Source organism: Euryhalocaulis sp., assembly GCF_013911995.1.
GTDB lineage: Bacteria > Pseudomonadota > Alphaproteobacteria > Caulobacterales > Maricaulaceae > Euryhalocaulis > Euryhalocaulis caribicus.
The window spans coordinates 1-56,080 of sequence record NZ_JACESD010000001.1; the positions used below are offsets into that span (position 1 = coordinate 1).

54 protein-coding genes and 1 pseudogene (1 of these 55 cut by a window edge) are annotated in these 56,080 nt (G+C 63.7%); 29 read left to right on the forward strand and 26 right to left on the reverse strand.

Features of this window, described 5'->3' with window-relative positions:
* The 3 genes and pseudogenes from H2040_RS00005 to H2040_RS00015 all read left to right on the forward strand — a co-directional run.
* A pseudogene (locus H2040_RS00005) lies at positions 1 to 220 on the forward strand (hypothetical protein); the annotation flags it as partial.
* An 81-nt stretch (positions 221 to 301) separates the two neighbouring features.
* Positions 302 to 1,651, forward strand: coding sequence for a M48 family metalloprotease (locus H2040_RS00010; protein WP_287153159.1), 1,350 nt, complete (start codon positions 302 to 304; stop codon positions 1,649 to 1,651).
* Between the two features lie 66 nt (positions 1,652 to 1,717).
* Entirely contained in the window at positions 1,718 to 2,461 is a 744-nt protein-coding gene (locus H2040_RS00015) for a DsbA family protein (RefSeq protein ID WP_287153161.1), read from the forward strand.
* Here the strand turns inward: H2040_RS00015 and H2040_RS00020 are convergent, their stop codons facing one another.
* Together H2040_RS00020 and thiS are read right to left on the reverse strand one after the other, a co-directional pair.
* Positions 2,462 to 3,259: a thiazole synthase gene (locus tag H2040_RS00020; RefSeq protein ID WP_287153163.1), complete on the reverse strand. Its 798-nt coding sequence runs from the start codon at positions 3,257 to 3,259 to the stop codon at positions 2,462 to 2,464.
* A 3-nt stretch (positions 3,260 to 3,262) separates the two neighbouring features.
* Positions 3,263 to 3,463, reverse strand: a complete 201-nt coding sequence (gene thiS / locus H2040_RS00025) for a sulfur carrier protein ThiS (RefSeq protein ID WP_287153171.1) — start codon at positions 3,461 to 3,463, stop codon at positions 3,263 to 3,265.
* 74 nt (positions 3,464 to 3,537) lie between these two features.
* Here thiS and aroQ point away from each other — a divergent pair, with 74 nt between their 5' ends.
* The 4 genes from aroQ to aat are packed head-to-tail and all read left to right on the forward strand — an operon-like array spanning position 3,538 to position 6,545.
* Positions 3,538 to 3,981, forward strand: coding sequence for a type II 3-dehydroquinate dehydratase (aroQ, locus tag H2040_RS00030; protein WP_022697696.1), 444 nt, complete (start codon positions 3,538 to 3,540; stop codon positions 3,979 to 3,981).
* A 21-nt stretch (positions 3,982 to 4,002) separates the two neighbouring features.
* Entirely contained in the window at positions 4,003 to 4,497 is a 495-nt protein-coding gene (accB, locus tag H2040_RS00035) for an acetyl-CoA carboxylase biotin carboxyl carrier protein (protein ID WP_287153176.1), read from the forward strand.
* 2 nt (positions 4,498 to 4,499) lie between these two features.
* Positions 4,500 to 5,852 (forward strand): acetyl-CoA carboxylase biotin carboxylase subunit, encoded by a 1,353-nt coding sequence (gene accC / locus H2040_RS00040; protein WP_287153178.1) that lies wholly within the window; start codon positions 4,500 to 4,502, stop codon positions 5,850 to 5,852.
* A 9-nt stretch (positions 5,853 to 5,861) separates the two neighbouring features.
* A complete protein-coding gene (gene aat / locus H2040_RS00045) occupies positions 5,862 to 6,545 on the forward strand; it encodes a leucyl/phenylalanyl-tRNA--protein transferase (protein ID WP_022698974.1) in 684 nt (227 codons plus the stop codon).
* On the opposite strand, the gene H2040_RS00050 is transcribed toward aat, so the two are convergent.
* The gene (locus H2040_RS00050) at positions 6,449 to 7,066 is read right to left on the reverse strand and encodes a DUF2155 domain-containing protein (protein ID WP_287153182.1); all 618 of its coding nucleotides are present in this window, start codon (positions 7,064 to 7,066) and stop codon (positions 6,449 to 6,451) included. The two genes, aat and H2040_RS00050, sit on opposite strands and share 97 nt — an antisense overlap.
* Before the next feature lie 32 nt (positions 7,067 to 7,098).
* The gene (locus tag H2040_RS00055) at positions 7,099 to 7,578 is read right to left on the reverse strand and encodes an NADH:ubiquinone oxidoreductase subunit NDUFA12 (protein WP_241762267.1); all 480 of its coding nucleotides are present in this window, start codon (positions 7,576 to 7,578) and stop codon (positions 7,099 to 7,101) included.
* A gap of 189 nt (positions 7,579 to 7,767) precedes the next feature.
* On the opposite strand from H2040_RS00055, the gene H2040_RS00060 reads away from it, so the two are divergent.
* The 3 genes from H2040_RS00060 to H2040_RS00070 all read left to right on the forward strand — a co-directional run bounded on the left by H2040_RS00060 (position 7,768) and on the right by H2040_RS00070 (position 13,254).
* Entirely contained in the window at positions 7,768 to 11,439 is a 3,672-nt protein-coding gene (locus H2040_RS00060; RefSeq protein WP_287153186.1) for a vitamin B12-dependent ribonucleotide reductase, read from the forward strand.
* 65 nt (positions 11,440 to 11,504) lie between these two features.
* Positions 11,505 to 12,002 (forward strand): pentapeptide repeat-containing protein, encoded by a 498-nt coding sequence (locus H2040_RS00065; protein WP_287153188.1) that lies wholly within the window; start codon positions 11,505 to 11,507, stop codon positions 12,000 to 12,002.
* Between the two features lie 94 nt (positions 12,003 to 12,096).
* Complete coding sequence (locus tag H2040_RS00070) at positions 12,097 to 13,254, forward strand: pentapeptide repeat-containing protein (protein WP_287153190.1); 1,158 nt, start codon at positions 12,097 to 12,099, stop codon at positions 13,252 to 13,254.
* Here the strand turns inward: H2040_RS00070 and aspS are convergent.
* Positions 13,251 to 15,041, reverse strand: coding sequence for an aspartate--tRNA ligase (gene aspS / locus H2040_RS00075; protein ID WP_287153192.1), 1,791 nt, complete (start codon positions 15,039 to 15,041; stop codon positions 13,251 to 13,253). The genes H2040_RS00070 and aspS overlap by 4 nt on opposite strands.
* Before the next feature lie 123 nt (positions 15,042 to 15,164).
* Here aspS and rnd point away from each other — a divergent pair, with 123 nt between their 5' ends.
* On the forward strand, positions 15,165 to 16,313 hold the full coding sequence (gene rnd / locus H2040_RS00080; protein ID WP_287153194.1) for a ribonuclease D: 1,149 nt from the start codon (positions 15,165 to 15,167) through the stop codon (positions 16,311 to 16,313).
* Here the strand turns inward: rnd and H2040_RS00085 are convergent.
* Genes H2040_RS00085 through H2040_RS00100 form a run of 4 tightly spaced genes read right to left on the reverse strand, consistent with a single transcriptional unit; the run spans position 16,310 to position 22,057 of the window.
* Positions 16,310 to 17,857 carry a Ppx/GppA family phosphatase gene (locus tag H2040_RS00085; RefSeq protein ID WP_287153196.1) on the reverse strand — a complete coding sequence of 516 codons (1,548 nt, stop codon included), beginning with the start codon at positions 17,855 to 17,857 and terminating at the stop codon, positions 16,310 to 16,312. The genes rnd and H2040_RS00085 overlap by 4 nt on opposite strands.
* Positions 17,854 to 20,067 (reverse strand): RNA degradosome polyphosphate kinase, encoded by a 2,214-nt coding sequence (locus tag H2040_RS00090; protein WP_502709317.1) that lies wholly within the window; start codon positions 20,065 to 20,067, stop codon positions 17,854 to 17,856. The genes H2040_RS00085 and H2040_RS00090 overlap by 4 nt, the downstream gene beginning before the upstream one ends.
* Before the next feature lie 8 nt (positions 20,068 to 20,075).
* A complete protein-coding gene (locus H2040_RS00095; RefSeq protein WP_287153200.1) occupies positions 20,076 to 20,693 on the reverse strand; it encodes a P-loop NTPase family protein in 618 nt (205 codons plus the stop codon).
* 38 nt (positions 20,694 to 20,731) lie between these two features.
* Positions 20,732 to 22,057: a DUF2066 domain-containing protein gene (locus H2040_RS00100; protein ID WP_287153203.1), complete on the reverse strand. Its 1,326-nt coding sequence runs from the start codon at positions 22,055 to 22,057 to the stop codon at positions 20,732 to 20,734.
* 128 nt (positions 22,058 to 22,185) lie between these two features.
* Between H2040_RS00100 and purM the strand changes: the two genes are divergently transcribed.
* Together purM and purN are read left to right on the forward strand one after the other, a co-directional pair.
* Positions 22,186 to 23,217 (forward strand): phosphoribosylformylglycinamidine cyclo-ligase, encoded by a 1,032-nt coding sequence (purM, locus tag H2040_RS00105; RefSeq protein ID WP_022698986.1) that lies wholly within the window; start codon positions 22,186 to 22,188, stop codon positions 23,215 to 23,217.
* Positions 23,214 to 23,888, forward strand: a complete 675-nt coding sequence (purN, locus tag H2040_RS00110; RefSeq protein ID WP_287153206.1) for a phosphoribosylglycinamide formyltransferase — start codon at positions 23,214 to 23,216, stop codon at positions 23,886 to 23,888. Before purM ends, purN begins: the two co-directional genes overlap by 4 nt.
* Here purN and ndk read toward each other — a convergent pair.
* A complete protein-coding gene (ndk, locus tag H2040_RS00115; RefSeq protein WP_287153208.1) occupies positions 23,885 to 24,307 on the reverse strand; it encodes a nucleoside-diphosphate kinase in 423 nt (140 codons plus the stop codon). The two genes, purN and ndk, sit on opposite strands and share 4 nt — an antisense overlap.
* Positions 24,308 to 24,421: 114 nt before the next feature.
* On the opposite strand from ndk, the gene H2040_RS00120 reads away from it, so the two are divergent.
* Positions 24,422 to 26,314 (forward strand): ABC-F family ATP-binding cassette domain-containing protein, encoded by a 1,893-nt coding sequence (locus H2040_RS00120; protein WP_287153210.1) that lies wholly within the window; start codon positions 24,422 to 24,424, stop codon positions 26,312 to 26,314.
* Here the strand turns inward: H2040_RS00120 and H2040_RS00125 are convergent.
* Genes H2040_RS00125 through H2040_RS00135 form a run of 3 tightly spaced genes read right to left on the reverse strand, consistent with a single transcriptional unit; the run spans position 26,311 to position 28,532 of the window.
* Positions 26,311 to 26,580: an I78 family peptidase inhibitor gene (locus H2040_RS00125; RefSeq protein ID WP_161624636.1), complete on the reverse strand. Its 270-nt coding sequence runs from the start codon at positions 26,578 to 26,580 to the stop codon at positions 26,311 to 26,313. The genes H2040_RS00120 and H2040_RS00125 overlap by 4 nt on opposite strands.
* 14 nt (positions 26,581 to 26,594) lie before the next feature.
* Positions 26,595 to 27,044, reverse strand: a complete 450-nt coding sequence (locus H2040_RS00130) for a DNA polymerase III subunit chi (protein ID WP_022698990.1) — start codon at positions 27,042 to 27,044, stop codon at positions 26,595 to 26,597.
* A 9-nt stretch (positions 27,045 to 27,053) separates the two neighbouring features.
* Positions 27,054 to 28,532: a leucyl aminopeptidase gene (locus H2040_RS00135; protein WP_287153220.1), complete on the reverse strand. Its 1,479-nt coding sequence runs from the start codon at positions 28,530 to 28,532 to the stop codon at positions 27,054 to 27,056.
* Positions 28,533 to 28,671: 139 nt separating this feature from the next.
* Between H2040_RS00135 and H2040_RS00140 the strand changes: the two genes are divergently transcribed.
* The 6 genes from H2040_RS00140 (at position 28,672) to rsmA (ending at position 36,428) form a co-directional block, all read left to right on the forward strand.
* On the forward strand, positions 28,672 to 29,793 hold the full coding sequence (locus H2040_RS00140; protein WP_287153222.1) for an LptF/LptG family permease: 1,122 nt from the start codon (positions 28,672 to 28,674) through the stop codon (positions 29,791 to 29,793).
* Positions 29,790 to 30,902, forward strand: coding sequence for an LptF/LptG family permease (locus H2040_RS00145; RefSeq protein WP_022698993.1), 1,113 nt, complete (start codon positions 29,790 to 29,792; stop codon positions 30,900 to 30,902). Before H2040_RS00140 ends, H2040_RS00145 begins: the two co-directional genes overlap by 4 nt.
* Positions 30,903 to 30,993: 91 nt before the next feature.
* The gene (locus H2040_RS00150; RefSeq protein WP_287153226.1) at positions 30,994 to 33,222 is read left to right on the forward strand and encodes an LPS-assembly protein LptD; all 2,229 of its coding nucleotides are present in this window, start codon (positions 30,994 to 30,996) and stop codon (positions 33,220 to 33,222) included.
* A 106-nt stretch (positions 33,223 to 33,328) separates the two neighbouring features.
* Entirely contained in the window at positions 33,329 to 34,573 is a 1,245-nt protein-coding gene (locus tag H2040_RS00155; RefSeq protein ID WP_287153228.1) for a peptidylprolyl isomerase, read from the forward strand.
* Positions 34,574 to 34,602: 29 nt separating this feature from the next.
* Complete coding sequence (gene pdxA, locus H2040_RS00160) at positions 34,603 to 35,589, forward strand: 4-hydroxythreonine-4-phosphate dehydrogenase PdxA (protein ID WP_502709318.1); 987 nt, start codon at positions 34,603 to 34,605, stop codon at positions 35,587 to 35,589.
* Complete coding sequence (gene rsmA, locus H2040_RS00165) at positions 35,586 to 36,428, forward strand: 16S rRNA (adenine(1518)-N(6)/adenine(1519)-N(6))-dimethyltransferase RsmA (RefSeq protein WP_287153232.1); 843 nt, start codon at positions 35,586 to 35,588, stop codon at positions 36,426 to 36,428. The genes pdxA and rsmA overlap by 4 nt, the downstream gene beginning before the upstream one ends.
* On the opposite strand, the gene gmk is transcribed toward rsmA, so the two are convergent.
* The 7 genes from gmk to fabD form a co-directional block, all read right to left on the reverse strand.
* Complete coding sequence (gene gmk / locus H2040_RS00170; protein WP_287153234.1) at positions 36,415 to 37,059, reverse strand: guanylate kinase; 645 nt, start codon at positions 37,057 to 37,059, stop codon at positions 36,415 to 36,417. The two genes, rsmA and gmk, sit on opposite strands and share 14 nt — an antisense overlap.
* A complete protein-coding gene (locus H2040_RS00175; RefSeq protein ID WP_287153236.1) occupies positions 37,049 to 37,930 on the reverse strand; it encodes a YicC/YloC family endoribonuclease in 882 nt (293 codons plus the stop codon). The genes gmk and H2040_RS00175 overlap by 11 nt, the downstream gene beginning before the upstream one ends.
* A complete protein-coding gene (gene mltG, locus H2040_RS00180; protein ID WP_287153238.1) occupies positions 37,927 to 38,958 on the reverse strand; it encodes an endolytic transglycosylase MltG in 1,032 nt (343 codons plus the stop codon). Before mltG ends, H2040_RS00175 begins: the two co-directional genes overlap by 4 nt.
* Positions 38,955 to 40,244, reverse strand: a complete 1,290-nt coding sequence (fabF, locus tag H2040_RS00185; protein WP_022699001.1) for a beta-ketoacyl-ACP synthase II — start codon at positions 40,242 to 40,244, stop codon at positions 38,955 to 38,957. Before fabF ends, mltG begins: the two co-directional genes overlap by 4 nt.
* 21 nt (positions 40,245 to 40,265) lie before the next feature.
* Positions 40,266 to 40,499 (reverse strand): acyl carrier protein, encoded by a 234-nt coding sequence (locus H2040_RS00190; protein WP_022699002.1) that lies wholly within the window; start codon positions 40,497 to 40,499, stop codon positions 40,266 to 40,268.
* A 168-nt stretch (positions 40,500 to 40,667) separates the two neighbouring features.
* The gene (fabG, locus tag H2040_RS00195) at positions 40,668 to 41,405 is read right to left on the reverse strand and encodes a 3-oxoacyl-[acyl-carrier-protein] reductase (RefSeq protein WP_287153242.1); all 738 of its coding nucleotides are present in this window, start codon (positions 41,403 to 41,405) and stop codon (positions 40,668 to 40,670) included.
* Positions 41,406 to 41,432: 27 nt separating this feature from the next.
* Complete coding sequence (gene fabD / locus H2040_RS00200; RefSeq protein ID WP_022699004.1) at positions 41,433 to 42,371, reverse strand: ACP S-malonyltransferase; 939 nt, start codon at positions 42,369 to 42,371, stop codon at positions 41,433 to 41,435.
* 258 nt (positions 42,372 to 42,629) lie between these two features.
* On the opposite strand from fabD, the gene rpsF reads away from it, so the two are divergent.
* The 9 genes from rpsF to H2040_RS00245 all read left to right on the forward strand — a co-directional run bounded on the left by rpsF (position 42,630) and on the right by H2040_RS00245 (position 51,035).
* Entirely contained in the window at positions 42,630 to 42,980 is a 351-nt protein-coding gene (gene rpsF / locus H2040_RS00205) for a 30S ribosomal protein S6 (RefSeq protein ID WP_022699005.1), read from the forward strand.
* A gap of 16 nt (positions 42,981 to 42,996) precedes the next feature.
* Positions 42,997 to 43,257, forward strand: coding sequence for a 30S ribosomal protein S18 (rpsR, locus tag H2040_RS00210; RefSeq protein ID WP_022699006.1), 261 nt, complete (start codon positions 42,997 to 42,999; stop codon positions 43,255 to 43,257).
* A 15-nt stretch (positions 43,258 to 43,272) separates the two neighbouring features.
* Positions 43,273 to 43,965 carry a 50S ribosomal protein L9 gene (rplI, locus tag H2040_RS00215; RefSeq protein WP_287153246.1) on the forward strand — a complete coding sequence of 231 codons (693 nt, stop codon included), beginning with the start codon at positions 43,273 to 43,275 and terminating at the stop codon, positions 43,963 to 43,965.
* Between the two features lie 136 nt (positions 43,966 to 44,101).
* Positions 44,102 to 45,595: a replicative DNA helicase gene (locus tag H2040_RS00220; protein WP_022699008.1), complete on the forward strand. Its 1,494-nt coding sequence runs from the start codon at positions 44,102 to 44,104 to the stop codon at positions 45,593 to 45,595.
* A gap of 25 nt (positions 45,596 to 45,620) precedes the next feature.
* The gene (gene alr / locus H2040_RS00225; protein ID WP_353844762.1) at positions 45,621 to 46,691 is read left to right on the forward strand and encodes an alanine racemase; all 1,071 of its coding nucleotides are present in this window, start codon (positions 45,621 to 45,623) and stop codon (positions 46,689 to 46,691) included.
* 64 nt (positions 46,692 to 46,755) lie between these two features.
* Positions 46,756 to 48,135, forward strand: coding sequence for a DNA repair protein RadA (gene radA / locus H2040_RS00230; RefSeq protein WP_287153249.1), 1,380 nt, complete (start codon positions 46,756 to 46,758; stop codon positions 48,133 to 48,135).
* Entirely contained in the window at positions 48,136 to 48,810 is a 675-nt protein-coding gene (locus tag H2040_RS00235) for a CvpA family protein (RefSeq protein WP_287153251.1), read from the forward strand.
* Positions 48,807 to 50,294, forward strand: coding sequence for an amidophosphoribosyltransferase (gene purF / locus H2040_RS00240; protein WP_022699012.1), 1,488 nt, complete (start codon positions 48,807 to 48,809; stop codon positions 50,292 to 50,294). Before H2040_RS00235 ends, purF begins: the two co-directional genes overlap by 4 nt.
* 6 nt (positions 50,295 to 50,300) lie before the next feature.
* Entirely contained in the window at positions 50,301 to 51,035 is a 735-nt protein-coding gene (locus H2040_RS00245) for an SDR family NAD(P)-dependent oxidoreductase (protein ID WP_287153254.1), read from the forward strand.
* Here H2040_RS00245 and der read toward each other — a convergent pair.
* The 6 genes from der to H2040_RS00275 all read right to left on the reverse strand — a co-directional run.
* On the reverse strand, positions 51,023 to 52,366 hold the full coding sequence (gene der / locus H2040_RS00250) for a ribosome biogenesis GTPase Der (RefSeq protein WP_022699014.1): 1,344 nt from the start codon (positions 52,364 to 52,366) through the stop codon (positions 51,023 to 51,025). The genes H2040_RS00245 and der overlap by 13 nt on opposite strands.
* 5 nt (positions 52,367 to 52,371) lie before the next feature.
* Entirely contained in the window at positions 52,372 to 53,745 is a 1,374-nt protein-coding gene (locus tag H2040_RS00255) for an outer membrane protein assembly factor BamB family protein (RefSeq protein ID WP_022699015.1), read from the reverse strand.
* Positions 53,742 to 54,431 (reverse strand): tetratricopeptide repeat protein, encoded by a 690-nt coding sequence (locus H2040_RS00260; protein WP_022699016.1) that lies wholly within the window; start codon positions 54,429 to 54,431, stop codon positions 53,742 to 53,744. Before H2040_RS00260 ends, H2040_RS00255 begins: the two co-directional genes overlap by 4 nt.
* A 95-nt stretch (positions 54,432 to 54,526) precedes the next feature.
* Positions 54,527 to 55,348, reverse strand: coding sequence for a 3-methyl-2-oxobutanoate hydroxymethyltransferase (gene panB, locus H2040_RS00265; protein WP_022699017.1), 822 nt, complete (start codon positions 55,346 to 55,348; stop codon positions 54,527 to 54,529).
* Between the two features lie 56 nt (positions 55,349 to 55,404).
* Positions 55,405 to 55,734: a hypothetical protein gene (locus tag H2040_RS00270; RefSeq protein WP_022699018.1), complete on the reverse strand. Its 330-nt coding sequence runs from the start codon at positions 55,732 to 55,734 to the stop codon at positions 55,405 to 55,407.
* A 10-nt stretch (positions 55,735 to 55,744) separates the two neighbouring features.
* A protein-coding gene (locus tag H2040_RS00275) for an RNA polymerase sigma factor (protein ID WP_022699019.1) crosses the window boundary here: on the reverse strand, positions 55,745 to 56,080 show its 3' portion. Its footprint extends 210 nt past the window's final position; 336 of the gene's 546 nt are visible here — the last part of the coding sequence; its start codon lies off the right edge, out of view — the gene reads right to left on this strand; its stop codon occupies positions 55,745 to 55,747.

Below are 56,080 nucleotides of genomic sequence, written 5' to 3' on the forward strand. Positions count from 1 at the left end.
GGTTATAGACTTCCCGGAACCCAAGCAGGAACAGACCGAGAAGCCCAAACCCAAGCCGCGCTCGCGCCGCAAGCCGAAGGCTGAACCGGACACGGAGAAAGCTTCAACGGATGCGTCTTCCGGCAAGGCGTCCGCGAAGGACGACAAGAAGGAAACGGAATCCGTTGGCGGCGATGAGGCCGAGAGCAAGCCGCGCCGCCGGGGCTGGTGGCAACGCTGAGCGCGCCTGAAACCGTGATTGGCGTGTGATCGGCGCTTCGCTACGATACTGTTGTCGGGGGACTTAAGACTTGGGACGCTTATGATACGCGCTTCAATAGCCCTGATTTCCTGTCTTGTTGTGATGGTCGCCGCGCCGGCGCACGCGCAATCGCTGATCCGCGACGCGGAAATCGAGGCGATGCTGTACGACTATGGCGACCCGCTTTTCCGGGCCGCCGGTCTGCGCAGCGAAGATATCGGCATCTATATCGTCGCCGATAACTCGATGAACGCCTTTGTCACGCGCGGTCAGAACGTATTTCTGAATACCGGGATCATTCTGGAAGCCGATACGCCTAATCAGCTTCAGGGCGTGATGGCGCATGAAACCGGCCATATTTCCGGCGGTCACCTTCTGCGCATGGGCGAGGCCCAGAGCCAGGCGATGACCACCATGTTCCTGACCATGGGGGTCGGGTTGCTGGCCGTTCTGGCGGGCGCGCCAGACGCGGGCGCCGCCGTGATGGCGTCCAGCCAGCAATTCGCCGCCCTCAATTTCATGACTCACACAAGGGTCCAGGAATCAAACGCCGACCAGGCCGCTATTGAGTTCATGGAAACCGCCGGCATCTCACCGGAAGGCATCGTCGGATTCTTCGAGCGGTTCCGTCATGAAGAAGTGCTGGCCGAACGCCAGCAGTCCCCCTATTTCCGCACTCACCCCCTCTCCTCCGCGCGGATCGCGGCGCTGCGCAAGAAGATTAGCGAATCCGACTTCCGCGACTATCGCGACAGCCCGGAGGAAATCGCGCGCCTGCAACTGGTTCAGGGCAAGATTTACGGGTTCCTTGAAACGCCGCAGCGCGTTTTCCGCGTCTATAAGCGCGATGATGACTCCATGCCCGCGCGCTATGCCCGGGCTGTCGCGCTCTACCGCTCAGGCGCGCTGGACAAGGCCGTGGAGGAAGTCGATTCCCTGATCCAGTCTGATCCCGACTATCCCTACTTTCACGAGCTGAAGGGGCAGATGTATTTCGAGAGCGGAAAGGCGAATCTGGCCATTGAGCCCTACCGTAAATCCGTGGAGCTGGAGCCCGATCAGCCGCTTCTCGAGATCGGACTGGCGCAGTCGCTCATCCGGCACGGCGAAAATGACGAGATCGAGGAAGCCATCGGCCTGCTCAAGAAGTCGCTGCGCGCCGAACACGATAACAGCTACGCCTGGTACCAGCTGTCGCTGGCCTATAACGCGCAGGGAAAGACCAGTCTGGCGCAGCTGGCGGTCGCCGAGCAATCCTTTGCCTCGGGCGATTTGCGCCGCGCCGCCATGTTTGCCCACCGCGCCAAGGAAGGGCTGGAAACCGGTACGCTGGACTGGCGCCGGGCCAGCGATATCTTGTCGGTCAGCGAACCGATGCTGCGCGCGGCAGCTGAACAACGCCGGCGCTGAGCCATCACTATCCGCCGCTTTGATTGCGGCGTCCTAATGAAAACAGATACCCGGAAAGCTACTGCAATGATGAAGCGTATCGCCGTACTCGCCGTTTCGGCCTGGTTCGTGGCCGCCTGCGGCTCACAGGCCGAGCAATCCGCGCCGGCCAGCAAGGACGAAGTTCAGGAAGTTGTCCGGGAATATATCCTCGAAAATCCGGAAATCATTCGCGACGCGCTGATCGAGCTTCAGCGCCGCGAGAACGCCAAGGCGATGGAAGACGTTCGCAAGGCCGCCGTCGCCAACAAGGACCGGCTGCTGGATGACCGCGCCCCGACGCTGGGCGCCGAAACGCCGGAAGTCACGATCGTCGAGTTCTTCGATTATAACTGCTCCTACTGCCGCCTGTCCGCCGGCTGGGTTCAGGAAACGCTGGAGGCCCATGATGACCGCGTCAAAGTGGTGTTCCGTGATTTCCCGGTTCGCGAATCCTCCACCGGCACCTCCGTCGAGGCGATGAAGGCCAGCCACGCCGCCCGCGAACAGGACAAATACGCCGCTTTCCATTTCGCGCTTATGGGGGCGACCGACCGGCTGACCAGCGAGCGGATCGACGAAATCGCCGAATCCGTTGGCGTCAATGTCGAGCAGATGCGCGCGGACATGGAGTCCATGGACGTCGACGATCTGATCAATGACACGATGGTGCTGGCCGCCGAGATCGGCGTCGAAGGCACGCCCTTCTATGTCATCGGTGATCAGGTGGTCCCCGGCGCCAATATCGAGATGCTCGAAGACGCGCTGGAATCCCAGCTGTCCGGAAGCTGATCAGATCAGGCCGGCCAGCGGGCTGGACGGGTCCGCGTATTTCTTTTTGGACATGCGTCCCGCCAGATAGGCTTCCCGCCCCGCAATGACCGCGTGCTTCATGGCGCGCGCCATGCGCACGGGCTCTTTCGCCTCGGCGATGGCGGTGTTCATCAGAACGCCGTCACAACCCAGCTCCATGGCGATGGCCGCGTCAGACGCCGTGCCCACGCCCGCATCCACGATTACAGGCACCTTCGCCTCTTCCACGATCAGCCGGATATTCACCGGGTTCTGGATGCCGAGTCCCGATCCGATGGGCGCGCCCAGCGGCATGATCGCGCAACAGCCAATCTCTTCGAGTTTCTTCGCGTAAACCGGGTCATCGGAGCAATAGACCATGACCTGGAAGCCATCCTTGATAAGCATCTCCGCCGCGCGCAGCGTTTCCGCCATGTCTGGATAAAGATGCTTGGGGTCGGAAAGCACTTCCAGCTTCACCAGATCCCAGCCGCCGGCTTCGCGCGCCAGGCGCAGCGTGCGCACCGCGTCCTCGCCCGTGAAACAACCGGCCGTGTTGGGCAGAAATGTGTATTCGTCGGGGCTGATATGATCGACCAGCATCGGCTCGTCCGGATTGGTCAGGTTCACCCGGCGCACGGCGACCGTGATGATCTCCGCGCCCGATGCGCGCAGCGCGTCGGCGTTCTGCGCGTAGCTTTCATACTTCCCGGTTCCGATGATCAGGCGCGAATTGAACTCCCGCCCTGCAACACGCAGCGTATCCGCTTGCGAAATGGATTTGCCGTCGTCAGGCATGGCTCAGCCTCCGCCGATGAAGTGAACAATCTCGATACGGTCCTCCGCCTGGAGCACCGTATCGGCGTAGCGCGACTTCGGAACGATCTCCAGATTGCGTTCAACCGCAACCTTGCGCAGCGGAATTTCCAGATGCGCAAGGAGGCCCTCGACGTTAAGCCCGTCCGGCACGTCAGAGCTGTCGCCGTTCAGCATGATCTGCATTACATCCCGCTCCGTGTTGGCGCCGCGGCCCGCCCCGGATAAAAGCGGTGCGAGTCACATTGTAAGGCGGCCTGATGACCGTTCTTGTCTACATCCTCAATGGCCCCAATTTGAACCTGCTGGGGCAGCGCGAACCGGAGTTTTACGGCTCCGGCACGCTGGATGATCTGCGCTCCGCTTGCGAAACGCATGTAAAGGACATGGGCGCGACACTGGAATTCCGCCAGACCAATCATGAAGGCGAACTGATAGACTGGCTGCAAGAGGCTGGCGAGCGCGCCGACGCGGTGGTTTTAAATCCCGCCGGTCTGGGCCATACCTCCGTGGCGCTTCATGATGCGGTCAAGGCTATAGACGCGCCGGTCATCGAAGTTCATCTTTCACAACCCGCCGCCCGTGAGGCGTTCCGGGCTCACAGTTACGTTTCCAGCGCCGCGAAGGGAACAATTAGCGGCTTTGGACAGCTAAGCTATTTGTTAGGGTTAGACGCCGCGCTTGCAGAAGCGGCAAAAACTTGACCCGCAATAACGGGATTATCGATGTCTTCTGACGATACCGCCAAAAAGCCGATCGATCCGCAAATCGTGCGTGAACTGGCTGAAATCCTGAATGAGACCGATCTCATGGAGATCGAGGTCCGTCAGGATGACCTGAAACTGCGCCTGTCGCGGAGTTCCAGCGTTGCCGCGCCCGTAGCGGCTGCGCCCGCGCCTGTTGCGGCGCCCGCCCCTGCGCCTCAGGCCGCGGCCCCGCAAGGCGGCGCCGAAGCCGCCCCGGCCGAACCTGATTTCGATAATCACCCCGGCGCGGTGAAATCGCCCATGGTCGGCACGGTCTATCTGCGCCCCAGCCCGGACGCGGACGCCTTCGTGAAAGAAGGCGACAGCGTCAATGAAGGCGACACCATCCTGCTGATCGAGGCGATGAAGACCTTCAATCCCATCGCCGCGGCCAAATCCGGCAAAGTCACCCGCCTGCTCGTCACCGATTCCCAGCCGGTGGAATTCGGCGAACCGCTGTTCACGATCGAATAGGCATGTTCGAGAAGATCCTTATCGCCAATCGCGGCGAGATCGCCCTGCGCATTCATCGCGCCTGCAAGGAAATGGGCATCGCCACGGTCGCCGTGCATTCAGAGGCCGACGCCAACGCCATGCATGTGCGCCTGGCCGATGAAAGCGTGTGCATCGGCCCCGCCCAGGCCGCGCAAAGTTATCTGAAAATCCCGAACATCATCGCCGCCGCGGAAATCACCGGCGCGCAGGCGATTCATCCGGGTTACGGCTTCCTCTCCGAAAACGCCAAATTCGCGGAAATCGTGGAGGCGCACGACCTCGTCTTTATCGGTCCGACGCCCGATCATATCCGCCTGATGGGCGACAAGATCGCTGCCAAGAAGGCTGTGGCCGAGGCGGGCATCCCCACCGTGCCGGGGTCTGATGGCGGCGTGGAAACCTTCGAGGATGCAAAGAAGGTCGCATCCACGATGGACTTCCCGGTGCTGATCAAGGCCGCCTCCGGCGGCGGCGGCCGCGGCATGAAGGTGGCGCAAACGCCGGATCAGTTGAAAGAGGCCTTCGATACGGCCCGCGCCGAGGCGATGGCCGCCTTCGGCGACGACGCCGTCTATATCGAGAAATATCTCGGCAAGCCGCGCCATATCGAGATCCAGATCATCGCGGATGAACATGGCAATGTGGCCCATCTGGGCGAGCGCGACTGCTCCCTGCAGCGCCGCCACCAGAAAGTGCTGGAAGAAGCTCCCTCGCCCGCGCTGAGCCAGGAACAGCGCATGGAGATCGGGGAAATCACGCGCCAGGCCGTGGCCAAGCTGGGCTATCGCGGCGCCGGCACCGTGGAATATCTCTATGAGGACGGAAAATTCTACTTTATCGAGATGAATACCCGCCTTCAGGTGGAGCATCCCGTCACCGAAGCGATCACCAATATCGACCTGGTGCGCGAACAGATCCGCATCGCCGCCGGCATGCCGCTCTCCTTCAAACAGGAGGACGTGCAATTCAATGGCTGGTCCATTGAGTGCCGAATCAATGCCGAGGATCCGCGCACCTTCGCGCCCTCGCCCGGAGAGGTCACGGACTTCCACGCGCCTGGCGGCCTTGGCGTGCGTCTGGATTCCGGCCTTTACGCCGGCTACCGGATCCCGCCCTATTATGACAGCCTGATCGGCAAGCTGATCGTGCGCGGCGCCACGCGGGAGGAAGCCCTGATGCGGCTCCGGCGGGCGCTGGGCGAAATGGTCATCAATGGCGTGAAAACGACCGGGCCGCTGTTCGAGGAACTGTTGCACGAGCCCGATTTCATCAGCGGAGACTATAATATCCGCTGGCTGGAAAACTGGCTCAGCGAGACCGAGCCCAAGTCGTAACAGGATACCATGCGCGCTTTCGGACCCGACGCCCTGCTGAATTGCTACAGGCGCGGCGTGTTTCCCATGGCGGAGAACCGTGACGATCCGCGGCTTTTCATCATTGATCCGGATCAGCGCGGCGTCTTCCCGCTGGAGGCGTTTCACGTTCCCCGCCGACTACGGAAGACGGTGCGCAATACCGATTGGCGCGTGGTCTGCGATGTCGATTTCCGCTCCACGATCGAGGCCTGCGCGGAAGAAACCGCAGAGCGCGACGCCACCTGGATCAATGACTGGATCGTCGATCTCTATTGCGAGCTGCACGAGCGCCAATGCGCGCACAGCATAGAGGTCTATGACGGCGGCAATCTTGTCGGCGGGCTTTACGGAGTCAGTCTCGGCGGCGCCTTTTTTGGCGAATCCATGTTCAGCCGCGCCACGGACGCCTCCAAGATTGCGCTGGTTCACCTAGTCGCCCGGCTCAAGCTGGGCGGTTACCGCCTGCTGGACGCGCAATTCATCAGCGACCACCTGCTTCAGTTCGGAGCGAAGGAAATCGGCCGCGCGGATTTTCTGGACAGGCTGGCCCCGGCTCTGGAAGCCGAAGCGGCCTTTTACTCGGCCTCGCCAGCCGGTTCCGGCATGACAGGACGCTCGGCGATCACGCATTCCACCGGCCAGACATCGAAAACCGGATGCTCCAGTCCGTGAAGACCGGGGCTGGAGCCCAGCATCCAGCCTGAGAAGATTTTCTCGCCATACTGCGTGGTTTCAAGACCATCCAGGCGGCGGTCGAAAATTTCCAGGAACACGAAGGTTTCCGGAATGAACTCCGGCGGACGCCGCGAACAATAGCGGGCGATAACCGTCAGCGAACCAAAGCGGATCGGCTGATCGAACTCAGCCTGAAAGTCCGTCACGCTGGCCGTCACCTTGTTCAGACCGCGCATCTGCACGCGCTCGCCGGCGACCACGGACTCAAACGTCTCTTCGGTTTCGTCTTGCGGCAGGCCGAACAATTCCTCGATGGATTGCTCTTCTGCCGGGTCCGCGTCAGCTTCGCCTTGCTGTTCCTCGCCGATCGCAGGCTGATCGGACACGAAGCCCTGATCGCGTTCGGATTCTGGCGGCGCTTCCGGCGCGAATTCCGACTCGTCGGGCAATTCCTCGACATCCTGCGCAAGCGCGGGCGTGGCGAGAAGCAACAGGGCCGGAAGAACAAATCGAACCATGATCGTGAATTTCTGCTTCCAGTAGGGCGAACTTATGGCGCAACCGGCGCGCGGTCGCGGTCAGCCGGCTCCACCTCGCCCGCGTCCGGGTTCCAGGACTCGTAATCGCTGGATGTCGGCGCGCGGTCCTCTGACCGCCACAGGCTGCCGCGCGGGCGGTAAGCCCACAGCGTTCCGGTCAGGTTCGGCTGATGCTCGGTTTCCCATTTCTGGCGGCGCAGCGGGGCCTCGCTGGGCGCTTCCGCGAACGTGTGGTGCAACCAGCCGTGCCAGTCGGACGGCACGCGGGAGGCGTCGGCATAGCCGTTATAGACCACCCAGCGGCGCGGACGGCCGTTAAAGCTGGCGCCCTTCTTCTGTTCGAAATAGCGGTTGCCGTAATCGTCTTCGCCCACGAAGCGCTGCCCGCGGAGCGTCCAGAGCAACCCGATGGTCGCGCCTTCCCACCAGGCAAAAATGCGTTTGATGAAGAGCATGTCGTCCTGCGCCGTCTGATCGGATGGTGAGTGCATTGATTGCGCGCGAATATGGCCTCTCAGCGCGGCTTGGTCCAGCGCGGCGCGCGGTGAGAAAAGAACAGCGCAATTTCATCAAGATATAGCGCATTCGACATCAACAATACCTATATCTGTTGCGTGGAAGGCGCGGACCGCTAGGCTCGGGAATCTGGCGCGAAACGCAGAAAAATGGGACATTAGGGCATGCGTATAGACCGGGTTTTCACGAAGGACGTCGCCGACCCCTATCACGGGATCGCGTTTGAACCGCGCCATTGCGAACTGCGTGACGCCGATGGCGAGGTCAATTTCGTCCTGGATGAGGCGATTTTCCCGGCCGGCTGGACCCAGACGGCCTGTGATGTTCTGGCGCGCAAATATTTCCGCAAGGCCGGCATTCCGGCCTTCACCGCGCCCGACCCGAAAGACGAATCGCCGGACTGGCTGAAGCGAAGCATCGCAGATCAGGCCAAGCTGGACGCCCTGCCCGAGTCAGAGCGGAAAACCGGCGAATCCGACGCCCGCGCGGTTTTTGACCGCCTCGCCGGCGCCTGGACATGGTGGGGCTGGAAGCTCGACTATTTCGATAGCGAGGACGACGCCCGCGCCTTCTTCGATGAGCTGCGCTTCATGCTGGCGCACCAGATGGCCGCGCCCAACAGCCCGCAATGGTTCAATACCGGCCTGAACTGGGCCTATGGCGTCACCGGCGACGCCCCCGGCCATTTCGCGCCTGATCCCGTCACCGGGGAAGTGCGCCCGGTCGAAACCGGGTTCGCCCGGCCACAGGTCCATGCCTGTTTCATTCAAGGCCTCAAGGACGATCTCGTCGGCGAAGGCGGGATCATGGACCTCTGGACGCGCGAGGCGCGCCTGTTCAAATACGGCTCCGGCGCCGGCACGAATTATTCGTCTCTGCGCGGCGAAGGCGAGCCGCTGTCGGGCGGCGGCGAATCCTCCGGCCTGATCAGCTTCCTGCGCGTGGGCGACCGCGCGGCGGGCGCCATCAAGTCCGGCGGCACCACCCGCCGCGCGGCCAAGATGGTGGTCGTGGACGTCGACCATCCGGACATCGAGGATTTCATCGACTGGAAGGTCAGCGAGGAATCCAAGGTTGCCGCGCTGGTCGCCGGCTCAAAGGTCCTGCGCCGCCGTCTGCCCGCAATCCTGCGCGCCTGCATCAATTGCGACGGCGATGCTGCTGACTGTTTCGACCCGGCCAAGAACGCGGCCCTGAAGCGCGAAATCCGCGCCGCCCGCCGCGATGGCGTGCCGGAAGGCGCGATAGCGCGCACGCTGGAACTGGCTCAGCAAGGCGTCGAAGATCTGGATCTGCCCGATCTGACGGTCGACTGGGACTCCGGCGCTTACGCAACCGTTGCCGGGCAAAATGCTAATAATTCCATACGAATAAGCGATGAATTTCTGGCATCAGTCGAACATGATGAAACATTCGATCTGATCCGGCGCACCGACGGGGCGGTGGCGAAATCGATCCGCGCCCGCGATCTGTGGAATCGCATGGGGCGCGCCGCGTGGACTTGCGCCGATCCGGGCGTGCAGTTCTCCGACACCATCAATGCCTGGCACACCTGCCCGGAAGACGGCGATATCCGCGCCTCCAATCCGTGTTCGGAATATCTCTTTCTCGACGATACGGCCTGTAACCTCGCCTCCCTGAATCTGGTGAAGTTTCTGGACGAGGATGGCGGCTTCGATACGGCCGCATTCGAGCACGCCAGCCGACTCTGGACGACCGTGCTGGATATCTCGGTCTCCATGGCGTCCTACCCGTCGAAATCTATTGCGGAGCGGTCCTGGACCTATCGCACGCTGGGGCTGGGCTTTGCGAACCTCGGCGGCCTGCTGATGCGCTCCGCCCTGCCCTATGACAGCGACGAGGGCCGCGCCGCCGGCGCCGCGATCTCCGCCCTGATGGGCGCGGCGTCCGCCCGCGCCTCGGCAGAGATGGCGGAAACGCTCTCGCCGTTCCCGGGCTTCAAGAAAAACCGCAAGGCCATGCTGCGCGTGATGAAAAATCACGCCCTCGCCGCCGCTGGTGAAGCCAACCTTGCCGCCTATGACGGCCTGAATATCGCGCCTCAGCCGCTGGACCATCAAAGCTGCCCGTTCGGCAATGTCAGCGCCCGCGCGGCGCAGCTCTGGGGCGAGGTGGTCGAAAAGGGAAAGAAGCACGGCTTCCGCAACGCCCAGTTCACCGCCATCGCGCCCACCGGCACGATCGGCCTGGTCATGGATTGCGATACGACCGGCGTCGAACCGGACTATGCGCTGGTCAAATACAAGACGCTGGCCGGCGGCGGGGCCTACAAGATCGTCAATGACGCCATTCCCGCCGCGCTGCAGCGCCTTGGCTATGACGACAACGAAATCGCCGATATCTGCGCCTATGCCGTCGGGCGCGCGACGCTGAAAGGCGCGCCGACGATCAATCATGAATCGCTGCGGCGTAAGGGGTTCAGCGATCACGAAATCCAGATTGTCGAGAAGGCTCTGAAAAGCGCGTTCGATCTGCGCTTCGTCTTCACGCCCTGGCAGCTCGGCGACGGCTTCTGCAAGGACGTTCTGAGCCTAAACGACGAACAGATCGCCACGCCCGGCTTCGACCTTCTGAAAGCCATCGGCTATACGCGCGACGAAATCCAGCAGGCCAATGTCTGGGCGTGCGGCGCAATGACCGTTGAAGGCGCGCCCTTCCTGAAAGATGAGGACCTGCCGGTTTTCGATTGCGCCTCGCCCTGCGGGCGGCTCAGCCAGCGTTATCTGTCAACGGAGTCGCATATCCGCATGTGCGCGGCTGTTCAGCCCTATGTCTCTGGCGGCATTTCCAAGACGATCAATATGCCGCATTCGGCCACGATCGACGATTGTTCGGACGCCTACAGCCTGTCCTGGCGCCTCGGCCTGAAATCCAACGCCCTCTATCGCGACGGATCCAAACTGTCCCAGCCGCTCAATACGGCGGTGTTTGGCGACGCCGAACTGGACGATATCGAGGACGCGGCGGAAGAGAACGCCACCGAAAAAGCCGCCCGGACCGCCGAACGCATTGTCGAAAAAGTGGTGGAGCGGGTCGTGGAGCGGCCCGCCGAACGCCGGCGCCTGCCCCACAGACGTAAGGGCTATATCCAGAAAGCCACAGTCGGGGGTCACAAAGTCTATCTGCACACCGGCGAATTCGATGATGGCGAGCTGGGCGAAATCTTCATCGACATGCACAAGGAAGGCGCCGCTTTCCGCAGCCTGATGAACAATTTCGCCATCGCGATCTCTATCGGCCTGCAATATGGCGTGCCGCTGGAGGAATATGTCGACGCCTTCGTGTTTACCCGTTTCGACCCCGCCGGGCCGGTTACGGGCAACGATTCGATCAAGCACGCGACCTCGATCCTCGACTATCTGTTCCGCGAACTGGCGGTTTCCTATCTTGGCCGGGACGATCTGGCTCATGTTCACCCCGGCGCGCATGACGGGCTGGGCGGCGGAGAACGCGAAAGCGCCATGCTGAAGGACGTGGATGAGACCGCACAGCGTTATATTTCGCGCGGTTTCAGCCGCGGCCTGGCGCCCGCCAACCTCATTCAGCTGTCCGATCACACCGCGCGCCGCGGCAATGACCGCGACGATGAGGATGGCGAGGCCGGAATAGAGGCGGAAAACGACGCCGGGGAGAGCGAAATCGAAGCCAGCGGCGGCGGTTCCGGCGCATCCCGCGTGATCATCGGCGGCGATTCCGAATCCCGAAGCCGTGGCTATACGGGCGATCCCTGCCCCGATTGCGGGCATTTCACCCTTGTTCGCGCCGGGGCGTGCATGAAATGCGACACGTGTGGAGCCTCCACCGGCTGCTCATGAGGGCTCCGGCGTAAGGATTGCTATTCACTCTGCACGCGAATTTCATCGTGCAGGAGCGTAAGAAAATGACACGGTTTTCGGTTTTTCTGGCGGCATTGGTGACGGTTTCGACCGGTTTCGGGGCGCATGCCCAGGATCCCGGACAGATTGAAAGCGTGCGCAACGGCGCGAAATCCTGCACTGGCTGCAATCTCTTCCAAGCCGATTTCGCCTATCAGTCCATTACGGACGCCAATCTGTCGGGCTCCCGCCTGCGCCAGGGCGATATGACGGCGGCCACGATGGACCGCACCAATTTCAGCGGCGCAAACCTGTCGGTGGTCGAGGCGTTCGGCGGCCGGTTCACGCGCGCCAGTTTCGCAAACGCCGACCTTAGCGACGCCAGCTTTGTCGGGGCGTATCTTGGCTACGCGAATTTTGCCGGCGCCCGCATGACCGGCGCGGTACTCTCGGGCGCTAATCTGGAAGGCGCGCGGGGCCTGACCCAGACTCAACTGAACGAAGCATGCGGTGATTCAGGCACGATCCTGCCCAGCGGACTTCGTGTTCCCTATTGCGGATAACGCCTGAATTACAGCAATTTAAGTCGTCATTCCGGTACAGGCGGAATAAGTCTGATCTGACTGACTGGCTAAATTCGCATTCAAATCAGGCATGATGAAATTTTCGCTCTTCCTTTCTGCGCTTGTAGCGCTGACCGCCGCTCCGGCCATGGCCACCGGCGGCGACCCGCACAAGACGCTGAATCTGGGCGGGGTGTGCACCGGGTGCGATCTGTCAGGCAAGGACCTTAGCGGCGCGCGGCTGACGGGCAGCAATTTCTCCGGCGCGGATTTTTCCGGCGCCGATCTCAGCGGCGCGGTCCTGACCGGAAGCCTGTTCAGCGGCGCCATGTTCAAGCGCGCGGACCTGACAGGCACGCAGCTCAATGGCGCGGTATTCAGCAAGGCAAATTTCAACGGCGCCAGCCTGGCCGACGCCGAGGCTGTCGGCGTGAACCTCAGCTACACCGACATGACCAGCGCCGATTTCACCGATGCGCAGCTGCAAGGCACCAATTTCTACAAGGCCAAGCTGATCAACGCGGACTTCACGGACGCCAATGCGCCGGGCGCGAATTTCAAGGCAGCCTTGGTCAAGGACGCCGATTTCACGGACGCCCAGCTCGCCGGAGCGAATTTCCATGAAGCCGTTCTGGATGGCGCGGACCTGACCGATGCGAACCTGAAAGGCGCCAACCTGTCATCAGCCAGCCTGGCCAATGCCGACATGGAAGACGCCAGCCTCCACCAGACGATCCTGAACGGCGCCAATCTCTCCCGCGCCAGCAACCTCACTCAGGAACAGCTGGATCAGGCCTGCGGAGATGACACGACGGCCCTGCCCCGCAACCTGACAGTGCCGCAATGCCCCGCGGTTACGCGTATCAGCGTCAATGGCGAAACATATGTCTACCAGTATGATCTGGGCGAACGCGACATGGATGAGTTGAACCAGAAGGTTCGCGAGGCCGTGGAGCGCGCCGCGCGGGAAAGCGCGCAGGCCAACTGGACCGTGCGCTTCAAGCAGCGCGCCGCGATGGACGAACTGGCCCGCGCGATGCGCGAACTGGACGCCGAATTCCGCATGCGCGAGCGGGAGTTACGCGGCCGCGAGGGCGAAGCGGAAGAGATCGAACGCGAAATGAAGATGCTGGAACGCGAGATGGAGCGCGCCGCGCACGCCATCGAGCGCCAGATCATTGTTGAGCGAGTCGCGCCCGAACCGCCGGAGCCCCCGGCGGCGCCGGAACTGGCCGGAGGCCGGGGAGACTAGCTCTCCCCGCCAGCCTTCTTCGGCGGCTCCACCACCCGGATATTCAGCTCTTTCAGCTGTTCCTTCGACACGTTGGAGGGCGCGCCCATCATCAGGTCTTCGGCCTGCTGGTTCATCGGGAACATGATGACCTCGCGCAGATTTTCCACGCCGGCCAGCAGCATCACGATGCGGTCGATGCCCGGCGCGATGCCGCCATGCGGCGGCGCGCCGTAGCGGAAGGCGTTCAGCATGCCGCCAAAGGCTTCCTCGACATCGTCCGCGCCATAGCCGGCGATCTCGAAGGCTTTCAGCATGATTTCAGGGCGATGGTTCCGGATGGCGCCCGAAGACAGCTCCACGCCGTTACAGACGATGTCGTACTGATAGGCGAGGATATCCAGCGGGTCCTGCGTCTCCAGCGCCTCCATCCCGCCCTGCGGCATGGAGAACGGGTTGTGCGAGAAGTCCACGACCTTGCGGTCCTCGTCCCACTCATACATCGGGAAATCGACGATCCAGCAGAAGCGGAAAACGTCTTTCTCGAACAGGTCCAACTCGCGGCCGACCTGGTTGCGGGCGCGGCCGGCGAAGGCCATGAAGTCTTTCGGCTTGCCGGCAACGAAGAACACGGCGTCGCCATCCCCAAGGCCCAGCTGGTCGCGCACCTGCGCGGTGCGCTCTTCGCCAATATTCTTGGCGACCGGTCCGGCTCCCTCGCCTTCGCGGAAGAAGATATAACCCAGACCCGGCTGGCCCTCTTTCTGCGCCCAGCCATTCATGCGGTCGCAGAAGGCCCGGCTGCCGCCGGTCTTGGCCGGGATCGCCCAGACCTCCACCTTCGGGTCCTTCTCAATCATGCCGGCGAACACCTTGAAGCCGGAATCGCGGAACACGTCGGTGACGTTTTCCATCACGATCGGGTTACGCAGGTCCGGCTTGTCGGAGCCGTATTTGCGCATGGCTTCGGCGTAGGGGATACGCGGAAACGGCTTGTCGGCCGCCTTGCCCTCGCCGAACTCGTCGAACACCCCGGCCAGTACCGGCTCGATGGCCTGGAAGACGTCTTCCTGCTCGACGAAGCTCATCTCCATGTCGAGCTGGTAGAACTCACCCGGCGAACGGTCGGCGCGGGCGTCCTCGTCCCGGAAGCACGGGGCGATCTGGAAATATTTGTCGAACCCGGCGACCATGATCAGCTGTTTGAACTGCTGCGGCGCCTGGGGCAGCGCGTAGAACTTGCCCGGATGCAGGCGGGACGGGACCAGGAAGTCCCGCGCGCCTTCGGGAGACGACGCGGTCAGGATCGGCGTCTGGATTTCCAGGAAGCCGGAATCGGTCATGCGGCGGCGGATCGAGGCGATGATCTGGGAGCGCAGGACCAGGTTCTGGTGTAGCGTGTCGCGGCGCAGATCGAGGAAGCGGTACTTCAGGCGCGTGTCTTCCGGATAATCCGGCTCGCCAAAGACCGGCAGCGGCAGCTCGCCCGCCTCAGAGAGAATTTCCATCGTATCGACGCGCAGCTCGATCCCGCCGGTCGGCAGGTTCGGGTTTACCGTCTCGCCGCTGCGGGCCAGCACTTCGCCGGTGACCTGAATCACGCTTTCCACGCGCAGGCGCTCCAGCGTCTCGAAGAACTTGTTCTCCGGCTCCAGCACGCACTGCGTCAGACCGTAATGGTCGCGCAGGTCGACAAACAGCAGACCGCCATGGTCCCGCTTGCGGTGAATCCAGCCGGAGAGACGAACGGTTTGACCAACGTCTGACGGGCGGAGTTCGCCGCACGTTTTCGTACGATAGGCGTGCATGAGCGCTAAATCCCGATTTCTTTAAAGCGGTATGGAGTTGCGCGGCAAAAAGCGCAGCGCGGGGCCGCCTGTCAAGCAGAGGCCGCCGCGACAAGACAAGCATGATCGGCTATAGCGCCAGACATGAACCTGATTTCCTCGACCGACGCGCTCCGCAAAGCCTGCGAGAACCTCGCAAAATCCGAATTCATCGCTGTCGATACCGAATTTATGCGGGAATCGACCTATTGGCCGGAACTGTGCCTGATTCAGGCCGCGGGCGGCGATGAAGAGGTGGTCATCGACCCGCTGGCCGAGGGCATCGACCTCTCCCCCTTCTGGGACCTGTTGAAGAACGAATCGATTCTGAAAGTTCTGCACGCGCCGCGTCAGGACATGGAAATTTTCGTGCAGCGTCTGGGCTCGGTTCCTGCACCGATTTTCGACACCCAGACGGCGGCCATGGCGCTCGGCCTCGGCGACCAGATCGCCTATGACGCTCTGGTCCGCGAATTTCTCGATATTCATATCGACAAGGGCTCGCGCTTTACCGACTGGTCGCGCCGCCCCTTGAGCGACAAGCAGCTCTCCTACGCCTTGTCCGACGTCACCCATCTGCGTGATCTGTTCCCGCAGCTTATGGCGCGCCTGGAAAAGCAGGGCCGCACAGCCTGGGCGGAAGCCGAGATGCAGGCTTTCTATGACGCCGGTCTCTACGACACGAAGCCCGAGGACGCCTGGCGGCGCCTGAAACTACGCAAGATGAAGCCTAGCTGGCTGGCGGCGCTCAAAACCGCCGCGCATTGGCGGGAGGCCGAGGCGCGCGAGCGGAACACGCCCCGCAACCGCATTATGAAGGACGAGGCGCTCTACGCCATCGCCCAGTCCGGCCCGACATCCGAAGACGGTCTGGCGCAGATCCGCGGCGTGCCAAAAGGCTTTGAACGCTCAAGGGCGGGCAAGTCCCTGATCGAGGCGTTGAAGACCGCGATGTCCGACCCCAAGGCGCACGCGCCCGAGGTCGAAAAGCGCAAGCCGCTGCCCGCCGGCATCGGCCCGACAGTGGAGCTTCTGAAAGTGCTGCTGCGTCATGTCAGCGAAGCGCGGGGCGTATCGCCGCGCATGATCGCCACCGTCTCCGACCTGGAACAGATCGCGGCCTGGGACGAACCGGACGTTCAGGCTCTCAAGGGCTGGCGCCGCGAAGTGTTCGGCGAGGAGGCCCTGAAGCTGAAACGCGGCGAGACCGCGCTGCTGATCGAAAACGGCGAAGTGGTGACGCGTCCCGTCTAGCGGTCCCCGATCACGATCTCGTTTTTGACGCCCAGCGCATCGGCCAGCTGTCCAAGCCGCTTTTCACTGGTGTCCGCCGCCAGTTCCCGCGCGCTCTGGCTCAATTCCAGACGCAGCGTGCCGTCTTCAAGCGTCAGGGTGGTCCGCGCCAGCAGGTTCTTGGTGCGCGCCGACAGGACCGCCCCCAGCCGCAGCGCCAGTCCCAGCTTCAAGGCCGCATCCAGCTGTTCCTGCGTCAGCAGACGGGCAATGGTGGAATCCGGCGCAAGGCTGGTTTTTCCGGCGTATCGGTGATGCAGCGCCGCGGCCAGAAAACTGCGCTCGTAATGATCCAGCCCGGCGAACGGCGCATAGAGCACCTGGTCGGCGACAAGGGCGGCGCGGTGATCGGGATGCATGGCCGCGCCGATATCGGCCAGTGAGGCCGCCGCGGCCAGCAGAACCGTATCGCGTTCCCGCGAGAACGCGCTGGCCTGTGCGGTAAAGACCGGCTCCACCCAGTCCGCCAGCTCGGCGCCGAAATAGGGCGTCCCGCTCAGTCGGCGCGCCAGCGCCACGGTGCTCGCCAGAAGCGGCTCCAGCTTGCGGACCTTGCGCGGAAGTCGGTTGAAAAGCGCGCCCTCCCGCACCCCGTAGGCCGACACGAAAACGGTTTCCAGCCCGGCGCGTTCAATCAGCGCCTTCAGAAGATAGGCGGCATAGGGAAGGGTCGGCGCGCGCCGCGAAGACGCGCCGGGAATTTCGCTGAGCGAGGCCGGGCTCTGGCTGATCGCGAAGTCCGTCATCTTGAGGGCTTCGGCGCGCGGCATTTCGTAATGATGCAGGACGTTCAACGGATAATCCCGCAGCATCATGTCGATGCGCGCCAGATTTCGCCACGCCCCGCCCACGGCGTAAAAAACCGGCGGCGCGCCGTCCAGAAGGTCCGAAATGCGGTCAAATTCCGCATCAATCGCCTTGCGGGCCGCCTTCTCGTCAAAGGACTCGTCCATCATCAGCGCCAGCGGCCCCAGCGGCAGGCTGACGCCCTGGCCGGGCTTTTGGTCCGCCACATCGGTCAGCTCAAGACTGGATCCGCCCAGATCCCCGACCAGAAAGCGCTCCTCCGCCCCGCCCGCGATCACGCCAAGGGCGGTCAACCGGGCCTCGTCGGTCCCTGAAAGCACCTTTATGGAAAAGCCGCACTCTTCGCGAACCTGGTTCCGGAACGCCTCGCCGTCTTCCGCATAGCGAACGGCCGCCGTGGCGAACGCCGTCACCTGCTGGACTTCACGGGCGTCAATGATCTGGCGAAAGCGCCGCAATGTGGCCAGGGCGGAGCGGACGCCGTCCTCGTTCAGGCGCCCTGTTTCGGACACCCCGCGCCCCAGACCCGCCAGGGTCTTCTCGTTGAAAATCGGCCAGGAAGCGCGGCCGTCCCTCCAATAGATGACCAGCCGGACCGAGTTGGACCCGATATCGATTACCGCGGCCTGTGAAACAGTCTTGTCCGGTTCCGGGGACTGAGCCGCGGCGAGACTGGGACCGAGCAGCGTTTCGCTCATGCCTCGCGCCTGTTCTCCCGGGGCTCCGCCACGCTGAGCACGGGCGGCGGATCATAAGCCAGCGCCTCGCCGCGCCCGGACAGGCTGGGATTGTTCATGAAATAGCGGTGGGCGCTGAACGGGCGCTCCAGCTCGCTGCAATCGACGCGGATATAGGTTCCGTCCGGCTGCATGATCCAGCTCTGCTCTTCGTCATTCAGGTTCGACACCATGATCTGGTTCAGGATCTGGCGGTGGACGGTCGGATTGTCGACCGGCACGAACTGTTCGATCCGCCTGTCCAGATTGCGCGGCATCCAGTCGGCCGAAGAAATATAGACCCGCGCGGCCGGCGACGGCATCGGCTCTCCCCGGCCGAAACAGGCAATGCGGGAATGTTCCAGAAATCGGCCGACAATGGATTTGACCATGATATTGTCGCTCATCCCCGGAACGCCCGGCCGCAGCGAACAGATGCCCCGCACCACAAGGTCGATCCGCACGCCGGCATTGGACGCCTCATAGAGCTTGTCGATGATCACCGGGTCCAGCAGCGAATTCATCTTGGCCCAGATCGTGGCCGGTTTGCCCGCGCGGGCATAATCCATCTCGTCGTCGATCAGCTCCAGAAGGGTCTTCTTCAGGGTGATCGGCGCCAGTTCGATCTTTTCCAGCTTATGGGGCTGGGCGTAGCCGGTGACGTAATTGAATACCCGTCCGGCGTCCCGGCCCAGCTCTGGGTCGGCGCTGAACAGCGACAAATCGGTATAAATCTTCGCCGTTACAGGGTGATAATTGCCCGTGCCGTAATGGGTATAGGTGCGCAGCTCCCCGCCTTCGCGGCGGACCACCAGACTGACCTTGGCGTGCGTCTTGTAATCGACGAAGCCATAGACGACCTGCACGCCCGCGCTCTCAAGGCTGCGCGCCAGTTTCAGATTCGCTTCCTCGTCAAAGCGCGCCTTCAGCTCCACCAGCGCGGTAACATTCTTGCCGCCCTCCGCCGCCTCGATAAGGGCGCGGACGATGGGGGAGTCCTTGCTGGTGCGGTAGAGCGACTGCTTGATCGCCACCACGCTCGGGTCGCTGGCCGCCTGCCGCAGGAAGCGCACCACCACGTCGAACGACTCATAGGGGTGATGGACAAGGATGTCCTTGGCGCGGATGGCGGAGAAGCAATCCCCGTCATGGTCGCGGATACGCTCCGGGAAACGCGGCTCATAGGGTTTGAAGGTCAGGTCCGGGCGCTGGTCCAGTATCAGCTGCGCCACCTGCCCGAGGCCCAGCAGGCCGTTGGTCGGGATGACATCCCGCGGTTCGGCGTTCAGCTCCTCGGCAATGAAATCCTGCAATTGCTGCGGCGTGCGGGAATCGATCTTCAGGCGGACCAGCACCCCTCGGCGGCGCTGTTTCAGCGCGGACTCAAACTCGCGGACCAGATCCTCCGCCTCTTCCTCGATCTCGATATCGGAGTCGCGAATGATCCGGAAAGCCCCCTGCGCGTCCACCTGATATCCGGGGAACAGCACGTCGACGAACAGGCCGATCGCATCCTCCAGCGCGATGAATCGCCGGACCTCGCGACCGTCATGCTCGCCGGTAGAAGCCGGCAGCTCCACGAAACGCTCCACGCCGCTCGGAATCGGGATCAGGCCGTTCATATGGCCGCGCTCGCCGGGGCGGATCAGCTTCAGCGCCAGCGCAAACCCCAGATTCGGAATGAACGGGAACGGATGCGCCGGGTCCACCGCCAGCGGCGTGATCACCGGCAAAATGCTCATCAAATAGTCTTCGCGCAGCCATTCGAGCTCGGAAGCGCCCAGGTCCCCGCCCTCGACCACCTCGATCCCGGCGTCCGCCATTTCGGTTTTCAGGACCCGCCAGCGTTCCTGCTGCTTGTCCATCAGTTCATTGGCGACGATCGAGATTTCGTCCAGCTGCTGTTGCGGGGTCAGTCCGTCCTGGCTGGGCACGATCACGCCCGCCCTCACCTGCGCCCGCAGGCCGGCGACGCGCACCATGTAGAATTCGTCCAGATTGCTGGCGGAGATGGACAGGAAGCGTAGCCGCTCCAGCACCGGGTGCGCCGGGTTTTCCGACTCCTCCAGAACGCGGAGATTGAATTGCAGCCAGGAGAGCTCGCGATTGATGAACCGCTCGGGCGAGTTCAGCAGGCTGGACGGCTCAACTTTCCGCGGCGCGCCGTGCTGGGCCTGGGGGCTGTCCATCATTGCGTCGTTCATTCCGCGTCCGCTTTCTCGCCGTCTGAAAAATAATCCCGGGCCAGCGCCAGATTGATGCGTTCCCCGCGCGCCGCGGCGGCGCGGTCGAGCCGCTCCACCAGATCACGCGCGCCGCCGGGAGATCGTTCCATACGGCGCAACAGATAATCGATCAGGCGTTGTCGCGGACGCACATGACGATCACGTAACAGCTTGCTGAGGATTTGCGCCAGCTCCGCCTCGCCCGGCGCCTCGATCTCAACGAAAGACAGCGCCCGCAAGCGCGAATCCAGGTCCGGCAGGCGTGAGGGCCAGGTCACCGGGCGCGTGCGCGCCGTGAACAGCACCGCCTCCATGCCGCCATTCATGGCGTTGTTGATCAGCGAGAACGCCAGCTGATCATCCAGATTGCGGTCCGCGTCTTCATACAGCGCCACACCCTGCCCCGGCGGGCTGTCGCCCGGACTCACGGCGCGCGCGCCGGCGGCATCCGCCCAGATGTGCGCCAGATGGGTCTTCCCCGCGCCGGAGGGACCAATCAGAGCGAAGGCCCCGTTTGGCCAGCCGCGCCAAGCGGAAAGAGCCGACTCGGCCGGGGCGCTGGACGGGCTGGCGACAAAGCTGGTCGCGCTCAAATCCGTCCGCGCCGGCCATTCGAGTCGAAGCTGGCCCGTCATAGGCCTCTGTCGAAGCGTTCTTCGCGCTGGCCGGAGGCGTCGCCGAAACGGTCGTCCCGCCGGTTATCCATCATGCCGTCATCATCCTCGCCAAACCGCTCATCCTCGAACGGCCGCCAGGTCAGGGCATGAACCACCTCGCCCAGCTCCTGGCTGCTCTGCATGCGCGCGCCGCGCTTGTAGAGGTCGCCCATCAGCTGTTCGCGCAGACCGCGATAGGTCACGGTCATCAGCGCGCCGTCACGGGAAATGCCGTCCAGCCGCGCATCGGCGATGAACGGCGAGGCCCCGATCGCCGACCGCAGCTCCAGCCATTCGGAGATATTGCGGTACATGACGGTCAGCTGCACTTCCGTCTTCTGCTTGGCCCGAACGATGGCGGTCTGTTTCCAAAGCTCGGCAAGCTGGATCTGCGAACGATCGGCCGCGATCTCCAGAATATTATCGCCTTCCTCGCGATTGACCCGCACGGGATCCAGCGGCGTCACGACAGGCTCGAAATCATCGCCGAAGGCGCTTTTCTCGCCGTCCTGATCCATGTCGCCGGTTCCGGGCTCATCCATCAAATCATCATCGAAGGAGGGCTCCTGCCGGCGCAGTTTCTCCTCGCGCAGCCGTTCAATTTCCTCGAACTCCGGCTCGGTGCGGATAAAGGTCAGATCAACGCGCGCATTGCCCTGATCCGGCCGCGCAACAGCGACCAGGACCCGCTCGACATTGTAGAGCCGGGCCAGGGCGCGGATCGCGTCCGTGTCCAGATCGCGCGCCTTTTGCGCGGTCAGAATGTCGTTGTCGGTATCGAAGCCGTCAGCCAGCATGACCGGCGTGAAGGTCGCCGCATAACGGTCCTCGTCCCACGCATCGCCCCAGGGATTGGCCTCCCACAGCCGCGCCCGGCCGCCGGCGTCCAGCACCGGCAGGACCAGCGTTGGCGGCGCGGCGGACTCCACGAAGGCGATCCCGCGATTGCGCAGATATTGCGAAACGCCCACCGGGTCGAAGGACACGGTCAGCAAGCCGCGATAGCGCGTCGGGGAGCGCAACTCGTTATCGATCTGGAAGCCCGTCGCCAGCGATGTCGCGGTGGACGGCGCAACGCCGGGCAGCGAGTCGTGATCCTCGCGCAGGGTCAGCCGCTCAAACAGCTTGCGCATGGCCTTGGCGGAGCCTTCCGCGATGGCTGCCTGCCGCGCGTCCGTGGCGGTTTCGCCCGAAGCATCGATCTTCACGCCGGAGATCGTGAACATGTCGATATCGTCCTGGGCCTGCGCCGATACAGCGGCAAATCCGGCCAGGATCAGTATGCAAATGGCTCGAAGCACGGCGGTTCCCCTTTGATTTGCGTCTTCTGCGAAACTATAGCGGCGGTGAAGCGCGGGATCGATATCTTGCGCAGCCATTCTCTTTTAAGCTCCGCTCTTAGCCGATTCAGCACCAGAGACGATCCCCGATGGCCGAAGACAAGAAAACGCCCCTCACCTACAAGGATTCCGGGGTCGATATCGACGCCGGCGACAAGCTTGTCGACCTGATCAAGCCGCTGGCCAAGGCCACCCGGCGGCCGGGCGCGGAAGGCGATCTGGGCGGTTTCGGCGGCGCGTTCGACCTGAAGGCCGCCGGTTATCAGGATCCCGTCCTGATCTCCGGCACGGACGGCGTCGGCACGAAGCTGAAAGTCGCCATCGACAGCGGCCGCTTCGACGGGCTGGGCGCGGACCTCGTGGCCATGTGCGTCAATGACGTTCTGGTCCAGGGGGCCGAACCGCTCTTTTTCCTGGATTATTTTGCGACCGGGGAGCTGGACCCGACGCACGCCGCCGAAGTCATTGCCGGAATCGCGTCCGGCTGCCGCGATGCGGGTTGCGCCCTGATCGGCGGCGAAACGGCGGAAATGCCCGGCATCTATGGCAAGGGCGAATTTGACCTAGCCGGCTTCGTGGTCGGCGCGGTGGAGCGCCACGCCATCCTGCCGCGCGAAAAGGACATGGCGGCCGGCGACGTTCTCATCGGCATCGCCTCCTCCGGCGCCCATTCAAACGGCTACTCGCTGATCCGCCGCGTGGTGGAGCGCGAAGGCCTCGCCGTCTCCGACCCCGCCCCGTTTACCCAGGGCTCCACGCTGGGCGATGCGCTGCTGGCCCCGACGCGCATCTATGTCCGCTCCGTCCTGCCGCTGCTGAAGGCCGGCAAGGTGAAGGGCGCGGCCCACATCACCGGCGGCGGCCTGACCGAGAACTTGCCGCGCATGCTGCCCAAATCCCTGAACGCCGAAATCGATTATGACGCCTGGCCGCGTCCGGCCCTGTTCAGCTGGCTGCAGGAGGCCGGGGGCATTGAGGAAGCTGAAATGCGCCGCACCTTCAATCTGGGCGTCGGCATGGTGCTTTGCGTGGCCGCCGAAGACGCCGACAGCACGATTCAGGCGCTGGAAGACGCCGATGAATGCGTCTGGAAAATCGGCAAGCTGGCCGCTGCAAAATGACCGCCCGCATCGCCATCCTGATATCGGGGCGCGGGTCGAACATGCGCGCCTTGCTTCAGGCCTGCCAGAATCCGGATTTCCCCGCGGAAGTCGCTCTGGTCCTGTCGAACAAGGCCGGCGCAGGGGGGCTGGAAATCGCGCGGGACATGGGCGCGCCGACCGCCGTTCTCGGTCACGCCGACTATCCGGACCGCGCCGCGTTCGAAAACGCGCTGGATACGCGGCTGAAACAGGAAAAAATCGACTTTATTTGCCTCGCCGGCTTCATGCGCCTGCTGGGCGAGGATTTCGTCAAGGAATGGCGCGACCAGATCCTGAACGTCCACCCCTCGCTCCTGCCCGCCTTCCGCGGCCTGAACACGCATGAGCGCGCCATCGACGCGGGCGTCCGCATCCATGGCTGTACGGTTCATTTCGTCAGGGAAGACATGGATGACGGCCCCATCGTGGGACAGGCCGCCGTGCCGGTTTTCGAGGAAGACGAGCCCGCCGACCTCGCCGAACGGGTTCTGGCGGCGGAGCATCTGCTCTACCCGGAATGCGTCCGCCTGGTGGCGGAGGGCCGCGCCAGCGTGCGCCGGGAGCGCGTGGTGCTGGAGCTGGAAAACGGCAAGCCCGGCGCCGGGCCTTTATTCTACCCGGCGCCGCACAAGCCACAGACCGGCGATTAGCCGACGATCTCTTCGTCCTTGAAGAAGAACGGAATTTCGTTCGCCGCGGTTTCCGGGGCGTCCGAACCGTGGACGGAGTTTTCACCGATGGATTCGGCGTGCTCCGCGCGGATCGTGCCCGGCGCCGCTTCGGACGGGTTGGTGGCGCCCATCACTTCGCGATAGCGGGCAATGGCGTTTTCGCCTTCCAGGACCTGGACCACGACCGGGCCGGAAATCATGAAGTCGACCAGTTCGCCGAAGAAGGGGCGTTCCTTGTGGACTTCATAGAAGCCTTCCGCCTGCTCGCGGCTCATCTGAACCCGCTTCTGGGCAATGATACGCAGACCGGCTTCCTCGATCAGGGCGTTGATACGTCCCGTCAGGTTCCGCTTGGTCGCGTCGGGCTTGATGATGGACAGGGTGCGCTCGACCGCCATCGCTTCTCTCCTCTTGAGATAAAGTATTTGGGAAATGTCGTCGCGGCCTCTAGCAACGGCCCCTGACCCTGTAAAGCAGTCCGCTGCCGAACCCCAACAGTCCGACTCGATAAAATGCTGCACATCAACGATCTGGAATTCACGCTGGAGGGGCGAAAACTCTTTGACGGGGCCAGCGCGCACATCCCCGCGTCGGGCCATGTCGGGCTTGTCGGGCGCAACGGCACGGGCAAGACCACCCTTCTCCGCCTGATCCGCGGCACGCTCGCCCCCGATGGCGGCTCTGTGCGCGTGCGTCAGCGCGCGCGCCTAGGCTGGGTCGATCAGGAAGCGCCGGCCGGCGAGGTCCCGGTCATGGACTTCGTGCTGTCGCAGGACACCGAGCGCGCTTCGCTGCTGGAAGAAGCGGAAACCGCCACCGAGCCCAACCGCATTGCCGAAATTCAGACACGCCTTGCCGATATCGAGGCCTATTCCGCCGAAGCGCGCGCCGGCGCCATCCTGAACGGTCTTGGCTTCTCGCACGAACAGCAATCGGCGCCGTGCAAAACCTTCTCAGGCGGCTGGCGTATGCGCGTGGCGCTGGCGGGCGCTTTATTCGCGCGGCCCGATCTGCTGCTGCTGGACGAACCGACCAACTATCTGGACCTGGAAGGCGCGGTCTGGCTGGAGCGTCACCTGTCGCGCTTCGAGGGCGCGGCTCTGATCATCTCCCATGATCGCAGTCTGCTGAACAATGCCTGCGACCGCATCCTGCACCTGATGGACGGCAAGCTGACCGCCTATGAGGGCGGCTATGACGATTTCGAACGCCAGCTGGAGGAACGCCAGCGCCTCGACCTGAAGCTGCGTGACAAGCAGGAGGAGGAGAAGCGCCGCCTGGGCGAGCTGATCGACCGCTTCCGCTACAAGGCCAGCAAGGCGCGGCAGGCGCAGAGCTGGATCAAGCGCATGGAGCGCATGAAGCCCGTCGCCACCTCAATCGCCCACCCGGTCGCGCCCTTCTTCATTCCTGAAAGCACGCGCCGCATGTCGCCGCCTCTGGTGCGCTTCGATCATGCAACGCTTGGGTACGAGCCGGGAAAACCCGTGCTCAGGGATATCAGCCTGCTGATCAATGGCGATGACCGCATCGGACTGCTGGGCCGTAACGGGTCAGGCAAATCCACCCTGATCAAGGCGCTGACCAGCTTGCTACCGCCGCAGGAAGGGCGCGTCGGCTCTCACAAGAAGTTGCAGATCGCCTATTTCGCTCAGCATGCGCTGGACGCCCTGAACCCGAAGAAGTCCGCTTACGAGCACGTTGTCGAACTGATGCCGGAAGCCACGGAGGCTCAGCGCCGCGCGAAGCTCGGCTCGGTCGGCCTGCCGCAAGCCAAAGGCGAAACGCCGGCGGGCGAACTCTCAGGCGGCGAGAAAACCCGCCTGCTGATGTTCCTGGCGACCTTTGAGGGCGCGCATTTTCTGGTTTTCGACGAACCGACCAACCATCTGGATATCGATTCCCGGGCCGCGCTGGCCGACGCCATCAATAATTTCCCGGGCGCGGCGATCATCATCAGCCACGATTTCCATTTCCTGGCTTCGGTCTCCGACCGTCTCTGGCTGGTGGAGAATGGCGGCGTGGAAGCCTTCGATGGCGATCTGGACGATTACCGCCGCTATGTCCTGAGGGGCGAAGACAACCCGGACGGTCCGGCAAAGCCGCAGAAATCCGAAGACGCGCGCTCCGTCCGCCGACGCGACGCCGCCGCCCGCCGGGCCGAAATCGCGCCTCTCAAGAAACGCACGCAGGACATTGAAAAGAAAATGGAAAAACTGCGCGCCGAGATCGAGGAACTGGACGGCTTGCTGGCCGCGCCGGACCTCTATGAGAAACAGCCCGCAGCCGCCGCGAAGCTCTCACAATCGCGCGGGCAGACGGTCAAGAAGCTCGAAGAGCTGGAAACCGAATGGCTGGAAGCGGCCGAGACCTATGAAAAGGCCAAGGCCGAAATCGAGGCCTAGCCGCAGCGCACGCTTTTCACGCGATCATCGCCATCCAGATAGATGTTCAGGCGATCCGGACGATGGTCCTGCGTGATCATGTCGTCCGGGCCGATGATGCGGTAAGGCGTCGGCAGGCTCGGCTCATGGATCTCGCCTTCCGGCTGGCCCACCATGCTCTGGAACATGGCCGCGCCGCAGGAACCCCGATCAGACGGCGGGGGCGGCGTCTTTCCGGTATTCATATCGCCGTCCATGGCCGTGCAGCCATACAACACCGCGATCATGGCCGCGCCCGCAATTATCCCGCCTTTGTCCATCGTCCGTCCTCCGATTGCCGCCAGTAGCTGACGGCCGCATCTTTTGACCGGGCCTCTTTCCATCGCTCGCGTGCGGCGGCGACCGAGTCCTGATCGTTTCCGTCGAACACAAGCGCCACGCGCTCGAATTGTTCCACATCGAACGCGGCGGAGGGGTCTGTAAGGAAAAGAATCTGGGCCGAATTGGCGTTGTCGGCGTCCAGCGTCAGCAGGATCGGCTGACGCTCGGCATCCTCGGAATCAAACCGGCCATGCGGCAGGAACGATTCATCACGATAGGTCCAGAGCAGGCCGTCGAGGGAATCCAGACGCTCCTGAGAGCCGACGCGCACCAGGGCGCGCCAGCCCTTCTGGAGTGTCTTCTCAAGCAGCGAGGGGAGCGTCTCGTTCAGCGAGGCGCGCTCAAGATGGTAGAACCAGACCTCCCCCATCGCTTGAGCCTATTTCTCCCGCGACGCGGCGAAGCGGTCCAGGATACGCACGCCCCAACCGGTGCCCCAGACGGGCTCCCGCGGGTCGTCGCGCTTGTCTTTCATCGCCACGCCCGCGATGTCGATATGCGCCCAGTCGCGGTCCTTGTCGATGAAACGGCCAAGGAACTGCGCCGCGGTGATCGAACCGGCCGCCCGCCCGCCGATATTCTTCATGTCGGCATAGTCGGAATCCAGCAGACGGTCATAGCCATCGGCCAGCGGCAGGCGCCAGACCTGCTCCGATCCGTTCTTGCCGGCTTCTTCCAGACCGCTCCACAGCGTGTCGGAATTGGTGAAGACGCCCGCATATTCCTGACCCAGCGAAATCACCATCGCGCCGGTCAACGTCGCCATGTCGATCACGCAGGCCGGATCGAAATGCGTCTGGCCGTACCAGAGCGCGTCGCTGAGGACGAGACGGCCTTCGGCGTCGGTATTCTGAACCTCGATCGTCTGACCGCTGGCCGATTTCACGATGTCGCTCGGGCGCGTGGCGTCGCCGTCCGGCATGTTCTCGACCAGACCGACAATGCCGATCACGTTGACCTTGGCCTTGCGCCCCGCGATGGCGCGCATCGCGCCCGTGACGCCCGCGGCGCCGCCCATGTCGGCCTTCATGTCCCACATGCGGTCACCGGGCTTCAGCGAGATGCCCCCCGCATCGAAACAGACGCCTTTGCCGACCAGAAGGATCGGCTTCTCATCGTTGTCGTCGCCCATCCATTTCATAATGGCCAGCTTGGATTCCTTGCGGCTGCCCTGTCCGACGCACAGCAGGGCGTTCATGCCCAGCTCCGCCATCTTCTTCTCGTCCAGGACTTCAACTTCGACGCCCTGCGCCTCCAGCGCCTGACAGCGTTCGGCAAAGGCGGCGGGGAACAGCACGTTGGGCGGTTCGCCAACCAGGTCGCGGGCCAGCGACACGCCTTCGGCGATATGCTGGTAACGGCTCCAGGCGTCCTCGCCCGCCACTGCGTCATCGACAGCAATCTGGAAGGATTCCAGGGACGGTTTTTTGTCGGCGTCCAGATTGGTGCGGTAATGATCGAACCGGTAGGCGGCCATGTGCGCGGCCACCCCGGCGGCGGCGGCGTCGTCTGCGCTGACCTTCACGCCGTCCAGACGCAGCGTCAGGGATTTCTCGCCGGAGGCCAGAACGCGCTTCACCGCGCTGGCGGCGATCCGTTCCAGCGCGTCACGGTCCAGCTTGTCCGCCTTGCCGGCGCCGACCACCAGGATCCGGTCCGCTTCGACCCCGCCCGGGGCCAGGATTTCGGCGATCTGGCCAACCTTGCCGCGGAAGCGCGAAGCGCCGGTCGCGCGCATCGCCGCGCCGCCGGTCGAATCATTCACGGCGCTTGCAGCAGAGCTCAGGCCGTCGTCTTCAAATGAAAGAACCGCCAGCGAACCTTTGGCGTCAGAGGGATCAACGAAACTTATTTTCATGGCGTCCTCACAATATCGCTTTATTTCGGCGCAGTATGAATTTTCAGCGCCGCATCATTCATATGGGCGTTATGCGCTGTGGTATCCGATCCGGGGCTAGGTTAGAACCCCGCCAACCCGCCTCTGTCAGCCCCGCCCGATGAAGCACCTGCAAGCCTATTTCTTCCGCCAGATCCTTTGGCCTTTCATCGTGGCGCTTGCCGCGCTGACCGGCCTTGCGATTCTGACCCAGAGTCTGGCGAGCATATCCCTGCTCGTGGAGGAGCAGCGGGGCCTTTATATCTTCGTCTATGTGACGGTGCTGGCGATGCCCCAGCTGCTTTCGCTGGTCATTCCCATCGCCCTGTTCATCTCGGTCACATACGCCCTGCACAGACTGCACACGGAGAGCGAGCTGGTGGTCGCCTCCGCTTCCGGCATGTCGCGCTGGGGCGTGGTTACGCCAGCGCTCAGACTGGCCCTGCTGGCCGCGGCGGCGCATCTGGCGATCATGCTGTGGGCGCAGCCCTTCTCCTACCGGGAGATGCGGCGCACCCTGTACGACGCACAAGCGGATCTCGCCGCCACGCTGGTCAAGCCGGGCGAATTCGTGAAGCCCAGCGACGACCTCACCCTTTATCTGCAGGACGTGCAGCCGGGAGGTCAGCTGACCGGCCTGATGATCGAGGACGCGCGCGACCCGTCCAAGCCGGTGGTCTACATGGCCAAGACCGGGCGGCTGGTGCAGAGCGCGGTATCGCCGCAGATCATTCTGCAACAGGGCAGCATCCAGCAGATCGAGGATGACGGCCGCCTCTCCTACCTCGATTTCGACACCTACCCGTTCGACCTCACCCGCTTTGTCGAGCCGCAGGGGGAGCTGGTCTACAAACTCTCCGACCGCTACCTGCACGAGCTTCTGTTCCCGGACCCCACCGATCACTGGGAAGCGGCCAACCGTGACGAGATGCTGGCCGAGGGCCATTCGAGGATCGCCACGCCCATCCACGATATTGCCGTAGTCCTGATCGCCATTCTGGCGCTGATAGGCGGTGATTTCAGCCGGGTCGGCTATGCCCGGCGAATATGGATCGCCACGGGCGCTGCGCTGGCGGTCCGATTGCTGGGCTTTGCAGCGCAGTCAGCCGCCAATGACGACCCGCTGCTGAATATCCTGCAATACGCCGTGCCGCTGGCCGGCGGCGGCGTCGCCATCATCATGCTGCTCAATCCCAAAAGACGGGCGCCGCACCGCAACCTGTTTAAGAGGGCGACCGCGTGATCCTGCTCTTCTCCAAGCTGGGGCGTTACCTCTACTCGCAGACGCTGCAAGGGCTCAGCCTCGTACTGGGCATCGTCCTGACGCTGATTCTGCTGGTCGATTTTGTGGAGCAGACCCGCACCGTCGGCGCGCGGGCGGAGAACGCGAACCCGTTCGCGCTGGGTCAGCTGACCCTGCTCAAGACCCCGATGCTGGTCGAGACCACCCTGCCCTTCATCATCCTGTTCGGCACCATGTACGCCCTGTTCCGGCTGAACCGACGGTCGGAGCTGATCGTGATGCGCGCCGCGGGCCTGTCCGCCTGGCGCTTCCTGACGCCGCCGCTGGCGCTCGCCATCATCATCGGCCTGCTCGCCCCGGTCGCGCTGAACCCGATCGCGGCCGAGATGAACGCAGAGTTCGAGCAGCGCCGCGCCGAAATGGTGCGCGGCGAAACCCAGACCCAGGTGGTCAGCCAGGGGCGGCTCTGGCTGCTGGGCGGATCGCCCGGACAGAAAACCATTATCCGCGCGACCGCGGTCGATCAGGGCAATGACGAACTGATCAACGCCACTTTCTTCTTTTACGAGCCCGACATCGACGGCCAGATGAGCTTTGTGGAGCGCATAGACGCCGAACGCGCCGCCCTCCGCGCCGGGTTCTGGCAACTGGAAAACGCGGTCGAATCATCACCGGGCGCGCAGCCGCGCGCTCTGGAGGCGGTGTCTTTTCCCTCCAATATTGATTCTGAAACCGTCTTCGACCGGGAGGAACAGGCCAAGTCCCTGTCCTTCTGGCGCCTGAGAGACGCCATGCGCACGGCCGAATCCTCCGGCGCGTCCAGCCGCAATTACGAAATCCGCTTTTTCAGCCTTGCGGCGATGCCCTTGATGCTGGCCGCCATGGCGATGATTGGAGCGGCGGTTTCCCTGCGCCTGGCCCGTCTTGGCGGGGCGCTTCCCCTTGCCGTGCTGGGCGGGGCGGGCGGTTTCCTGCTGTTTTTCACCGACGATCTTCTGGCCGCTATCGCCGAAAGCGGCAGCCTGCCTCCCGCCCTTGCGGCCTCCGCGGCGCCGCTGGCGGCGCTGTTCCTGGCCACCGCCTTTATCGCTCAGATGGAAGACGGATAAGTGTCTGGCCCGTGGACGCGCGCGCCGAGGTCGGCTAACGATCAGGTCTGGCTTAAATACCGTGCGTCGCGGGGAGGATGATCGCCAAATCATGCGGCTGAAATCTACGCTGAAATACGCCGTCGCCGCGACCGCGCTCGCGATTGGCGCTTTCCAGGCCGCGCCGGCCCTCGCACAAGCTGACAGTTCGTTCTTCGCGGAAGGCGGCGTCTATCTGGAAGCCGACTCCGTTACCTATGAGCGGGAGAACGGCCGCTATATCGCGGAGGGCAATGTCGAGGCGCGCTACGAGGAACGCGTGGTCCGCGCCGGACGCGTCGAATACCTGCCCTCGACCGGACAGGTTTTCGCCAGCGGCGGCGTCACGATTATCGAGGCAAACGGAACCGTCGAATACGCCCAAGACGTCGAGCTGACAGACGATCTCAGCACCGGCCTGGCTGAAAGTTTCTCCATCCGCCTGCCCAATGACGGCAAGGCCATGGCGTCCTACGCCTCGCGCAAGGGCGAGAAGAACCAGCTGACAAACGCGGTCTATACCGCCTGCCCGATCCCCGAAGACATCTCCGCCAAGCCGACCTGGCGCCTGCGCGCCCGCAAGGTCGTGCAGGATAACGAAGAGGAGATGATCTATTACCGCGATGCGGTGTTCGAGGTGAAAGGCGTCCCGGTCTTCTACGCGCCCTTCTTCGCCCACCCCGACCCGGCGGTGGAGCGCAAGTCCGGCCTGCTGATGCCGACCTTCGGCCTGTCGTCCAAGACCGGCGCCTGGTACCAGCAGCCGGTCTACTGGGCCGTGACGCCCAGCCAGGACCTCACCATTACGCCGCGCGTGATGACCAATGTGAACCCGCTAATCGGCTTTGAATACACCAAGCGTTTCTTCTCCGGCGTCGTGGAACTGGAGGGCAGCGGCACTTACGAGCAGCTTTTCGGCTCCGAAGGCGACAAGTTCGGCGACGAAAAACTGCGTGGCCATATTTTCGGCAGCGGCCTGTTCAGCATCAATGAGGACTGGTCCTGGGGCTTTGGCGTCGAGCGCGTTTCCGATGACCTCTATCTCGACCGTTACGACCTCAATGAAAGCGACACGCGCCGCGGCATCTACGCCGCAGAGCGTAAGCGCCTGATCAGCCAGCTCTTCGTGGCCGGCCAGGACGAAAATTCCTACAACACCGCCGCCGTCGTGGATTTCCAGGGCCTGCGCGCGAACGAGGATGACGACACGCTTCCGCAGGTTCTGCCGATTGTGGAATCCCGCCATTTCTTCGATCTGGATTCTTTCGGCCGGGTCGAGACCGTTTTTGACGGCGTCGCCCTCACCCGCTCGGACGGGGTGGATTACCGCCGGGCGACCGGAGAGCTGGACTGGAAGGCGCGCTGGGTCAGCAGCGGCGGCTTCGTGGCCGAACCGTTCGCATTCGGTCGTGTCGATTTTTACGATATCTCCGATGCAATCGACCCGATCACGCGCGACGAAACCGATGACGATTTCAGCCGCCTGCTCGGCCTTGCCGGGGTCGACCTGACCTATCCGTTCTACCGCCCCGGCGAGTCGGTGGACTGGATGATCGAGCCGCGCTTGCAGCTGATCGCCGCGGCCGGCGACAATGACGATTTCCTCAGCCTGGCGAGCGGCATAACCGCCGGCACCGCAAATCTGGTCAATCAGGACAGCCTGACGCTGGATCTGGGCGAGTCGAACCTGTTCCAGCTGAACAAGTTCACCGGCTTCGACCGCTGGGAAGAAGGTCTGCGGGCCAATTACGGCGCCCGGGTCAGCGCGCTGTGGGGCCGCGACGCCAAGGCGACGCTCTTCCTGGGGCAAAGCCTGCGCGACAACACCGATTTCCTGCCCGAGGAATCGGGTCTGGCCAGCAAGCGTTCCGATTATGTGGTGGAAGCCAGCTATGAGCCGGATCGCCGCTGGAAGCTCGGCACCCAGGTTCGTCTGGACGAAGATGATTTCGAAACCCAGCGTCTGGCGGTCAACGCCCAGTATCGCGGCGAATTTATCCGCGCCTCCGCTGAATACATCAACTTCTCCAATGACTTCTCCCGCCGCGGCCCGCAGGAAGAAATGGACGCCTCGCTGGAATGGTGGGTGCGGGAGAACTGGTCCATCGGCTATGGCGCGAAGATCGACATGGATGAGGGCGAATTCCGCCGGCAATATCTCTCCCTGGGATACGAGGATTGCTGCACGGCCGTCCGGCTGGTCTATCAGGACAACAATGTCTCCGACCGCGCGCTGGGCCCCTCTGAATCGATTGTCCTGCGGTTTTCGCTTAAGAGCCTTGGCGCGTTCGGCACAAGATAAAGCCGCCCCGCAGGGCGCCCGCAAACATTGCGTGAAGCTATGCTTTGGCTATGTTTTCGCGCCGATCACGGTATTTGAATTTCTCTGAACGAAGCGTGTTCCGACCATGAAGCCTATCTGCCTGATTATTGCTTTGGTTCTGTCGCTCGGCGGCGTCGCCGGCGCACACGCTCAAACCGGCGAGGCCGTTGCCGCGGTCGTCAATGACGAGCCGATCTCCACTTTTGACGTGCGCCAGCGCATGTTGCTGATGATCGCCACGACCGGCGCCCAGCCGGACGAGGAAACCCTCACCCGGATGGAGGATCAGGCCCTCCGGTCTCTGGTCGATGAGAAGCTCCAGCTTCAGGAGGCCCGCCGTTACGAGGTGGAGGTCACCGAAGAGGAAGTGGACGGCGCCCTTGGCCGTCTCGCACAGCAGAACAATGTCACGGTTGACGACATCCTGGCCGATCTGCGCGCCTCGGGAATCTATCCCAATACGCTGCGCGACCAGATCAAGTCGGAACTGGCGTGGCAGTATCTGGTGGACGGGCGTTATGGCGGCCGGGTTCGGGTTTCCGACGACCAGATCGCGGAAACCCGCGAACGCATCATCAATTCACTGTCCAAGCCGCGCTACCTGATCGCCGAAATTTTCCTGCCGATTCAGAATGTCGGTGAAGAACAGGAAGTCCGCCAGCTGGCCAATTCCCTGATCCAGCAAATGGTCGATGGCGCGGAATTCCCCGTTCTGGCGCGTGAATATTCTGCCTCGGCCACGGCTGAGTCTGGCGGCGATGCGGGCTGGGTTCTCTCCGGCGAATTGCGCCCGGAAGTGGAATCGGTGCTGCGCGAGATGCCGGCCGGACGGGTCAGCCCGCCGATCCGGGTGCCGGGCGGCGTCTATCTGATCGCCCTGCGCGCCAAGAATGAAGGCGGCGTGGTCAATCAGCTGCGCCTGCAGTCGATCACCCTGCCGGTGCCGGAAGACGCCACGGCGGAAGAACGTCAGCAAGCCCGCCAGGCGCTGGCGGAAGTCGCCGACGGCATTGACAGCTGCGACGCCGTGGAAGACGCCGCCGGACAGCTGGACGGCGCGTTCCCGACCAATCTGGGCTCCCTGTCCGACAACGCCCTGCAGCCGGAAATCAAACAGGCGGTCAGCGGCCTGCAGCCGGTCTCCGCGACCGCTCCGCTGGACACCGCCCTGGGCCTCCAGAGCTTTGTTCTGTGCGACCGTCAGCAATCGGCTGACGGCGTGCCCAGCGACGAGGAAATCGCCAGCCAGCTTCGCGGTCAGCGCCAGTCGCTTCTGGCGCGCGGCTATCTGCGTGATGTTCGCCGCGAATCCACTGTCGACGTCCGGTGACCGCCTCTGGCAATCTGATTGCCCTGACCATGGGCGACCCGGCCGGCATCGGCCCCGAAATCACATTGTCCGCCTGGCGCGCCTTGCGCGAAACCGGCCCCGCCTTTGTCCTGATCGGCGACCCCGAAACGGCGCGCGCGGCGGCAAGGTCCGCCGGCATGGACGCGCCGCGCCTGATTGAAACCGTCACCGAAGCGGCTGATGTCTTTTCGGACGCCCTCCCCGTTCTGTCCTGCCCGGCCGCGCGGCCTGTCACGCCCGGCAAACCGGACCCCGATAATGCGCCGGCGGTTCTGGACTCCATCCGCCGCGCCGTGCGCCTGACTCTGGATGGGGAAACCGTGGCGGTCGCCACAAACCCCATCGCCAAGTCCGTTCTTTACGCCCACGGTTTCGCGTTTCCCGGCCACACGGAATATCTCGCCCACCTGACCGAAGGCGCCGCCTGGGATGGTCCACGCGGCCCGGTGATGATGCTGTCCGGCGGCGGCCTGCGCACCGCGCTGGTAACCATCCATGTCGGACTGGCCGAAGCCGCGCGCACCATCACCCAAAGCCGTATCAAGGCCGTGGCCCGCGTGGTCCATGACGCCTTGAAGCGGGATTTCGGCATTGCGGCGCCGCGCATCGCCCTGGCCGGCCTCAACCCCCATGCCGGCGAAGGCGGGCGGATCGGCGTCGAGGAAAAATCCATCATCAACCCCGCCGCCGCCGCCCTGCGAAGCGAAGGGATCGATATTTCCGACGCCCGTCCCGCGGACACGATGTTCCATGAGGAAGCGCGCGCGGGCTATGACGCGGCCATCTGCATGTATCACGATCAAGGCCTGATCCCGGTGAAAACGCTGGATTTCCACGGCGGGGTGAACCTGACCCTCGGCCTGCCCATCGCCCGCACCTCCCCCGACCACGGCACGGCTTTCGATATTGCCGGACAGGGAAAGGCGCGCGCGGACAGCCTGATTGCGGCGCTCAGACTGGCGGGCGAGACGGGCGCGCGGCGGCGCGCGGCATGAGTCTGGATACGCTGCCCGGCGTCCGCGACATGGCCGACGCGCACGGCCTGCTGGCCCGAAAATCACTGGGCCAGCACTTCCTCTACGATCTGAACGTCACCCGCAAGATTACCCGTCTCGCCGGGCCGCTTGATGGCGCGCGCGTCATGGAGGTCGGCCCCGGCCCCGGCGGCCTGACCCGCGCCCTGCTGGAAAGCGGCGCGGAAAAGGTCTTTGCCGTAGAAACGGATGAGCGTTTCCTGCCGCTTCTGGAAGACATAAACCGTGCGTCCGGCGGGCGGCTGGACGTCATTCACGCGGACGCTTTGACAGTGAATCCGCGCGATTATCTGGGAGACGGGCCATCCGCAATCGTCGCGAACCTGCCCTATAATGTCGGAACTCCGCTGCTGACCGGGTGGCTGACGGCCGATCCGCCGCCCGCGCCATCCATGTCCCTGATGTTCCAGAAGGAGGTCGCGGACCGGATTGCGGCCTCCCCGGGCGGAAAAGACTTCGGGAGGCTGGCTGTTCTGGCGCAGTCGCGATGCCAGGTTCGGTTGGAAATGACCATTCCGGCGCGCGCCTTTACGCCCCCGCCCAAGATCGATTCTGCGGTCGTCCGGCTCGATTTCCTGCCGGAATCGGAGCGTTTTTCGGACATTTCCGCACTGGAAACGGTCACGAAAGCGGCGTTTACACAGCGCAGAAAGATGCTCCGCAAGTCGCTATCAACGCTGGGCGACGCCCATAAACTGCTTGAAATAGCTGAGATTTCCCCTGAGACGCGCCCGGAAACGGTGTCTGTGCAGGCGTTTCAGCGGCTCGCGAAAGTCTGGCGCGAATCTATTTCTGGCTGAGAAGCTGGCCGACAAACTCCGTCAGCCAGGTCTGCCGGAAGCGTTTCAGGCGTTCGGCGCGCAGGAGCGTGTCCATCTTGGCGGCTGTTGCGTCAAAATCATCGTTCAGCAGGACGTAATCATATTCTGCCCAGTGCGTAATTTCGTCCGCCGCGCCTTCCAGACGCCCCTGAATCACCGCGTCCGTGTCCTGCGCGCGCTTGCGCAGACGCGATTCCAGCTCCGTCATGGACGGCGGAAGGATGAAAATGGAGACGACATCCTTGTCGCGATGCTGGTGAAGTTGCTGTGCGCCCTGCCAGTCTATGTCCAGCAGCACGTCGCAACCACGCTCCAGGATCTCGATAACCGCCTGTTTCGGCGTGCCGTAATAATTGCCGTGGACCTTAGCCCACTCATAAAACCAGCCCGCATCCTTGCGCTTTTCAAACTCGGATTCGGACAGGAAATGATAGTGAACCCCGTCCTTTTCACCCTCGCGAGGGGGCCGTGTCGTGGCCGAAACGGACAGGGTCAGCTCCGGATGACGGCTCATCAGCTCCGATGACAGGGATGATTTCCCGGCCCCGCTGGGGCTGGAAACAACCAGAAGCAGGCCGCGGCGGGTCCGGATCTCGTCCTTATTCGACATTGGCCGTTTGCTCTTTCATCTGATCCACCACCGCTTTCAGGTCCAGGCCGATGCGCGTCAGCTCCATATCGGCGGATTTGGAGCACAGCGTATTGGCTTCACGCATCAATTCCTGGATCTGGAAGTCCAGCTTGCGGCCGCAGGGGGAGCCCTTTTCGATCAACGCCCGGGCCGCTTCAACATGGGCGGTGAGGCGATCCAGCTCTTCCCGGACATCCGCTTTCAGGGCCAGCATGGCTGATTCCGTTGCCAGACGCTCCTCCGGCAGGTCGCCTTCCAGCAGGTCGGCCAGCGCGGTTTTGATACGGTCCCGGATCGCAGCGGGTTGCGCCCCGGCGCTGCGGGCGGCCTTTTCCGCCAGCGTTTCGACCGAGGAAAGGTGTTCAAGCAGAACGGTTTTCAGCGCCGCGCCTTCGCCTGAGCGCCCTTCCGCCAGCTCCGACAACGCGGTTTTCAGACCGTCAAGCAACGTGGAATCGAGCGCCTTCAGGGCCTCTTCGTCATCGCTTTCCTCAGCGGAGAGCAACATTCCCGGCAGGCCCAGCAAGCCATCCAGCCGCGGTTTGGCGACCTTGCCGCTCTCGATCAGCGGGCCGGCAGCGTCCAGAAGGGCTTTTAGCGCGTCTTCATTGACCGCGGGCTGCGCCTGGGCTGCGTCCTGACGAAGCTGAAGATTGGCCTGGATAGAGCCGCGCGCGAAGCGTTTGCGGATCATTTCCCGCGCCGCAGGCTCCAGTCTTTCATGGCCGCCGGGCAGGCGCAGGCGCGCATCCAGCCCCTTGCCGTTGACGCTGCGGACCTCCCAGCGCCAGACCAGCGCGCCGGCCACGCCATCGGCGCGGCCAAAACCGGTCATTCCGTTCAGGCTCACCGGCGACGCTCCCGTTCAATCTGGCGCCACCGCGCGACATTGCGTTGATGATCGCGATAGCTGGACGCGAAAACATGCCCGCCCGTGCCGTCTGCCACAAAAAACAGATCATCGGTTTCCGGCGGATTGAGAACAGCCCGGATCGCATCCGCGCCGGGATTGGCGATCGGCGTCTTGGGAAGGCCGGTAATCTGGTAGGTATTCCAGTCTGTTACGGCATCAATCTCCGAACGCCGAATGCCCCGCCCGAGGGGGCGTCCCTGCGTTACGCCGTAAATGATGGTGGGATCGCTTTCCAGCTTCATGCCGCGCTTGAGGCGGTTCACGAAAACGCCCGCCACGTGCGGCCGTTCAGCCGCGATTCCGGTCTCTTTCTCGACAACCGAGGCCAGAATGATGGCCTCTTCCTGTGTCTCGAAGGGCAAGTCCGGGTCACGGGCGGCCCATAAATCGGCCAGAAGCCGGTCCTGGGCGGCCCGCATCTTGTCCAGCAATTCCGCCCGGTCCGTCCCGCGCTGGACCATATAGGTCTCGGGCAGGATCGAGCCCTCTGCCGGCGGCTCCACCGGATCGCCGCTCAGCACGTCGGCTTCATTGATGATGTCGGCGACCATGACGCTGGGCCAGCCTTCCGGGATGGTCACCGGATGCTGCAACACCCGCCCCTCGCGAATCTGGCGGTAGAGATCGTTTATGCTGGCGCCGGACGGGAAGGCGTATTCGCCGGCTTTCAGGGCGTTTTCACCGCCATCGATTCGCACCGCCCATTCGAAGAAGCGCGCATCGGTGACCGCGCCCTCAGCTTCCAGCGTATCGGCGATGCGGCCAAGGTGGGAGCCGCGCTCCAGCACCACGATCCGGGGCTGGTTATCGGGCGTTTGCGGCCCGTTTTCGGCAATCTTGTTGTTGAACCAGGCGTAGCCAGCAAGGCCCGCGCCCGCGATGGCGACAGCCAGCACGATGGCCGTGACCAGGAAGGTCAGGAAAATCCGGAAACCGCCCCGGCCGCGCTTGGGCTTTTCGCTCACGACGGAGCGACTAGCACCACCGAGGCGTTGGTGCCGCCGAACCCGAAGGAGTTCGAAAGCGCCGCCTTGACGGGCTTCTCAACCTTTTTATTCGGGGCCAGATTGATCCGCGACTCAACGGACGGATTGTCCAGATTGATGGTCGGCGGACAGACGCCGTCACGGATCGCCAGCGCGCAGAACGCGCCTTCCACAGCCCCCGCAGCGCCCAGCAAGTGGCCGATGGAGGACTTTGTGGAGGACATCACCAGATCGGCGCTGGCGGCTTCGCCGAACAGGCGCTCGACGGCCCGCAATTCGATCTCGTCGCCCAGCGGCGTCGAGGTGCCGTGCGCATTGATGTAATCGATGTCGCCCGGAGCCAGCCCGGCGTCCTCCAGGGCCGCCTTCATGGAGCGGTAGCCGCCATCGCCATCCTCGGCCGGGGCCGTGATGTGATGGGCGTCGCCCGAAAGGCCGTAACCCACCACTTCGGCGTAGATCTTCGCGCCGCGCGCCTTGGCGTGCTCCATTTCCTCAAGCACGAGGATGCCGGCGCCCTCGCCCATCACGAAACCGTCGCGGTCCTTGTCATAGGGACGCGAGGCCTCCGTCGGGCGGTCGTTGAAATGCGTGGACAGCGCGCGGCAGCCCACGAACGAGGCGATGCCCAGACGGCAAATCGCCGCCTCCGCGCCGCCCGTAATCATCACGTCCGCATCGCCCCGCTGAATGAAGCGGCTGGCGTCGCCAATAGCGTGCGCGCCCGTGGAGCAGGCCGTCACCACGGCGTGGTTCGGACCCTTGAAACCGTAACGGATGGAAACCTGACCGGAGGCCAGATTGATCAGGAGCGAGGGAATCACGAACGGGCCGATCCGGCGCGGTCCGCTTTTCTCCAGCTCCAGCGCCGCGTCATTGATGGTCTGGAGACCTCCAATGCCGGAGCCGATCAGAACACCGGTGCGCAAACGCGATTCTTCATCCTCTGGCGTCCAGTTCGCGTCCTTGACCGCCTGATCGGCGGCCGCGATGGCGTAGAGGATAAATTCATCGACCCGGCGTTGCTCTTTCGAGGAAAGAGTCTGTTCCGGGTCGAAAACGCCGGCCATGTCAGCCGCGCCGCCGCCGCGCCCGTCAACGCGCGGCACCTGGGCCGCGATCTGACAGGCGAGGTCGGACGCTTCGAAATTTTCGATTTTGTTGGCCCCGGACCGCCCCTCAAGAAGGCGCGACCAAGTCTCTTCGACGCCCGTTGCGAGCGGCGTGACAAGGCCCAGTCCGGTAACCGCAACGCGGCGTTTCATGATCGAGGCTAACGCGTCTGCTTATTTCTTTTCTTCGATGTATTTAACGGCGTCGCCGACCGTCTGGATGTGCTCGGCTGCGTCGTCCGGGATCTCGATGTCGAATTCTTCCTCGAACGCCATGACCAGTTCGACATTGTCGAGCGAGTCCGCGCCGAGGTCGTCGATGAAGCTGGCTTCCGGCTTCACCTTGTCTTCTTCAACGTCGAGATGCTCGACAACAATCTTCTTAACGCGCTCCTGAACGTCAGACATATCAAACCTCTGCTGTGTTTATTGAAGACGCCGGTCTAGGCCGGCCTTTTCCCTGAGGCGACCGCGCGGACTGCAATCCTGTGACCGCGTGATCTGTGTTTCGATTTGTGGCTTACCATGCCTTTTCCAGCTTGACCAGCAAGCCCGAATGGCGCCTCGCAAGGCGCTTTATATCATCGCCATGCCGCCATTCACATGCAGTGTCTGGCCCGTGACATAGCCCGCCTCCTCGCTGGCCAGATAAACGGCGGCGGAGGCGATCTCGTCTCCCGTGCCCAAACGGCCCGAGGGGATTTTCTGCAGGATGGCGTCGCGCTGCGCCTCGTTCAGCTCATCGGTCATGGGCGATGCAATAAAGCCCGGCGCGATGCAGTTCACCGTCACGCCGCGGCTGGCGACTTCCTGCGCCAGCGATTTCGAGAAACCGATCATGCCGGCCTTGGAGGCCGCATAATTGGCCTGCCCCGGATTGCCCGTGACGCCGACAATAGAGGTGATTCCGATGATCCGGCCCCAGCGCCCCTTCATCATGCCGCGCATGGCGGCCTTGGAGAGGCGGTAATAGGCCTCGAGATTCACCTTGATGACGGTCTCCCAGTCATCGTCCTTCATCCGCATCAACAGCTGGTCGCGGGTGACGCCGGCATTGGAAATCAGAATATCCAGCCCGCCCATCATTTCGGACGCCTGCCCCGGCAAAGCATCCACGGAGGCGGGATCGGAGAGATTGCACGGCGCGACATGGGTGCGCTCGCCCAGATCCTTCGCTACGTCCTGCAGCTTTTCCTCTCGCGTGCCGGACAGCGCGACCTCGGCGCCGGCGGCGTGAAGCGCCCTGGCGATAGAGCCGCCAAGGCCGCCGGTCGCGCCGGTGACCAGCGCGCGTTTTCCAGTCAGGTCAAACATGTTGTTGCTCCGATTTTTTTTCGGGTTCTAGAGCGATTCAGCGAAAGCCTCGAGTTCCTCGGGCTTGTTGATCGTGGTCAGGGTGGCCGACGGCGCGATGCGCTTCACCATGCCGGTCAGCACCTTGCCAGCCCCGACTTCGATGAACTGGTCCACGCCCGATTCCGACATCCACTCCACGCTTTCGCGCCAGCGGACCCGGCCGGTGACCTGTTCGACCAGCAGCTTGGCGATCCGCTCCGGATCGTCTTCCGAGTGCGCGCTGACATTGGACACAATCGGCGCTTTCAGCATGCGGAAGCGCACGCTGTTCAGGGCCGCCTGCATTTCCTCCGCCGCGGGGCGCATCAGGGCGCAGTGGAAGGGCGCGGAAACCGGCAGCAGCATCGCCTTCTTCACGCCAAGGCTCTTGGCCGCGTCCAGCGCGCGCTCGACCGCCGGTTTGGAGCCGGAAATCACGATCTGGCCCGGCGCATTGTCATTGGCGATTTCGCAAACGCCCATATTGGAGCCGGCGGCGCAGGCCCGGTTGGCCTGATCGTAATCGGCGCCCAGCAGGGCCGCCATGGCGCCCTCGCCCACCGGGGCGGCGCGTTGCATGGCCTCCCCCCGGCGCTTGAGCAACTGGGCGGTTTCGCCGATCGACAGGGCGTCGGCCGCGGCCAGCGCAGAGTATTCGCCCAGAGAATGGCCGGCCAGATAGTCAAACCGCTGGGCGCGGACATGGAATTCCTTGTGCAAGGCGTTGATGGCCGCAAGACTGACCGCCATCAGGGCGGGCTGGGCGTTTTCGGTGAGGCGCAGCTCGTCCTCGGGGCCTTCGCTGATCAGCTTGAAAAGCTTCTGGTCCAGGGCGTCGTCGACCTCGTCAAAGACCTCCCGGGCGGACTTGAAGCTGTTGGCCAGATCCACGCCCATGCCGACGTGTTGACTGCCCTGCCCCGGAAAAATCAAAGCCATGCCCATAATCGCCGTCTCGCCTCGCTGTTTCGTATTGTTGGAAAAGGGTTCTAGCACGCGCCGGGCGGGCGGCTAAAGCACAGTTCATACGCCTTGAAATAGATTCGGCGACATGTATAACCCCGCGCTTCACAAAGGAAACCGTGGTCTGCCTCCATTGGTCAAAGTCCGTCGCGTGGTGCGGCGGCGGGATGCGCAGAGCCAACGCGGGATTTCAGGCTTTCCCTGGCCTGCCTGCGCCACGGTTCAATGAAAGGGTGAAGCATGCCGCTTTACGAGCATGTCCTGATCGCGCGTCAGGATATTTCTCCCCAACAGGTCGACGAGATCGTTGAGGGACTGAAGTCCGACATCGAAGGCGCTGGCGGCTCGGTCAAGAAGACCGAGTACTGGGGTCTCCGCAGCCTGGCTTTCCGCATCAACAAGAACCGCAAGGGCCACTACGCCCTGATCGGCATGGAAGCGCCGACAGACTTCATCGAGGAAATGGAGCGCAAGCTGCGCATCCACGATGACGTGCTGCGCTACATGACCGTCAAGGTGGACGAGATCGACGAGGAAGAACCCTCCGCGATCCTGTCCAAGCGCGACACCGGCAAGAAACGCCGCGACTAGGAAAGGCTAGAAAATCATGGCGAAATCAGACGTCAGCATTGAAAACCTTCCCGCGCGCCGCTCGTTCCAGCGCCGCCGGAAAGTGTGCCCGTTCTCCGGCGAAAACGCGCCGAAGATCGATTATAAAGACCCGAAACTGCTGGGCCGCTATGTGTCCGAGCGCGGCAAGATCGTGCCCGCGCGCATCACCGCGGTTTCGGCGAAGCCTCAACGTGAGCTGGCCCGCGCCATCAAGCGCGCGCGCTATCTGGCGCTGATGCCGTACTCCAGCCAGTAGGGAAGGACAAAGACCATGGAAGTCGTACTTCTCGAACGCGTGGAAAACCTCGGCGGCATGGGCGAAGTCGTCCGCGTCAAGCCGGGTTACGCCCGCAACTTCCTGCTGCCGCAGAACAAGGCGCTGCGCGCGACCAAAGCCAATATCGAGCGGTTCGAGCGTGAACGCGACGCCCTCGAAAAGCTGAACGACGAGCGCAAGACCGAAGCCCAGACCGACGCCGACAAGATCGACGGCAAGGACTTCATCCTGATCCGTCAGGCCGGCGACACGGGCCAGCTTTATGGCTCCGTTTCTTCCCGCGACATCGCCGATGCGGTGACCGGGGAAGGCCACAAGGTCGCCCGTTCGCAGGTCAAGCTGGACATCCCGATCAAGACCATCGGCGTCTATGAGATCGAGATCCGCCTGCATCCGGAAGTCTCCGCGACGATCCGCATCAATGTGGCGCGCACGGCTGACGAAGCCGAGCGTCAGGCCGAGGGCGAGGACATCATCGCCGCCGAGCGTGACGAAGACCGCGCCGCGGCCATCGCCGAGAAGACCGGCCTTTCCGAAGAGGAAGCGGCCGAAATCTTCGAGGAAGGCGCCGAGCCGGAAGACCTCGCCGCCGCCGAAGGCGACGTTGAGGGCGAAGGCGAGGAAGCCGAGGCGGAAACCGCCGAGGCCGACGCTGAAGATGCTGACGAAGTTGAGGACAAATCCTGAGTTAGGGATTTGCCAGCAGCTTTAAGACGTTAAGGCGGGTCCCTAACCGGGCCCGCCTTTTCTCTTTGCAGAACAATCCACAGGCTCTCTGCGCGCGGAATTTTCCGTGACGCGGGAAAGGCGTCATAACAAGCCCATGTCCGACGTTGCATTCAAAACAGAGCCGCCAGCCGAAATGGCAGCCAAGAGCGACCGCGCCCCGCACAATCTGGATGCGGAACAGGCCCTGCTGGGCGCGCTGTTGCTGGACAACGAAGTCTATAACCGCATCGGCGACTATCTGCAGGCGCGGCATTTTTACGATCCCGTGCATGGGCGCATCTTTGCCGTGGCCTCGGAAATGGTCGGCAAGGGCGCGCTGGCCGATCCGATTACGCTGCGCGAGCGTTTCTCGGCCGATGAGGGCCTGTCGGAAATCGGCGGCGTGGAATATCTGGTCAGCCTGGCCGACGCCCCCTACCCGTCCACCGCCGCCCCCGAATATGCCCGCCTGATCTATGACCTCGCCCTGAAGCGGGAGCTGATCCGCATCGGGCAGGAAATCTCCGAAGACGCGGCCGACCCCGACATGGAAGACGGCGCGCGCGGCATGATCGAAAGCGCGGAGAAGAAGCTCTACGCGCTGGCCGAGACCGGGGCCGCGACCGGCGGGTTTCAGGATTTTTCTCTGGCGCTGGAGCAGTCGGTCACGATGGCGGCCGCGGCTTATGAGCGCGATGGCGGCCTCTCCGGTATTTCCTCCGGCCTGCGCGATCTGGACCGCAAGCTGGGCGGTTTGCATCCGTCGGATCTGGTTATCCTCGCCGGGCGTCCGTCGATGGGTAAAACCTCGCTGGCGACCAATATCGCCTTCTATATCGCCCGCCAGTACCAGTACGAACTCTTGCCAGAAGGCGGCCGCAAGACGGTCGATGGCGGGGTTGTGGGGTTCTTCTCCCTAGAAATGTCGTCAGAGCAGCTGGCGACCCGCCTGCTGGCGGAATATTCCGGCGTGCCGTCCGACCTGATCCGCCGCGGCGAGATCCGCGCCGACCAGTTCGAACAATTGCGCGAAGCTGCGCTGGAGCTGCAATCCATCCCGCTGCACATTGACGATACCGGCGGCATCTCCATCGGCGCGCTGGCCGCGCGTGCGCGCCGGTTGAAGCGTATTCACGGCCTGGACCTGATCGTGGTCGACTATCTGCAGCTGGTCACCGCCTCGTCCGGGCGCAGCGAAGGCCGGGTGCAGGAGGTCAGCCAGATCACGCAGGGGCTGAAGGCGCTGGCCAAGGAACTGAACGTGCCGGTGCTGGCGCTGTCCCAGCTTTCCCGGCAGGTGGAGCAGCGCGACGACAAGAAGCCCCAGCTTTCGGACCTGCGCGAATCCGGCTCCATCGAACAGGACGCCGACGTTGTGATGTTCGTGTACCGGGAGGCCTATTACAAATCCCGCATGGAGCCGCGCGAAGGGTCCGCGGAACATCTGGAATGGCAGGAAGAGATGAGCCAGATCGGCAATGTCGCCGAAGTGATCATCGGCAAGCAGCGTCACGGCCCCATCGGCACCGTGAAACTGTCCTTCCACGAGGCGCTCACCAAGTTCGGCAATCTGGACACGACCGGACGCTACGAGGACGAGTACCGTTAAGCCGCCCGCCGTTTCCCGCCCGCGCCTGAATATCGATCTGGACGCGGTTGCGCGGAATTACCGCTTCCTGGCAGAACAATCGGGCCGCGCAGAGACCGGCGCGACGATCAAGGCCGACGCCTACGGTCTGGGCGCGGAGCGGATTGCCCCGGTGCTTGAGAACGCGGGCTGCCGCACGTTTTTTGTGGCCCATGCACAGGAAGGCGCCGCGCTGCGGACCTTCCTGAAACAGCCCGACAGCGTCATCTATGTCTATAACGGCCTGTTCGAGAGTGAAGAGGATTACTTCTTCGCTCACCGGCTGCGCCCCGTGCTCAATTCCCTGGACCAGATAGATCTATGGCGCGCGGTATCGGCCCGCGCCGCAGGCGGCCCGCCCGCCGCGCTGCACATTGATACAGGGATGAACCGGCTGGGGCTGTCGCCGGAGGAAACGCGGGCGCTGGCCGCTCAGCCGCAACGGCTGGAGGATGTGCGGCTTTCCCTGCTGATGAGCCATCTGGCCTGCGCCGACGAAGCGGCTCATCCGATGAACCCGCGTCAGCTGAAAGCTTTCAGAGAGGCCGCGCGCGCTCTGCCCGAGACGCCGCGCCTCAGCCTGGCCAATTCGGCCGGCTGTTTTCTGGGGGAGGATTATGGTTTCGACCTGACCCGCCCGGGCATCGCGCTTTATGGCGGCAATCCGGTTTCCGGTGAGACGCCGGCGCTTTCGCCTGTGGTCAGCGTGGCGGCGCCCATTCTCCAGACGCGGCGCCTGAAAGCGGGCGATCCGGTGGGATATGGCGCGGAGTTCACCGCGCCGGGCGACATGCTCGCCGTTACCGTGGCGCTGGGCTATGCGGACGGGTTCCTGCGCGCGGGCGCGCAAGGCGGTTACGGGACGCTTGAGGGCGCGCGCCTGCCGATCATCGGCCGCGTATCCATGGACTTGATCGTTCTGGATGCGTCCTCATGCGCCGGCATCGCCGAGCCGGGGCGCCGGGTTCGCTTCTTCGGCGGCGATCTGGAAGCGCAGGCGGACGCGGCGGGGACAATATCCTATGAGCTTCTCACCCGGCTGGGCGAACGCTTCGACCGTGTTTATGAGGGCGGCTGACGCTTGTTTGGACAGCCCCGAAACCCGATGCTGCGCCCCCCTGACATGACTTGATTCGAATTTTATGGCCCGTTCTGCTGTCCAATTTGTCTGCCAGAGCTGCGGCGGCGCGCACCCCAAATGGTCCGGGAAGTGCGAGGCCTGCGGCGAATGGAATACGCTGGTCGAGGAGTCCGTCTCCGCGCCGGTCGGAACCCAGGCGACCAAGCCCAAAACCCGCAAACCGGGACGCGGAATCGAATTCGTCGATCTGGGCGCCGAAACCGAGGACGCGCCGCGCTTCTCGACCGGCGTTTCGGAGCTGGACCGCGTGCTGGGCGGCGGACTTGTTCCCGGCTCCGCCGTGCTGATCGGCGGCGATCCCGGCATCGGAAAGTCCACCCTGCTTCTTCAGGCCATGGCCTCTCTGGCCAGCGACGGCGTGCGGACAGCCTATATTTCCGGCGAGGAAGCCGTGGACCAGGTGCGCCGCCGCGCCAAGCGGCTGGGGCTGTCGGATTCGCCAGTGGCGCTGGCTTCCGAGACTGCGCTTGAACCGACTCTGGACGCCCTGAAACGCGACAAGCCGCAGGTCGTTGTGGTCGATTCCATCCAGACGCTCTGGACCGACCAGCTGGCCGCCGCGCCCGGAACCGTGGCGCAGGTGCGCGCCTGCTCACAGGAGCTGGTGCGCTTTGCCAAGCGCCGCAACGCCGCGGTGATTCTGGTCGGCCACGTGACCAAGGAAGGCCAGATCGCCGGGCCGCGCGTGGTCGAGCACATGGTCGACGCCGTGATTTATTTCGAGGGCGAGCGCGCGCATCAGTTCCGCCTGTTGCGCTCGGTCAAGAACCGCTTCGGGCCGACCGACGAGATCGGCGTGTTCGAAATGTCCGAACAGGGCCTGACCGTGGTGGAGAACCCGTCCGCGCTGTTTCTGGACGGCCGGGGGGAACCTGCCCCCGGCTCAGCCGTCTTTGCAGGCATGGAAGGCGCGCGTCCCGTTCTGGTGGAAATACAGGCGCTGGTCGCCTCCGCCGCGTTCGGCACGCCGCGGCGCGCGGTGGTCGGGTGGGATTCCGGGCGGCTGGCCATGGTGCTGGCCGTGCTGGAGGCCCGATGCGGCCTTGGCTTCGGCCAGCGCGACGTTTATCTGAACGTCGCGGGCGGGTTGAAGATATCCGAACCCGCAGCCGACCTGGCCGTAGCGGCGGCGCTGGCCAGTTCGGTGTTCGACGTGGCGCTGCCCGCCGATTGCGCGGCGTTCGGGGAAATCAGCCTGTCGGGCGAGGTTCGCCCGGTGGGCCGCGCGGACGCGCGGATGAAGGAAGCGGCGAAGCTTGGGTTTCAGAGGGCGATTGCCCCGGTATCGCCGGACTCCGGCGCCAATTTGTCGGTTCTGGGCGTGAAGACGCTGGCGGACCTTGTTGCTATGGTTGAAGCGGGACAGTTCGGGGAGTACTAGATGGAGCAGCCCATTACGGCATTCGACTGGGCGATCCTCGCCGTTCTCATGGCGTCGGGCCTGCTGGCCCTGACGCGGGGCTTTATCCGCGAACTTCTGTCGGTTTCGGCCTTTGTGGCGGCCGCTTTCGTCTCCCTTTTCATGTTTCCGGTGCTGCGCGAACCCGCGCGCGCCATGATTCCCGCCGGATGGGCGGCCGATCTGGCCGCTATCGGCGTGGTCTTCCTGCTGGTCTATCTGGCTGTCACGCTGGTCACCTCCAGCCTCTCCAAGCGAATGCGGGGGGAAGAGGAGCCGGGCCTGATCGACCGGCTGGCCGGATTTGCCTTTGGTCTGGTGCGCGGCGTCGTGGTGCTGGCCCTGTTCGTGATCGTGGTTCTGGCGATCAGCCCGCCGGACCGCCCGCCGGGCTGGATGGTTGAAGCCCGCCTCTACCCCATGTTGAATTCCACCGCCGTTGCGCTGCAGGATCTTGCGCCGGAGGGGTCGAAAGTTGCCGAAGGGCGCTTATCTAACCCGTCACAAAAGCTTAATGAGCCGCAGCCCGAAGCTGCGCAAACGACTGCAGAGACGGAAGACTCCGATGGCGGGCCCGGCTATGAGCAGCGCCAACGGCAGAGCCTGGACCAGCTGATTACCACCAAGTCCGATGGCGACAAGGAGGACGAGCGTTGACCCTTCCCCCCGCTGATGGCGCAAGCGCCTTCTTCGATCCTGACGAGGACCGGCTGCGCGAGGAGTGCGGCGTATTCGGAGTTTTCAACGCGGACGACGCCGCCGTCCTGACGGCGCTGGGGCTTCACGCCCTTCAGCATCGCGGTCAGGAAGCCTGCGGCATCACCGCCTTTGACGGGCGGCGCTTCCACAATGAACGCCATCTGGGTCTAGTCGGCGATAATTTCACCGGACAGGACCTCACCGCGCGCCTGCCGGGCCAGTCAGCCATCGGCCATGTACGCTATTCCACGCAGGGCGCGACGGTTCTTCGCAATGTCCAGCCGCTGTTTGCCGACCTGAACGCCGGCGGTTTCTCCCTCGCCCATAATGGCAATCTGACCAATTCCCGCGTCCTGCGCGAAGAGCTGGTCCGCGACGGAGCGATCTTCCAGTCGACCTCCGACAGCGAAGTGATCCTGCAACTGGTCGCGCGCTCGCGCGCCGGCAAGACGATCGACCGTTTCATCGACGCGATCCGTCAGATCGAAGGCGCCTACGCGATGGTCGCCCTGACCAACAAGAAACTGATCGGCGTGCGGGACCCGCTGGGCATCCGCCCGCTGGTTCTCGGCGATCTGCAGGGCGCGCCGGTAATGGCGTCCGAGACCTGCGCGCTGGACATGATCGGCGCGAAATTCGTCCGCGATGTCGAGCCCGGCGAAGTCGTCGTTGCGACCGAGGACGGCATCCAGAGCATCAAGCCTTTCCCGCCGCACCGTCCCCGCCCCTGTATTTTCGAATTTGTCTATTTCGCGCGGCCCGACTCCATCGTGGACGGCCGCTCCGTCTATGAAGTGCGCAAGGAAATGGGCCGCAAGCTGGCGGCGGAATGGCCGGCGGAGGCGGACGTGGTCATCCCGGTGCCGGACTCCGGCGTGCCGGCCGCGCTGGGATTTGCGCAGGCCAGCGGCATTCCGTTCGAGCACGGCATTGTCCGCAACCACTATGTCGGGCGCACCTTTATCCAGCCGAGTCAGCAGATTCGCGACATGGGCGTGCGACTGAAACATTCCGCCAATCGCGGCCAGATCGCCGGCAAGCGCGTGGTGCTGATCGACGACTCGGTGGTGCGCGGCACCACATCCCGCAAGATCGTGCGCATGGTGCGCGAGGCCGGCGCCAGCGAAGTTCACTTCCGCTCGGCCAGCCCGATGATCCAGTGGCCGGACTATTACGGCATCGATACGCCGATCCGCGACAAGCTGATCGCCGCGACCCACACGCTGGAAGAGATGCGTGAGGAATTGAACGCCGACAGCCTCGGCTTCCTGTCTGTCGATGGCCTTTACGAGGCCATGGGCGAGGAAAAGGGCCGCGACAGCGAGCACCCGCAATTCACCGATCACTGCTTTACGGGCGACTATCCGACCGGTCTGACCGACCGCACGAACGCCCTGGAAGACAAGGATCGCCAGCTTTCCTTCCTGCACGAGGTCGCCTGACCTTCCATGACTGACAAACTGACCCAGAAGGGGCGCGTGACCCTGGTCACCGGCGCTTCCCGCGGCATTGGCTATGAGGCGCTGGAAATCGCGCGGCGCGGCGGCGAAGTGATCGCCCTGGCGCGGACGCAAGGCGCGCTTGAGGAACTCGACGACGCGGTGGCGGACCTTCCTGGCGCGACCATTCTGGTGCCGCTGGATCTGCGTCAGCCGGAGAACGTGGAGCAGCTGGCGAAAGTCGTAAAAGACCGCTGGGGCCGCCTGGACGGTCTGGTCGGAAACGCCGGCCTGCTGGGCCAGCTTACCCCGGTCTCCCAGATCGAGCCGAAAGTCTGGGGCGAGACGTTTACGGTGAACTTCCACGCCAACTGGGCGCTGATCCGGGCCTTTGAGGGCCTTCTGAAGCAGTCAGAGGCCGGGCGCGCGGTTTTCGTGACCTCCGGCGCGGCGCGCAAGCATCGCGCATACTGGAGCGCCTATGCGGCCTCCAAAGCCGCGCTGGACGCCATGGTCAGCTGTTGGGCGAAAGAGCTTGAGCCAAGCAATGCGAAGGCCAACCTGCTGAACCCCGGCCCGACAAAGACCGCCATGCGGGCGCAGGCCATGCCGGGCGAAGACCCGGATTCCAATCCGTCTCCGGACGCGGTGGCGCGCCTGATCGCGGACATGATCGAAGCCGATTACCGCAAGAATGACGCCCTGATCGAATTCAAGGACGTCGCCAAGCATTATTCCGCGTAGGGGTTTTTCCCCGAGCGGACATGCAGGCGGATAGGCGTGCCTTTCAGGTCGAACGCCTCGCGAAGCCCGTTGACCAGGTATCGCTTGTAGCTCTCCGGCATTTTTTCCGCGCGCGACGCCATCAACACGAAGGTTGGCGGACGGGCTTTGGTCTGTGACATGTAACGCGGCTTGATGCGGCGGCCATTGATGGCGGGCGGCGGGTGCCGCTCCGTCATCTCGTGCAGCCAGTCATTCAGGTCCCGCGTCTTCACCTTGACGCTCCAGTCCTTGCGCAACTGCGCGACCGCCGGCATCAGCCGGTCGAGGCCTTTTCCCGTCTTGCCGGACAGATAGACGATGGGCGCGCCTTTGACTTGCGGCAGATAGGTCCCGATCCGGTCCTCGATCGCTTCGCGCCAGCTCTTCTTGTCCGGCACGAGATCCCATTTGGTGACAGCGAACACCACCGCCCGGCCCTCGCGAATAGCCAGATCAGCGATCTGGAGGTCCTGTTTTTCGAGCGGCGCCATGGCGTCCATCACCATGACCACGATCTGGGCAAAGCGTATGGCGCGCACGGTGTCGCCGACGCTCATCTTCTCCAGCGACTCGTTCACCCGCGCCTTCTTGCGCATCCCCGCGGTGTCATGAAGGCGCACCGCCTGACCATTCCATTCCCACGGGATGGTGATGGAGTCGCGCGTGATCCCGGCTTCCGGTCCGGTCAGCAGCCGTTCCTTGCCCAGCATGGAATTGAGCAGAGTTGATTTTCCGGCGTTCGGCCGGCCCACGACCGCCATGCGGATCGGGTCGTCGCCGTCTTCAAGCTCATCGTCCGCTGCTTCCTCGCCCGCCGCTTCAAACGCCGCTTTCAGCGCGTCAAAAAGCTCGCTCATTCCTTCGCCATGGGCGGCGGACAAGGCAATCGGTTCGCCCAGCCCCAGCGAGAATGCCTCGAGATACCCGGACTCGCCCGCCTTGCCTTCCGCCTTGTTGGCGGCCAGCACGACCGGTTTGCCGCGGCGGCGCAGCAGTTCGGCAAACGCCTCGTCCACCGGCGTGATGCCGGCGCGGGCGTCAATCAGGAACAGCGCGGCGTCAGCTTCGTCCACAGCGATTTCGGTCTGTATCCGCATGCGCGCTTCAAGGCTGTCATCGTCGACATCCTCGAACCCGGCCGTGTCAATCAGGACAAAATCCAGCGTGCCGAAATGCACGTCCGCTTCCTTGCGGTCGCGCGTGACGCCCGGCGCGTCATGGACAAGCGCCAGCGTTTTCCCCGCCATCCGATTGAACAGGGTGGATTTGCCGACATTGGGCCGGCCAACGATTGCAAGTTTTCGCGCCATAAGGCCTAGCGATAGGCGATTAGCTCGGCTTCGTCATTCAGGATGTACACGGTGCCGTTCGCGACGATCGGCGGCACATAGACATCGCCCTTCGTATCGAAGTCCGAGGTGATCCGCCCGCTGATCGGGTCAACAACGCGGCCGCCATCCACCGACGAGGCCAGGATCAGCTGGTTTCCGGCCAGAATCGGCCCGGCCCAGGAAATCCGGTCCTTGCGCTTTTTCTGGTTCTCGAACACCGGCAGGCTGGTCAGCCAGACAATGCCGCCATCTTCGCGCGACATGGCCAGAAGCTCGCCCTCGCCGGTAATGGCGAAGATGAAGTCGCCAGCCAGCCACGGCATGTTGGAGCCGCCCGCCGGCTTAGACCAGACGCGCTCGCCGGTCTGCAGATTGATGGCGACCAGAACGCCCGAATGGCTCATCGCGTAGACAATGCCATTCGAGACGACCGGCGGCGCCGGAATATCGTTCAGCGAAGACATCGGCGTCAGCTGGCTGCCGCGGGACAGCACATCCTGCCAGATCGGGCGGCCGTTCTCGACGCGCAGGGCCACCAGCTCGCCCGAGGCAAACGGCGCGACGACAATGTCATCAACAATCGCGGGCGCCGGGGCGGTCAGAAGGCGGGCCGATTCAGCGATGCTCTGATAGGTCCAGAGCAGATCGCCGGTCGCCGAATCCAGCACATAGAGTTCGTTGTCATCGGTGATCGCGAACACGCGGCCGTCGGCGATGGCCGGGGCGGACTGCATCGGGGACGTGGTGTCGCGCCGCCACACTTCATTGCCGGTCTGCGCGTTCAGCGCGACAACGGCGCCATAGCCGGAGCTGACATAAACGCGCCCCTCGCCGACCGCGACACCGCCACCGAAGGCTTCCTTGTCGCGCTTGTTTTCGGACTTGATTGTGGTGTCCCAGCGTTTCTGGCCGGTTTCGGCGTCCAGCGCCGTGACCTGATTGTCGCCGTCCATGGCGTAAATCATGCCGCCGCTGACCACGGGCTGCGCGATCACGCGCGAGGTCCGGCTGGATCCCTGGCCGACATCCGTGCTCCAAGCGACCGACAGACCGCCGGCCTGCGGGTGCTCGATGGCGTGGGTGGCGTAACCGCCCGCCATCGGCCAGGCGTCATTGCGATACGATGTCGGCAGATAGACCTGAACGTCGGACTTGTCCGGATCGACGGTCAGGGATTCTTCAAGCGTCAGGATCGACATCCGGGCTTCTTCGTCCGGCGCGTCGCCCTGATCAGCTTCGTCGTCGCCGCCGAAGGGCCAGAGGAAGCCGCCAACATCAGAGGCCGTATCCGAAACGGTCGAACAACCGCCCAGAAGCGCAAGCGCGGCCGCAAGGCCGATGATACGATGAGAGATCATTCTTCTGACTGTTCCTCGTTCGGTGTTGATCCGCCGGGCTGCATACGATTCAGCGCGGCCATGCCCTCCTGCGCGCGGCGGCGAACGCCGGGCGGGGTTTCAGGGGCCAGATTCAGGAAACGGTATTCTTCGCGCGCCCGGTCATAATCGCCCTCTTTCAGCGCGCCGGCCGCGATCAGCTCACGCGCGGAAAAGCGGAAAGGATTATCGCTGGCGGCCATCGGCTCCGCCCGGTCCAGAAGCTCGGCATAGCTCAATTCATCCGCGATCACATACAGCGCCTTGATCCGGGCGAAATTGCGGAGCGCGGATTCATCCGCCATGTCGCCGGCCTGCTCATAAAGCGCGGCTGCGCGCGGGGCATCGCCCTCGTCCGCCGCGATGGCGGCGCGCTGCATCAGGGCCAGCACGGCGTATCCGCCATGGCTGTCCGCAATAATTTCCTCGAATTCCGCATCGGCGGCTTCGATATTGCCCGCTTCCTGCTGTTCCAGCGCCGCCTGATAGGCGGTGGAGGCGCGGTCGACCTTGTCCGCCTGCCAGGGCGTCCAGATCAGTTCGTACCCGGCCACAGCCAAGACGACCAGGAAGGCCGCGCCGGCAATCCACAGGCCATACCTGCGGAGCAATACGTTGTATTTATCGCGCCGAAGTTCTTCTTCGACCTCAGAAAAGATGTCAGCCACGTAAAATCAGGCTCCCTGCACGCCTTTCGAGGCGCGGAATTTTGCCGCCGGACCCTAGCCGCGCCGGATAGGCGCTTCAAGCGATGCGGCGCCGATTAGGTCTTGTTGAACTTGTATACGTGTTCGGGTCCCGGAAAAGCCCGGCTGCGAACATCGTCTGCATAGGCTTTCGCCGCCTCGCCGATCCGGTCGCCCAGCTGGTCATAGCGTTTCACGAATTTCGGCGCCCAGTCGAACATGCCCAGCATGTCCTGCGTGACCAGAACCTGCCCGTCGCAGGCGGCGGAGGCGCCGATGCCGATAGTGGGCGCGCTGATGGCCTGCGTGATTTCACCGGCCAGATCCTCCGCCACGCCCTCCACCACAACGGCGAATGCGCCGGCGTCGCTGGCGGTCCTGGCCGAGTCCATGATCTCCTTGCGCTGCGCCTCGTCGCGGCCCTGGGCGCGGAAGCCGCCCAGTATATTCATCGCCTGCGGGCGCAGCCCCACATGGGCGACCACCGGAATGCCGCGCTCCACCAGAAAACGCGTGGTTTCCCCGGCATAGGGACCGCTTTCCAGCTTCACGGCCTGACAGCCGGTTTCGGACATGATGCGCGCGGCGTTGCGGAAGGCGACTTCCGGGCTTTCCTCATAACTGCCGAACGGCATGTCGACGACCACCAGCGCGGTCTTCGCGCCGCGCATGACCGCTTTCCCGTGCATGATCATCATGTCCACGGTGACGCCGACCGTGGTGGACAGGCCATGCACCACCATGCCGACGGAATCGCCGACCAGGATCAGGTCGCAATGCTCGTCCAGAAGCGCCGCCATCGGGGCGTCATAGGCGGTCAGGCAGACAATGGGATCGCCGCCCTTTCGGTCGGCGATCTCGCGCGCGGTCATGCGCTTGGTTCGGGATTGGGCAGACATGGCCAACGCCTATACACGGCGCGCCAGACGCGATCAAAGAATGGAGTGTGTTGCGCCTAGCTGACGCTGACTTTCGGGGCCAGGAACGCCACCGCGGCAATGGCCAGCGCCATCACGCCCGCAGCCATGGTTTCGGGCCCGGCATAGGTCTGCAATTCGCCCAGCCATCCCGTGGCGTGCGGCATGCTGGAGAACAGCCCCTCCAGTTGGGTGCCGGAGAACGCCGCGCCCGTGGACCCCACGCCGCCCAGAATCAGGAAGCGCCGGCGGTCAGGGCGCGCGGCGTGACGGATCACGCGTTCGCTGAAGCCGTCATCGCGGGTTTCATCGGCCGCCTTCTGGAAGGTGGCGCGCAGCTGGTCGTCGAAATCGAAAGGATCGCTCATCGGTCCACCATCACGCGGGCACATCCTGCCCCAGCCTTTCCTTCAATTTGTCCCGCCCCCGGTTTACCCAGCTTTTCACCGTGCCCAGCGGCGCATTCAGGGTCTCCGCCGCCTCGGCATGCGAGAAGCCGCAAGCATAACACAGCACCACGGCCGAGCGTTCCTCTTCGTTCAGGGTCTTCAGCGCCCTGTCGAGGTCAACGATGGAGCCGGCGTCCCGCGGCGGGGCGCTGTCCTCTGTCTGTTCGCGCATCAGGCGATCCAGCGCCTTGTCCGCCGCTTCCCGCTTGCGCCGCGCCATCAGGAATTCGCGATAGGCGATCGAGCACAGCCAGGACTTGAACGT

Excerpts from the sequence above, each read along its gene's own strand:
- pdxA (WP_502709318.1), top strand. The coding sequence starts at position 34,603 with ATGGGCGACCCGGCCGGCATCGGCCCCGAAATCACATTGTCCGCCTGG.
- rplI (WP_287153246.1), top strand. The coding sequence starts at position 43,273 with ATGGAAGTCGTACTTCTCGAACGCGTGGAAAACCTCGGCGGCATGGGC.
- H2040_RS00010 (WP_287153159.1), top strand. The coding sequence starts at position 302 with ATGATACGCGCTTCAATAGCCCTGATTTCCTGTCTTGTTGTGATGGTC.
- fabG (WP_287153242.1), bottom strand. The coding sequence starts at position 41,405 with ATGTTTGACCTGACTGGAAAACGCGCGCTGGTCACCGGCGCGACCGGC.
- H2040_RS00125 (WP_161624636.1), bottom strand. The coding sequence starts at position 26,580 with ATGATCGCGGTGTTGTATGGCTGCACGGCCATGGACGGCGATATGAAT.
- fabF (WP_022699001.1), bottom strand. The coding sequence starts at position 40,244 with ATGAAACGCCGCGTTGCGGTTACCGGACTGGGCCTTGTCACGCCGCTC.
- H2040_RS00130 (WP_022698990.1), bottom strand. The coding sequence starts at position 27,044 with ATGGGGGAGGTCTGGTTCTACCATCTTGAGCGCGCCTCGCTGAACGAG.
- radA (WP_287153249.1), top strand. The coding sequence starts at position 46,756 with ATGGCCCGTTCTGCTGTCCAATTTGTCTGCCAGAGCTGCGGCGGCGCG.
- H2040_RS00235 (WP_287153251.1), top strand. The coding sequence starts at position 48,136 with ATGGAGCAGCCCATTACGGCATTCGACTGGGCGATCCTCGCCGTTCTC.
- H2040_RS00270 (WP_022699018.1), bottom strand. The coding sequence starts at position 55,734 with ATGAGCGATCCTTTCGATTTCGACGACCAGCTGCGCGCCACCTTCCAG.
- H2040_RS00245 (WP_287153254.1), top strand. The coding sequence starts at position 50,301 with ATGACTGACAAACTGACCCAGAAGGGGCGCGTGACCCTGGTCACCGGC.
- rpsR (WP_022699006.1), top strand. The coding sequence starts at position 42,997 with ATGGCGAAATCAGACGTCAGCATTGAAAACCTTCCCGCGCGCCGCTCG.
- rpsF (WP_022699005.1), top strand. The coding sequence starts at position 42,630 with ATGCCGCTTTACGAGCATGTCCTGATCGCGCGTCAGGATATTTCTCCC.
- H2040_RS00140 (WP_287153222.1), top strand. The coding sequence starts at position 28,672 with ATGAAGCACCTGCAAGCCTATTTCTTCCGCCAGATCCTTTGGCCTTTC.
- thiS (WP_287153171.1), bottom strand. The coding sequence starts at position 3,463 with ATGCAGATCATGCTGAACGGCGACAGCTCTGACGTGCCGGACGGGCTT.
- rnd (WP_287153194.1), top strand. The coding sequence starts at position 15,165 with ATGAACCTGATTTCCTCGACCGACGCGCTCCGCAAAGCCTGCGAGAAC.
- purN (WP_287153206.1), top strand. The coding sequence starts at position 23,214 with ATGACCGCCCGCATCGCCATCCTGATATCGGGGCGCGGGTCGAACATG.
- H2040_RS00015 (WP_287153161.1), top strand. The coding sequence starts at position 1,718 with ATGATGAAGCGTATCGCCGTACTCGCCGTTTCGGCCTGGTTCGTGGCC.
- gmk (WP_287153234.1), bottom strand. The coding sequence starts at position 37,059 with ATGTCGAATAAGGACGAGATCCGGACCCGCCGCGGCCTGCTTCTGGTT.
- H2040_RS00020 (WP_287153163.1), bottom strand. The coding sequence starts at position 3,259 with ATGCCTGACGACGGCAAATCCATTTCGCAAGCGGATACGCTGCGTGTT.
- H2040_RS00090 (WP_502709317.1), bottom strand. The coding sequence starts at position 20,067 with ATGATGGACAGCCCCCAGGCCCAGCACGGCGCGCCGCGGAAAGTTGAG.
- H2040_RS00150 (WP_287153226.1), top strand. The coding sequence starts at position 30,994 with ATGCGGCTGAAATCTACGCTGAAATACGCCGTCGCCGCGACCGCGCTC.
- H2040_RS00055 (WP_241762267.1), bottom strand. The coding sequence starts at position 7,578 with ATGCACTCACCATCCGATCAGACGGCGCAGGACGACATGCTCTTCATC.
- panB (WP_022699017.1), bottom strand. The coding sequence starts at position 55,348 with ATGTCTGCCCAATCCCGAACCAAGCGCATGACCGCGCGCGAGATCGCC.
- H2040_RS00135 (WP_287153220.1), bottom strand. The coding sequence starts at position 28,532 with ATGAAAATAAGTTTCGTTGATCCCTCTGACGCCAAAGGTTCGCTGGCG.
- aroQ (WP_022697696.1), top strand. The coding sequence starts at position 3,538 with ATGACCGTTCTTGTCTACATCCTCAATGGCCCCAATTTGAACCTGCTG.
- purM (WP_022698986.1), top strand. The coding sequence starts at position 22,186 with ATGGCCGAAGACAAGAAAACGCCCCTCACCTACAAGGATTCCGGGGTC.
- H2040_RS00065 (WP_287153188.1), top strand. The coding sequence starts at position 11,505 with ATGACACGGTTTTCGGTTTTTCTGGCGGCATTGGTGACGGTTTCGACC.
- H2040_RS00085 (WP_287153196.1), bottom strand. The coding sequence starts at position 17,857 with ATGAGCGAAACGCTGCTCGGTCCCAGTCTCGCCGCGGCTCAGTCCCCG.
- aspS (WP_287153192.1), bottom strand. The coding sequence starts at position 15,041 with ATGCACGCCTATCGTACGAAAACGTGCGGCGAACTCCGCCCGTCAGAC.
- accB (WP_287153176.1), top strand. The coding sequence starts at position 4,003 with ATGTCTTCTGACGATACCGCCAAAAAGCCGATCGATCCGCAAATCGTG.
- rsmA (WP_287153232.1), top strand. The coding sequence starts at position 35,586 with ATGAGTCTGGATACGCTGCCCGGCGTCCGCGACATGGCCGACGCGCAC.
- H2040_RS00220 (WP_022699008.1), top strand. The coding sequence starts at position 44,102 with ATGTCCGACGTTGCATTCAAAACAGAGCCGCCAGCCGAAATGGCAGCC.
- H2040_RS00050 (WP_287153182.1), bottom strand. The coding sequence starts at position 7,066 with ATGGTTCGATTTGTTCTTCCGGCCCTGTTGCTTCTCGCCACGCCCGCG.
- aat (WP_022698974.1), top strand. The coding sequence starts at position 5,862 with ATGCGCGCTTTCGGACCCGACGCCCTGCTGAATTGCTACAGGCGCGGC.
- H2040_RS00190 (WP_022699002.1), bottom strand. The coding sequence starts at position 40,499 with ATGTCTGACGTTCAGGAGCGCGTTAAGAAGATTGTTGTCGAGCATCTC.
- H2040_RS00060 (WP_287153186.1), top strand. The coding sequence starts at position 7,768 with ATGCGTATAGACCGGGTTTTCACGAAGGACGTCGCCGACCCCTATCAC.
- H2040_RS00155 (WP_287153228.1), top strand. The coding sequence starts at position 33,329 with ATGAAGCCTATCTGCCTGATTATTGCTTTGGTTCTGTCGCTCGGCGGC.
- ndk (WP_287153208.1), bottom strand. The coding sequence starts at position 24,307 with ATGGCGGTCGAGCGCACCCTGTCCATCATCAAGCCCGACGCGACCAAG.
- fabD (WP_022699004.1), bottom strand. The coding sequence starts at position 42,371 with ATGGGCATGGCTTTGATTTTTCCGGGGCAGGGCAGTCAACACGTCGGC.
- H2040_RS00070 (WP_287153190.1), top strand. The coding sequence starts at position 12,097 with ATGAAATTTTCGCTCTTCCTTTCTGCGCTTGTAGCGCTGACCGCCGCT.
- der (WP_022699014.1), bottom strand. The coding sequence starts at position 52,366 with ATGGCGCGAAAACTTGCAATCGTTGGCCGGCCCAATGTCGGCAAATCC.
- H2040_RS00255 (WP_022699015.1), bottom strand. The coding sequence starts at position 53,745 with ATGATCTCTCATCGTATCATCGGCCTTGCGGCCGCGCTTGCGCTTCTG.
- accC (WP_287153178.1), top strand. The coding sequence starts at position 4,500 with ATGTTCGAGAAGATCCTTATCGCCAATCGCGGCGAGATCGCCCTGCGC.
- H2040_RS00120 (WP_287153210.1), top strand. The coding sequence starts at position 24,422 with ATGCTGCACATCAACGATCTGGAATTCACGCTGGAGGGGCGAAAACTC.